Origin of the sequence: Chitinophaga pendula (assembly GCF_020386615.1) — a bacterium.
Taxonomy (GTDB): domain Bacteria; phylum Bacteroidota; class Bacteroidia; order Chitinophagales; family Chitinophagaceae; genus Chitinophaga; species Chitinophaga pendula.
This window is the reverse complement of the sequence record NZ_CP077769.1, coordinates 1,845,489-1,903,159: the sequence shown is the minus strand read 5'-3', so window position 1 is coordinate 1,903,159 and position 57,671 is coordinate 1,845,489. Positions and strand designations below refer to the sequence as shown.

Annotated in this window: 46 protein-coding genes (2 of these 46 cut by a window edge); 12 read left to right on the top strand and 34 right to left on the bottom strand. The window is 48.2% G+C overall.

Going from position 1 to position 57,671, the window contains the following annotated elements; translation table 11 throughout:
- Nucleotides 1-2,210, bottom strand: partial view of a SusC/RagA family TonB-linked outer membrane protein gene (locus KTO58_RS07360; protein WP_095840003.1) — the 5' portion only. The gene continues 880 nt to the left of window position 1, outside the view; 2,210 of the gene's 3,090 nt are visible here — the first part of the coding sequence; the start codon lies at nt 2,208-2,210; its stop codon lies beyond the left edge, outside the window.
- A 424-nt stretch (nt 2,211-2,634) separates the two neighbouring features.
- Nucleotides 2,635-3,456, bottom strand: a complete 822-nt coding sequence (locus KTO58_RS07355; protein WP_157753127.1) for a DUF4350 domain-containing protein — start codon at nt 3,454-3,456, stop codon at nt 2,635-2,637.
- Nucleotides 3,457-3,597: 141 nt separating this feature from the next.
- Here KTO58_RS07355 and KTO58_RS07350 point away from each other — a divergent pair, with 141 nt between their 5' ends.
- The 5 genes from KTO58_RS07350 to KTO58_RS07330 all read left to right on the top strand — a co-directional run bounded on the left by KTO58_RS07350 (nt 3,598) and on the right by KTO58_RS07330 (nt 10,901).
- The gene (locus KTO58_RS07350; RefSeq protein WP_095840005.1) at nt 3,598-4,218 is read left to right on the top strand and encodes a TetR/AcrR family transcriptional regulator; all 621 of its coding nucleotides are present in this window, start codon (nt 3,598-3,600) and stop codon (nt 4,216-4,218) included.
- A 107-nt stretch (nt 4,219-4,325) separates the two neighbouring features.
- Complete coding sequence (locus KTO58_RS07345; protein ID WP_225860113.1) at nt 4,326-5,708, top strand: TolC family protein; 1,383 nt, start codon at nt 4,326-4,328, stop codon at nt 5,706-5,708.
- Nucleotides 5,709-5,719: 11 nt separating this feature from the next.
- Nucleotides 5,720-6,790, top strand: coding sequence for an efflux RND transporter periplasmic adaptor subunit (locus KTO58_RS07340; RefSeq protein WP_095840007.1), 1,071 nt, complete (start codon nt 5,720-5,722; stop codon nt 6,788-6,790).
- An 18-nt stretch (nt 6,791-6,808) separates the two neighbouring features.
- A complete protein-coding gene (locus KTO58_RS07335) occupies nt 6,809-9,889 on the top strand; it encodes an efflux RND transporter permease subunit (RefSeq protein ID WP_095840008.1) in 3,081 nt (1,026 codons plus the stop codon).
- A 100-nt stretch (nt 9,890-9,989) separates the two neighbouring features.
- Complete coding sequence (locus KTO58_RS07330; RefSeq protein WP_095840009.1) at nt 9,990-10,901, top strand: arginase family protein; 912 nt, start codon at nt 9,990-9,992, stop codon at nt 10,899-10,901.
- Here the strand turns inward: KTO58_RS07330 and KTO58_RS07325 are convergent.
- The 10 genes from KTO58_RS07325 to KTO58_RS07280 form a co-directional block, all read right to left on the bottom strand.
- Complete coding sequence (locus tag KTO58_RS07325) at nt 10,891-11,652, bottom strand: MBL fold metallo-hydrolase (RefSeq protein ID WP_095840010.1); 762 nt, start codon at nt 11,650-11,652, stop codon at nt 10,891-10,893. The two genes, KTO58_RS07330 and KTO58_RS07325, sit on opposite strands and share 11 nt — an antisense overlap.
- A gap of 35 nt (nt 11,653-11,687) precedes the next feature.
- Nucleotides 11,688-12,590 (bottom strand): SAM hydrolase/SAM-dependent halogenase family protein, encoded by a 903-nt coding sequence (locus tag KTO58_RS07320; RefSeq protein ID WP_095840011.1) that lies wholly within the window; start codon nt 12,588-12,590, stop codon nt 11,688-11,690.
- 51 nt (nt 12,591-12,641) lie between these two features.
- Entirely contained in the window at nt 12,642-13,049 is a 408-nt protein-coding gene (locus KTO58_RS07315) for an acyl-CoA thioesterase (RefSeq protein WP_225860112.1), read from the bottom strand.
- 275 nt (nt 13,050-13,324) lie between these two features.
- On the bottom strand, nt 13,325-14,671 hold the full coding sequence (locus KTO58_RS07310) for a DUF4302 domain-containing protein (RefSeq protein ID WP_095840013.1): 1,347 nt from the start codon (nt 14,669-14,671) through the stop codon (nt 13,325-13,327).
- A gap of 36 nt (nt 14,672-14,707) precedes the next feature.
- Complete coding sequence (locus tag KTO58_RS07305; protein ID WP_225860111.1) at nt 14,708-16,012, bottom strand: DUF4302 domain-containing protein; 1,305 nt, start codon at nt 16,010-16,012, stop codon at nt 14,708-14,710.
- A 32-nt stretch (nt 16,013-16,044) separates the two neighbouring features.
- Nucleotides 16,045-16,899: a zinc-binding metallopeptidase gene (locus tag KTO58_RS07300; protein ID WP_095840015.1), complete on the bottom strand. Its 855-nt coding sequence runs from the start codon at nt 16,897-16,899 to the stop codon at nt 16,045-16,047.
- Between the two features lie 23 nt (nt 16,900-16,922).
- On the bottom strand, nt 16,923-18,419 hold the full coding sequence (locus KTO58_RS07295) for a RagB/SusD family nutrient uptake outer membrane protein (protein WP_095840016.1): 1,497 nt from the start codon (nt 18,417-18,419) through the stop codon (nt 16,923-16,925).
- A 17-nt stretch (nt 18,420-18,436) separates the two neighbouring features.
- Nucleotides 18,437-22,033 carry a SusC/RagA family TonB-linked outer membrane protein gene (locus KTO58_RS07290; protein WP_095840017.1) on the bottom strand — a complete coding sequence of 1,199 codons (3,597 nt, stop codon included), beginning with the start codon at nt 22,031-22,033 and terminating at the stop codon, nt 18,437-18,439.
- A gap of 418 nt (nt 22,034-22,451) precedes the next feature.
- Nucleotides 22,452-23,435, bottom strand: coding sequence for a FecR family protein (locus KTO58_RS07285; protein ID WP_095840018.1), 984 nt, complete (start codon nt 23,433-23,435; stop codon nt 22,452-22,454).
- Between the two features lie 225 nt (nt 23,436-23,660).
- The gene (locus KTO58_RS07280) at nt 23,661-24,272 is read right to left on the bottom strand and encodes an RNA polymerase sigma-70 factor (RefSeq protein WP_157753128.1); all 612 of its coding nucleotides are present in this window, start codon (nt 24,270-24,272) and stop codon (nt 23,661-23,663) included.
- A gap of 187 nt (nt 24,273-24,459) precedes the next feature.
- On the opposite strand from KTO58_RS07280, the gene KTO58_RS07275 reads away from it, so the two are divergent.
- Nucleotides 24,460-24,627, top strand: coding sequence for a phosphatidate cytidylyltransferase (locus tag KTO58_RS07275; RefSeq protein WP_095840020.1), 168 nt, complete (start codon nt 24,460-24,462; stop codon nt 24,625-24,627).
- Nucleotides 24,628-24,742: 115 nt separating this feature from the next.
- Here the strand turns inward: KTO58_RS07275 and KTO58_RS07270 are convergent, their stop codons facing one another.
- The 3 genes from KTO58_RS07270 to KTO58_RS07260 all read right to left on the bottom strand — a co-directional run bounded on the left by KTO58_RS07270 (nt 24,743) and on the right by KTO58_RS07260 (nt 25,917).
- Nucleotides 24,743-25,003, bottom strand: a complete 261-nt coding sequence (locus KTO58_RS07270) for a hypothetical protein (protein ID WP_157753129.1) — start codon at nt 25,001-25,003, stop codon at nt 24,743-24,745.
- 90 nt (nt 25,004-25,093) lie between these two features.
- Entirely contained in the window at nt 25,094-25,492 is a 399-nt protein-coding gene (locus KTO58_RS07265) for a DUF6496 domain-containing protein (protein ID WP_225860110.1), read from the bottom strand.
- A gap of 221 nt (nt 25,493-25,713) precedes the next feature.
- Nucleotides 25,714-25,917, bottom strand: a complete 204-nt coding sequence (locus KTO58_RS07260) for a hypothetical protein (RefSeq protein ID WP_095840022.1) — start codon at nt 25,915-25,917, stop codon at nt 25,714-25,716.
- A gap of 267 nt (nt 25,918-26,184) precedes the next feature.
- On the opposite strand from KTO58_RS07260, the gene KTO58_RS07255 reads away from it, so the two are divergent.
- Nucleotides 26,185-26,448 carry a hypothetical protein gene (locus KTO58_RS07255; protein ID WP_157753130.1) on the top strand — a complete coding sequence of 88 codons (264 nt, stop codon included), beginning with the start codon at nt 26,185-26,187 and terminating at the stop codon, nt 26,446-26,448.
- A 56-nt stretch (nt 26,449-26,504) separates the two neighbouring features.
- Here the strand turns inward: KTO58_RS07255 and KTO58_RS07250 are convergent, their stop codons facing one another.
- The 7 genes from KTO58_RS07250 to KTO58_RS07220 all read right to left on the bottom strand — a co-directional run bounded on the left by KTO58_RS07250 (nt 26,505) and on the right by KTO58_RS07220 (nt 37,122).
- A complete protein-coding gene (locus KTO58_RS07250) occupies nt 26,505-26,693 on the bottom strand; it encodes a hypothetical protein (protein WP_157753131.1) in 189 nt (62 codons plus the stop codon).
- Nucleotides 26,694-27,795: 1,102 nt separating this feature from the next.
- Complete coding sequence (locus KTO58_RS07245) at nt 27,796-28,701, bottom strand: hypothetical protein (RefSeq protein ID WP_095840024.1); 906 nt, start codon at nt 28,699-28,701, stop codon at nt 27,796-27,798.
- Between the two features lie 36 nt (nt 28,702-28,737).
- Nucleotides 28,738-30,321 (bottom strand): RagB/SusD family nutrient uptake outer membrane protein, encoded by a 1,584-nt coding sequence (locus KTO58_RS07240; protein ID WP_095840025.1) that lies wholly within the window; start codon nt 30,319-30,321, stop codon nt 28,738-28,740.
- Nucleotides 30,322-30,344: 23 nt separating this feature from the next.
- Nucleotides 30,345-33,596, bottom strand: a complete 3,252-nt coding sequence (locus KTO58_RS07235) for a SusC/RagA family TonB-linked outer membrane protein (protein ID WP_198314986.1) — start codon at nt 33,594-33,596, stop codon at nt 30,345-30,347.
- A 107-nt stretch (nt 33,597-33,703) separates the two neighbouring features.
- Nucleotides 33,704-34,699 (bottom strand): FecR family protein, encoded by a 996-nt coding sequence (locus tag KTO58_RS07230; RefSeq protein WP_095840026.1) that lies wholly within the window; start codon nt 34,697-34,699, stop codon nt 33,704-33,706.
- A 76-nt stretch (nt 34,700-34,775) separates the two neighbouring features.
- Nucleotides 34,776-35,360, bottom strand: a complete 585-nt coding sequence (locus KTO58_RS07225) for an RNA polymerase sigma-70 factor (protein WP_157753132.1) — start codon at nt 35,358-35,360, stop codon at nt 34,776-34,778.
- A gap of 82 nt (nt 35,361-35,442) precedes the next feature.
- Nucleotides 35,443-37,122: a glycosyl hydrolase family 18 protein gene (locus KTO58_RS07220; protein WP_095840028.1), complete on the bottom strand. Its 1,680-nt coding sequence runs from the start codon at nt 37,120-37,122 to the stop codon at nt 35,443-35,445.
- A gap of 655 nt (nt 37,123-37,777) precedes the next feature.
- Here KTO58_RS07220 and KTO58_RS07215 point away from each other — a divergent pair.
- The 3 genes from KTO58_RS07215 to KTO58_RS07205 all read left to right on the top strand — a co-directional run bounded on the left by KTO58_RS07215 (nt 37,778) and on the right by KTO58_RS07205 (nt 40,310).
- On the top strand, nt 37,778-38,995 hold the full coding sequence (locus KTO58_RS07215; RefSeq protein WP_095841662.1) for a family 16 glycosylhydrolase: 1,218 nt from the start codon (nt 37,778-37,780) through the stop codon (nt 38,993-38,995).
- Between the two features lie 33 nt (nt 38,996-39,028).
- Nucleotides 39,029-39,850: a ThuA domain-containing protein gene (locus KTO58_RS07210; protein ID WP_225860109.1), complete on the top strand. Its 822-nt coding sequence runs from the start codon at nt 39,029-39,031 to the stop codon at nt 39,848-39,850.
- Between the two features lie 259 nt (nt 39,851-40,109).
- On the top strand, nt 40,110-40,310 hold the full coding sequence (locus KTO58_RS07205) for a hypothetical protein (RefSeq protein ID WP_095840029.1): 201 nt from the start codon (nt 40,110-40,112) through the stop codon (nt 40,308-40,310).
- A 64-nt stretch (nt 40,311-40,374) separates the two neighbouring features.
- On the opposite strand, the gene KTO58_RS07200 is transcribed toward KTO58_RS07205, so the two are convergent.
- The 5 genes from KTO58_RS07200 to KTO58_RS07180 all read right to left on the bottom strand — a co-directional run bounded on the left by KTO58_RS07200 (nt 40,375) and on the right by KTO58_RS07180 (nt 46,320).
- On the bottom strand, nt 40,375-41,127 hold the full coding sequence (locus KTO58_RS07200; protein WP_095840030.1) for a hypothetical protein: 753 nt from the start codon (nt 41,125-41,127) through the stop codon (nt 40,375-40,377).
- A gap of 275 nt (nt 41,128-41,402) precedes the next feature.
- Nucleotides 41,403-42,203 carry an SDR family oxidoreductase gene (locus KTO58_RS07195; RefSeq protein ID WP_095840031.1) on the bottom strand — a complete coding sequence of 267 codons (801 nt, stop codon included), beginning with the start codon at nt 42,201-42,203 and terminating at the stop codon, nt 41,403-41,405.
- A gap of 53 nt (nt 42,204-42,256) precedes the next feature.
- Nucleotides 42,257-43,300 carry a glycoside hydrolase family protein gene (locus KTO58_RS07190; protein ID WP_198314987.1) on the bottom strand — a complete coding sequence of 348 codons (1,044 nt, stop codon included), beginning with the start codon at nt 43,298-43,300 and terminating at the stop codon, nt 42,257-42,259.
- 434 nt (nt 43,301-43,734) lie between these two features.
- Nucleotides 43,735-44,496 (bottom strand): type I methionyl aminopeptidase, encoded by a 762-nt coding sequence (map, locus tag KTO58_RS07185; protein ID WP_095840032.1) that lies wholly within the window; start codon nt 44,494-44,496, stop codon nt 43,735-43,737.
- A gap of 45 nt (nt 44,497-44,541) precedes the next feature.
- The gene (locus tag KTO58_RS07180; protein ID WP_095840033.1) at nt 44,542-46,320 is read right to left on the bottom strand and encodes an ABC transporter ATP-binding protein; all 1,779 of its coding nucleotides are present in this window, start codon (nt 46,318-46,320) and stop codon (nt 44,542-44,544) included.
- Nucleotides 46,321-46,674: 354 nt separating this feature from the next.
- Between KTO58_RS07180 and KTO58_RS07175 the strand changes: the two genes are divergently transcribed.
- Entirely contained in the window at nt 46,675-47,781 is a 1,107-nt protein-coding gene (locus tag KTO58_RS07175) for a hypothetical protein (protein ID WP_157753133.1), read from the top strand.
- A 182-nt stretch (nt 47,782-47,963) separates the two neighbouring features.
- Here KTO58_RS07175 and KTO58_RS07170 read toward each other — a convergent pair whose 3' ends face one another.
- The 7 genes from KTO58_RS07170 to KTO58_RS07140 form a co-directional block, all read right to left on the bottom strand.
- A complete protein-coding gene (locus KTO58_RS07170; protein ID WP_198314988.1) occupies nt 47,964-48,317 on the bottom strand; it encodes a hypothetical protein in 354 nt (117 codons plus the stop codon).
- A gap of 98 nt (nt 48,318-48,415) precedes the next feature.
- Nucleotides 48,416-50,281, bottom strand: a complete 1,866-nt coding sequence (locus KTO58_RS07165; protein ID WP_225860108.1) for an outer membrane protein assembly factor BamB family protein — start codon at nt 50,279-50,281, stop codon at nt 48,416-48,418.
- 91 nt (nt 50,282-50,372) lie between these two features.
- Complete coding sequence (locus tag KTO58_RS07160; protein WP_225860107.1) at nt 50,373-52,223, bottom strand: ABC transporter ATP-binding protein; 1,851 nt, start codon at nt 52,221-52,223, stop codon at nt 50,373-50,375.
- 50 nt (nt 52,224-52,273) lie between these two features.
- Nucleotides 52,274-53,602, bottom strand: a complete 1,329-nt coding sequence (locus KTO58_RS07155) for a DEAD/DEAH box helicase (protein WP_095840038.1) — start codon at nt 53,600-53,602, stop codon at nt 52,274-52,276.
- A 100-nt stretch (nt 53,603-53,702) separates the two neighbouring features.
- A complete protein-coding gene (locus tag KTO58_RS07150; protein WP_095840039.1) occupies nt 53,703-54,713 on the bottom strand; it encodes a hypothetical protein in 1,011 nt (336 codons plus the stop codon).
- Between the two features lie 96 nt (nt 54,714-54,809).
- On the bottom strand, nt 54,810-55,211 hold the full coding sequence (locus KTO58_RS07145; protein WP_095840040.1) for a hypothetical protein: 402 nt from the start codon (nt 55,209-55,211) through the stop codon (nt 54,810-54,812).
- Nucleotides 55,212-55,384: 173 nt separating this feature from the next.
- The gene (locus KTO58_RS07140) at nt 55,385-56,464 is read right to left on the bottom strand and encodes a serine hydrolase domain-containing protein (RefSeq protein WP_157753136.1); all 1,080 of its coding nucleotides are present in this window, start codon (nt 56,462-56,464) and stop codon (nt 55,385-55,387) included.
- A gap of 99 nt (nt 56,465-56,563) precedes the next feature.
- On the opposite strand from KTO58_RS07140, the gene KTO58_RS07135 reads away from it, so the two are divergent.
- Nucleotides 56,564-57,671, top strand: partial view of an ABC transporter permease gene (locus tag KTO58_RS07135; protein WP_095840042.1) — the beginning only. Its footprint extends 1,352 nt past the window's final position; only the first 1,108 of its 2,460 coding nucleotides appear in the window; the start codon lies at nt 56,564-56,566; the stop codon falls past the right edge of the window.

The window sequence follows — 57,671 nt, the reverse complement described above, 5'->3', positions numbered from 1 at the left end:
CCGCTGGTAGCAGGTACCGGAGCTGCCAGCAGCAGGTCAGTGGTCTTTTTGATATAAGCATCTGCGCTCAAAGAGATTCTGTTCTCCAAAAATCCGATGTCTACACCCAGATCATATTGCGCTGTTTTCTCCCATTTCAAACCACTGTTACCCAGGTTATCGATCTGGAAGGTAGGCGTTCTGGTACCGTTGAATACATACAGGTCAGTAGCTTTCATATTGCTACGGCTGGTGTATGCAGTGATACCGGAGTTACCGGTAACACCCGCACTTGTTCTCACTTTCAGGTTAGAGATCACCTTGCTGTTTTTCAGGAATTCTTCTTCAGAAGCCCTCCATGCAAATGCCGCAGAGGGGAAGAAGGCAAATTTGTTGTCGCTACCAAATTTGGAAGAACCATCCGCACGACCAGTGATGGTCAGCAGGTATTTATCCTTGAAGGTATAGAACACACGGCCGAAGAAAGAGGCCATCTTCTCTCCTATCCAGGAAGATTCTGAACCAGGAGCGATCGCACCAAGTTGCAGCTTGTTCCATTCGAAATAGTTATCCGGGAAGTTCCTGGCGTTTGCCTTGTAAGTCTGCAGTTCGCTGTGCTGTAACTCAGTACCGAGCAATACATTCAGTTTATGGTCTTTGCCAAACTCCGTATTATAGTTCAGGTTGTTAGACCACTGCCAGAATTTCTGATCTTCATTATAGATCTCTGCATAGTTATTACCTAAACCACCATCCAGGTCAGAGAAAGTGCTCTTGAAATAAGGGTTGCTCTGGTTACGGATGTTCACACCGAATGTACTGGTAAATTCCAGGCCTTTGATTAGCTTCATGTTCACATAGGTGTTACCGTTGAACAGGCTGGTCTTATAGAGGCGTTTTACTTCCTGCAGCTGTGTGAGCGGGTTGTCACCACCTTCAAGACCTTCATAGTCCTTACGGTAACCGAAAGTACCATCAGGATATTTGTAAGGAATGAAAGGCACCATTTCGATCATCTGACGGGGAACGTTGTTAGCACCGGTGCTTTCGTCTGATCTTCTTTCTTCAATGTTGGAGTAAGCGATCGTACCGCCTACTTTCAACCAGTCCGTCATCTGGCGATCTAATACCGCTCTTACATTGTAACGTTTGAGGTAAGAGTTTTTAATGATACCGTTGTCGTTCTGGTATCCCAGGAATAAACCATAGTTGGTTTTTTCGTCACTACCGGTATAAGACAGGTTGTGCGCCTGGCTGATAGCAGTACGGGTAGCTTCGTCCTGCCAGTCCACATCATATAGTGGATTCAGGTTGGCATCGAAGAGTTTACCGATATATTGTTTTCTTTTTTCGATGGGATCTTTGTACTTACCCTGCGCGAAACCATCCGGATCGAATTTAGCTGCATTTTTATATGCCTGCTCTTCTACCATCAGCCACTCTCTGGAGTTCAGTACTTTTTGCTTACGTGCCATTTTGCTCACACTCATGAATCCATCATAACTAACACCACTGGAACCTTTACGGCCACGTTTAGTAGTCACCATGATCACACCATTGGTACCGCGGGTACCATATATCGCTGTCGCAGATGCATCTTTCAATACATCGATGCTCTCTATATCATTGGGGTTGATAGAACCGATACCTCCGATCCAGATGATACCATCTACTACATAGAGCGGGTCTACACCAGCGTTGATGGAGCTGAAACCACGGATCTGTACCCTGGTACGGCCACCGGGACGACCGGAGTTAGTAGATACGTTCACACCGGCAATACGGCCAGCCAGCGCCTGCTCAAGGCTCACAGCCGGACGTTGCTGCAGTTCGGCAGCTTTTACACTACCAACAGCACCGGTCAGGTCAGATCTTTTCTGCGTACCATAACCTACTACAACCACCTCATTGAGGTCGCCGGCAGTTGACTTCATGGTGACGTTTACCACAGACTGTTCCCCTACAGGGACTTCCTGTGTTTCCATGCCTACGTAACGGATCACCAATACGGCAGCATTAGAAGGTACTTTCAGGGAGAAATTACCCTCAGCGTTGGTGTAGGCGCCAGTGGTAGTTCCTTTCACCTGGATGGATACATTTACCAGGGGGCCGGATGCATCTGTCACCTTACCGGTGATAGTACGGCTCTGTGCAAACCCCATCAAGGAAATGAACAGCAGTAACAAGGCTAAGACCCCTGTCCTGGTCATTACATGGTTGTTCTTCTTCATAGCGGAATTGTTTGTTTTTGCATTCACAGTTAAGTTCTAATTTTTGCTTTGGCGCGGGAACATGCATAGACAAGCGACAGTTATCATCGTCCTGACGACATGAGCGTAGCCTTTATGTACTGGTTCTTTTTGTGAGGATATTAAGACGGACTTACATCATAATGTGCTGAACAGACGATATATCTTTATTTAATCGATCGCATGGCAGGAATAATGTGTAAATTTTGTAACAAGTAATTTCAGGTGATCGTGGGCAAACGGACCCGCCTCCCCCTTGGCGGGTCCGCTGCGATTGAGTGAAACGTGTGAATTTTAGCCTTATTAGCAATAATTTTTGTTTAGTTGATAAATCGTTTTAGCTAAGAGATATATAAGTTTGAACCTGCAACTAAGATAGGAGAATTTTAGAAAAAATAAAAAAATGTTAAATCTTTTTAGCAGAAGGATGCCGGGTCTGTGCTACCAGCCAGTAGACCAAAGCCTGTGCTGCCGCATAATTTTCATAGTCGGAGCTTAGTCTTTTTCCATCTGTATATTCATTATAAAACCACGGATCACCTACCGCAAATACGGTCCCCTTCCCTACTTTCGATACCGACATAAATACATGACCGTCCTTTTCATAGACCGCACGGGCAGGTGGAGTAAGTTGCTGACTGGCTATCTCCTTAATATATACCTTTTGAATGCCTTTGAATATTTCATGATCCGGCGGGAGAAGAAAAGCTCCTTGTTCATATTGTTTTCCCTGTACCCGGTTATGACTGTCTTCATTAAAATGAATACCAAAACGTTCCGTTAAACGGTTAAAATTCTTGTGCTCCGCATTGGCAGAGTCGTTTTGCATAATGACAAGTACCCCTCCTTTTTTCACCCAGTTATAAATAACAGCCGCCTCCTTATCATTCATAAAATGCGGTTGTGCTGTCTCCTTCTCCGTATCCGGATCAGCGATGATGTAAATATCGGTATGTTTCAATAGCGCTGCCGTTGGCGCAACAGACAGGGTATCTGTAAGTACCCCTGCCTTATGAAAACAGGCAGCCCAGTCAGAATAACCTCCATAGTCAGTCTCCTCCCAGGTATAATGCCAGCGGGACACATTCCCTTGCTTATCCTTCCTGTATTCATTATTGTAATAGAGGTCAAGCGTTGCTGTCAGAGATTGTTTAGCAGCAGTAATAGCCTGTGCAGAGAGGCTTTGTCCCTGATAGAATATCAGCAGTGATATGCTGATAGTGTTCAAAAACGTGGTAATATATTTCAATGTAATCGATTGAAATAGAAAGTTAGTAAATGAAGCGGAAATATGCAATCAAGAAAATCTCATAGACATTTTGGAAAAATAAACACTGTTCAGTAAATTTGCATTGTAAACAAATCAGGCATGGCTATTTCTGATAGAAAAGAGCGGGAAAGGCAGGAAATGCGCAAGCTGATTATCTCTGCTGCTTTAAAGATGTTTGTAGAGGAGGGCTATGAAAAGACCTCTATCCGCAAGATAGCGGATAAGATTGAGTATAGCCCTGCGACCCTCTATCTTTATTATAAAGACAAGGATGAATTGTTGTACGAAGTGCAAAGGGAAGCATTTAGCCAGTTATACGAGACATTTCTTGCACATGCTACTGCCAGGCACCCGATGGAACGACTAGAGCAACTGGCAAGACTTTATATAAAGTTTGCTGCTGAACATCCGGACCTCTATGATCTGATGTTTATTCTGCGGTCACCTATGAAAGCCGTAGAAGATGAAGAAAAGGAATGGGAAAATGGGCTGGCCTGCTTCAATTACCTGCAGACCTGTATCAACGAATGTATCGAACAGGGCCTGATACGATTTACCAATCCCCCTGTAGCCGGGCTGACCTTATGGTCTATGGTACATGGGGTGGTTTCCTTAAATATCCGTTGCCGGTTCAAGATATTGCGACTAGAAAACGAGACACAGGTGACGGCCATTATCGATGCGTCGGTGGATCAGTTCCTGACGCTCATCAAAACATAATATACCTATTTTAAAATATTTTACCGGCATAGTCGTCTATTATGACAACTAGATTCCTGCGTGCACCTGGAATCTTTTTTTGGCCACATTACTAAACACTGTTTATTATGTCAACAATGATTAAGAAACGTCTGCTGTTCACATTAACTTATCTTGCAGGCGTCTCCCCTAGTCTGAAGGCCCAGCACACCCTGGATAACTACATCCAGCAAGCCTTCACCCGTAACCAAGGGTTACAGCAACAGCAGCTGCAGCTGGAAAAGTCGCTCTATGCTTTACAGGAGGCAAAGAGCTACTTCCTCCCCCATGTAAGCCTGCTCGCTAATTACAACAAAGCAAAGGGCGGACGTACCATCGATATCCCGGTAGGCGACATGCTCAACCCGGTATATACTACCCTTAACCAGCTAACAAACAGCAAACAATTTCCGCAGCTTAACAATGTATCCGAACAGCTCAACCCTGACAACTTCTATGATGCAAAATTCCGTACCTCCCTCCCACTGATCAACACGGAGATATGGTATGCCAGAAAGATGCGGCAGGAGAACATTTCATTGGCGCAAGCCGGGGTGAATGTATACAAACGTGCCCTGGTACGGGATATTAAAGCGGCCTATTATCAGTATTTCCAGGCGATACAGGCCGTGCAGATCTATCAGCAATCCATGCAGCTGGTACAGGAAAACATAAGGGTCAATACCAGCCTGTTAAAGAACGGTGTACGTAACAACACCGCCCTGACCCGCTCCCAAACGGAGCAACAAAAGATCAGCGCCAGCATCACCCAGGCGGAAAACCAGCAACGGAAAGCACAGGCCTACTTCAACTTCCTTTTAAACCGCCCGTTGACAGACAGTATCGCCATAGACAGCAGTGTATTTCAACAGATAGCAGCCGGCACTCCCGATGGCACAGCAGCAGGCACTTCAAGCCGGGAAGAGCTAGTACAGCTGCAACAACGGGAAAAGCTGGCCCTGTTGCAGCAACAGGCATTCAGGAGCAGTTTTGTCCCTAAACTGTCCACATTTGTAGACCTGGGATCGCAGGCATTCAACTGGCATTTCGACAACCGGTCGCGCTACTATCTTTTTGGGGTAACATTGGAATGGGACCTCTTCAATGCCGGCCGGCGCAAACAGCAGATCAACCAGGCTGCTGCCGATATCAGCGCGGTACGCGCACAGCTGGATCAGACGCAGCAATCCATCTCCCTGGAGTTGCTGAATGCTGACAATGACCAACGGACCGCTGCGGCTAACTATGAGAGTGCGCAGACCCAGCTGCAATTAGCAGAGAAATATTATCGTGACCAGATGAAAGTATATAAGGAAGGGCAACTTTTATACCTGGAGCTGCTGGATGCACAGCAACAACTTACCACCGCCCGTATTCAACTCTCACTGGCCTTTGCACAGGTACTGACCGCACAGGCTAATATAGAAAGGGCACAGGCTTCTTATTCACTCAATACTACTTCTTCCCACTAAACCTAAACACCATGAAAACAATACATGCTTTACTAATACTCAGCATACCCGCCATCGGGTTAATGTCCTGCGGGGCGCATAGTGCGACCAGCGAGACCACCCAACAAAAGCAGGATGTTATTCCCGTGAAGTTACTGCCATTGGGTCCTTCTTCTTTTGCCAGCAGCATAGCTGTATCCGGGCAGTTCACGACTGATGACGAAGTGCTGTTATCCTTCAAGACCGGCGGTATCATACAGCGTATACTCGTGAAGGAAGGCGATGCGATCAGGCAAGGGCAAGTGGTAGCATCGCTTAACCTGACGGAGATCAATACGCAGGTGCAACAAGCGCAGCTGGCTTATGAGAAAGCACAGCGTGATCACCAGCGTTCTCTGAACCTTTACAAGGACAGTGTGGCTACACTGGAGCAATTGCAGAATGCCAAGACCGCACTGGACCTTTCGCAGCAACAGCTAAACGCAGTACTGTTCAACCGCAGTCATTCTGAGATACGTGCTACGCACAACGGGTATGTATTACGTAAGCTGGCCAGTGAGGGACAAGTGATCGGTGCCGGCACACCGGTGATACAGACGAACGGTGCGCAATCGGGCAACTGGTTGCTGCGTGTAGCCCTGAGTAATAAGGACTGGGCGGCTATCCAGTTACGGGATTCTGCTGCCGTAGAGATCGAATCAGCACCGGGTAAGGTGTTCCGTGGTGAGATAAACCGGAAGTCGGAAGGTATAGATCCTGCTACCGGCGCTTTCTATGCTGACATAAGGCTGATCCAGGCAGCACCGGCTTCTATTGCCTTTGGCTTGTTTGGCAAGGCGATGATCTATCCCCATGCAGCGGTGATCAACAAAGCAGTCGACAAATGGGAGATCCCTTATGACGCTCTGCTGGATGGAGATGGCAGTCATGGTTATGTATTTGTAACCAACGACGGCAAGCGTGCGCACAAACAGCCGGTGATCATCGCCGGCATGGAGAAAGACCGTGTATTGATCAGTAATGGCCTGCAAGGCGTGCAGGCGGTGGTCATCTCCGGGAGTGCTTACCTGACAGACAACAGCCCTATCCGGGTGATTCCATAACCAGCCAATTGAAAGAATATGAAGATATCTGCATATGCAGTCCGCAATTACCAGTTTACACTGATCATTTTCATCATGGTCATCGTGTTGGGCATCACCACTGTCTTTAACATGCCTAGAGCGGAAGATCCGGATATTAAGTCCCCCAGTTTTTCCGTGGTAGCGATCTACCCAGGTACCAACCCGCATGATATGGAGGAGCTGGTAGTGGATCCGCTGGAAAAAGAAATATATGCCCAGGAGAATATCAAACGTATACGTACTTCTATCAGCGATGGCGTAGCTGTATTACGGGTAGACTATGTATACAACAGTAAGGCGGATGAGAAGTTCCAGGAGCTTACGCGGGTAGTCAACAGCATGCGTAATGATCTGCCTAAAGAAAACCTTACGCTGGAGATCAAAAGAGCACAGCCATCGGATGTGAATGTGATACAGGTGGCGTTGGTATCTGAAAGTGCGCCCAGGGGCAAGCTGCAATACTATGCGGAAGAGTTACAGAAGCAGCTGGAGCGGGTGCCACCGTTAAAAAATGTGAAGGTATCCGGTATACCGGACCGGCAGGTAAGAATAGAACTGGAGTTGGGGAAACTGGCCCAGATGAACCTGCCCGTCGGGAACGTCATTAACAGCCTGCAGAATGAGAGTACCAATATTCCCGGAGGTAGTGTAATAGCCGGTAACAGAAGCTATAACATCAAGACCAGCGGCAACTATCAGTCCCTCGATGAGATCAGCAATACGGTAGTGTATGCCAACAGCGGACGGAATATCTTCCTGAAAGACGTTGCCAAGATCTATTACGGTTACGATGATACGAAATATAATACCCGGCTAAATGGACATCGCTGTGTATTTGTGGTGGCTGCTCAGAAGGAAGGCGCTAACATCAGCAAGACGCAGGAGCTCTATAAACCGGTGCTGGAGCAGTTCCGCAAGACGCTGCCTGCAGATGTGGATATGATCCAGCATTTTGACCAGGCGGATAATGTAAACCGCAGGCTGGGAGGATTGGGTACTGACTTTATCATCGCCATCCTGCTGGTAGCCGTTACATTGCTACCATTAGGGTTCCGTCCTGCGCTGATCGTTATGATCTCCATTCCTTTATCACTTGCTATCGGCATCATCTTGCTGAATTTATTCGGCTACAGCCTGAACCAGTTGAGTATAGTAGGCCTGGTGGTAGCATTGGGATTACTGGTGGATGACAGTATCGTAGTGGTAGAAAATATAGAACGTTGGATGCTGGAGGGGCATAGCCGTATGGAAGCGACCTTGAAGGCTACCCAGCAGATAGGTATGGCGGTAGTGGGTTGTACCGCAACGCTGATCATTGCCTTTATGCCATTGGTATTCCTGCCTGAAGGAGCGGGTGATTTCATCCGTAGCCTGCCGCTGGCTGTGATACTGAGTGTGTTTGCTTCTATGATCGTATCACTGACAGTGATACCCTTCCTGTCGAGCAAGTTGTTACGTGCACACAGCGGGCATCCGGAAGGTAATATCTTCATGCGTGCTTTGAAACGGGGGATACACGGCAGCTATGCCCGGATACTCGACAAAGCCCTGCAACGGCCGGTGCTGACGATTGCTGTTACCATAGTGATCTTCCTGGGCTCGATGGTCTTATTCAACATGATCGGTTTCAGTTTATTCCCCTCTTCTGAGAAGCCGCAGTTCCTGATCAATATCACTACACCGCCGCAGTCCAGTCTGAACTATACGGACAGTATCGCCAAACATATTGAGCGGGAGCTACGGCAGGAAAAGGACATACAGTATTTTGCCACACATAACGGTAAGGGTAATCCACGTATTTATTACAACGAGATACCAGAGAATGAGCGGACAGACTATGCGCAGCTTTTCGTGCAATTGCACCCGGAGACCTCTCCTGCCAACAAGCTGGCGCTGATAGAGCGGCTTCGTGCCAAGTGGACGCCTTATCCCGGCGCAAAAGTAGAGGTAAAAAACTTTGAGCAAGGGCCTTTGGTGCTGGCACCGGTAGAAGTACGATTATTCGGAGAGAACCTGGACACTTTGCGTAAGCTGGCAGGTCGTGTAGAGCAGATCTTACAGCGTACTCCCGGTACTATTTACGTGAACAATCCGGTGAGCTTGCTGAAGAGTGATATACGGGTAGCTATTGACAAAGAGAAAGCGCAGCTGCTCGGTGTACCCTCAGTGAATATTGACCGCACGGTGCGGCTGGCAGTAGCGGGATTAAACATCGGTACGTATTCAGACAAGAATGAAAATGATTACGATATCCTGCTGACACGCAACAAGCAGCAGCATCCTACGCTGGAGGTATTTAACAACCTGTACGTGAACAACCTGGCGGGTAAGTCTATTCCGCTGACACAGGTAGCTACCTTACAGCTGGAGACCTCTCCACTGAATATCAATCACCAGGAGAAACGAAGAGTGGTATCTGTGATGGCAAATATCAAAAAGGGATTCCTGACAGACCGGGTGATCAATGAAGTAATCGCACAAATGAACAAGGAGCGCCTGCCGGCGGGATATAGTTATGAAATGGGAGGAGAAGTGGAATCACGACAGGATTCATTCGGCGGCTTTATGAATATCATCATTGTGACCGTGTTCCTGTTCATCGCAGTATTGGTGTTGGAGTTCCGTACTTTCAAGAGTACGCTGATCGTCCTCTCGGTAATACCTTTGGGCGTGGTAGGTGCTGCTGTTGCGCTCTGGCTGACCGGTAATTCCTTATCTTTTGTGGCTATTATCGGTATGATCGCGCTGGCAGGTATAGAAGTAAAAAATACGATCCTGCTGGTAGATTTCACGAACCAGTTGCGGGCGGAAGGTAAATCGCTGGAGGAGGCGATCCGGGAGGCTGGTGAGATCCGGTTCCTGCCAATTGTGCTGACCTCGCTCACAGCTATCGGTGGTCTTATCCCCATCGCTATCTCAACAAATCCGCTGATCTCGCCACTGGCGATCGTGCTGATCGGCGGACTTATCAGCTCGACGTTGCTATCGCGGATAGTAACGCCTATCATTTATAAGCTGATCCCACCGAAAGTAGAATTGAAAGGGCTGGATTTACAGCCGGTAGTGGCCGCACATTAGCCATACTGATCTGTTTTTATATTGGCGGACGGGGTGGTCTTCTTAGGGAAGGCCGCCCCTTTTTTGCCGGTATGGCGCTTTTTTTGTAAGTTCATAAGGTATGCAAATAAAAGAGAAATTCCTTATTGCTGCCCCTGTTAATGTGGGATTGAAAGCTCCTATCCCCGGTGTAGCACCTGGTGTAAGACAACTACCCGCGGCATTAGCGGCGCACGACTTTAACCGCTTGTCCGGTATCCGTCAAAGTATGACGGTAGCCGCGCCGCCTTACAATATGCAGCTGGATAGGGAAAGCGGGGTCTTAAATGCCGATGCTGTTGCTGCCTATAGCCTGCTATTGGCAGAAAAGGTAGGTACCGTCATAGAGGAAGGTTATCTGCCAGTGGTGATAGGCGGCGACTGTAGTATCCTGTTGGGAAATACGCTAGCGTTAAAGCGCCGGGGGCGCTACGGGCTTTTCTTTATGGACGGACATACAGATTACGCTTTGCCGGTGCATTCTGCATCGAAGGCAGCCGCCGGTATAGACCTTGCGCTCGTTACCGGTAATGGGCCTGCCAAACTGGCTAACATAGACAATGCCGGTCCTTATATACAGGAGGAGCATGTCTTTTCATTTGGCAACCGGGATTTTGATCCTACTTATGTAGCATTCATACGCGAGAGCGGAATCTATTACTATGACCTGCCGGCGGTACGCGCAGCAGGTATTCTTCCAGTGACGGCCGGTTTCTTGCAGATGGTATCGGAGCAGGAGCTGGATGGGTTCTGGATACACCTGGATGTGGACGTACTGGATGATGCGGTGATGCCCTGTGTGGATTCCAGGGAGGAAGGCGGACTTACCTATACGGAATTAGCGGAGACGCTGCAGCCGTTGCTGGCATCTCCGCTATGTGCCGGTATTGAGATCACGATATTAGACCCTACACTTGATACAGACGGACAGGTAGTACGCACTTTTGTAGATGAGATGAGTACCCTGCTACGTGCCGCTACGCCTATAGACTAAGCCATTCTCCATCTTCGGGCACCAGGCATTTTCCGGTTAGTCCGTTTTCCTGCAGATAGGCTTTCAGGTCTTTTCTGAGCAGGAAGCAGTGATTGACGGTATCCATATGTACAGCTACCGTTTTCTGTACGCCTGCTGCTTCAATTACTTCTTTCACATCGTCGGCGGTCATAGTAATGGCACCACCCTGGATAAATGCTGCAGCGCCTGCATTAACCACTACGAACTGTGGGCGCAGGTCTGCCAGGGCGGCGGCTACTTCTTCGCACCAGATGGTATCGCCGGCGATATATAACTTGTCCTCACCATTGTCAAGAACAAAACCAGATACGGGCGCCATCAGTTTACCGATCTCTCCTTTTCCATGTTGTCCGCTGGTGCGGGTGATACGAATACCCTGCCAACTCAGCTCCTGCGATACCGGGATGACCTGTTGGAAACCCTGGCTGATGAGTGTCTGTTCATCTTCTGGCTGGCAGAACAAAGGCAGGTGTTTAGGTACCCGTTCCTGGGCAGCTGTATCCCAGTGATCGGGATGGAGATGGGTGACGATGACAGCATCCAGCTGCCCAAGTTGCTCTTGCAATACTTCATCAGAGAATGGGAGTGCCGTGCCCGGATTACGGTTGGTGTTGCCAGTGTTGGGGATGGGTGGGAAAACATCTTTATCTGCGAGATAAGGATCTACCAGTATGCGCAGATCGTTAATTTGCAGCAATACGGTAGCATGCCGCCATAATTGTAGTTTCATCGGGATGATGCTTTTTTATTGCGATAATTGTTTGGTTATTTATTGCGGGATACTTCCACATTCCACTCCGGGCCGCTGAAGACCCTGTATTTTTCGGAGAAGTTACCCATATTTATTGCCAGTGAGAGGTTCATTAAGCTATTGAGGTAAGCGAGGTCTTTCCCTTCCGGTACGGTAGCAAATGTACTTACGAATGGGACGGTCCCCTGCCATACCAACTTACTCCCTTTGGATATACGGATGCGGAGCATATCACCGTGTTTACATTGGAGCGAATTGAAAGTTTTTTCATCGATGTTGGTCCATACGTTACCATACTGGATATCAAGGATGGGTATGTTCCCTTTAATATGGTCTTTTGTTGCGTGGGGTGCCTGAAATGGGATAGACACAACGGTATCGGTCATTCGTTGTCCTACCTGTTCGAAGGTAATGACACCGGCGGCGAGCCTGGCAGCTGTATAGGCGTATACGTCCCTGCCATGGAAGGTATATGAGCCGGCAGACTGCTGACGGCGGTTGCGGGATTCATCTATCTCCCGCAGTTCCTGGATGCCCATTGATCTGGCTACCAGGGTAAGTGTACCGTTGTCCGGGGTCACAAAATAGTGTCCTGTTTTTGTCTTAAGCACGACTGATTTCCTTTCAGATCCTACACCGGGGTCCACTACGGACACGAAGACGGTGCCCGCCGGCCAGTAGGGAGCTGTTTGTTCCAGCCGATAGGCGGCTTCCCAGATATTGTAAGCCGGGATCTCGTGTGTGAGATCGAACAATGACAGCGAAGAGGATATACCGAAGGCCACCCCTTTCATAGCGGCGACAGCGCCATCTTTCAAACCAAAATCTGTCTGAAACACAACTACTTTTTGCTGGGATCTTACTGTCAGGGTAGCGCACAGGCTAACAAGGAGGAGTACGTATTTGTGGATGTTCATATGGGTTCCGTTTAAAAAAGTACCACAATTTACATCTCTTCCGGATAGCAATTACATCGTTGCCGGTGGAATGGTGATCTCAGTCTTACCATGTGGCGTAGGTTTGCCATGGGCATCGAGGTTGACGAAGACCATTTTATCGATCGTAAGTACGGCTTCCTGCGTGAGTTTGTTACGCACTTCACATTTGAGCGTCAGGGAGGTAGTACCAAAGTCGGTGGCTACGATGCCCAGCTCTATGATATCTCCCAGGCGAGGGGCGCTGATGAAGTTGATCTCTGATATCAGCTTGGTGACCACATGTGGATTTTTAAGCTGGATGATCGCATAGATCACGGCTTCTTCATCGATCCATTTGAGCAGGCTGCCACCGAACAGGGTTTGGTTAGGGTTCAGGTCTTCGGGTTTTACCCAACGGCGGGTACGGAATTTCAGTGCTGGTGTTATAGCATTCATCATGTTATTCATCATTTAAAGTTGAAGTATAGTCAGGGGAGACAAGCCGCTGCTAAAGATGCAGTGGTAATGGATGGGGTCTAGCTGCGCAGTAGATTAAAGTAGCACAAAGGTCGGTATAATAGGCGGATATACCAAGAGATTATGTCTATGCGAGGATAGACGTACGCTATTTTAGGGAAGTGTTAACAGGCTAAAAACAGCAAGAGGGCATCCCGTAAGACGCCCTCTTTGTATGTATAATAAATAGGATGGTAACAAATGGTATAGGGGTGGTATTAAATCGCTTTGCCGAACATGGCAGTGAAGCTGATAGTAGTCTTAACGGTTCCTTTGAAGCTGGCCATTACATCGTATATGCCGGGTACGTTCCATCCATCGTAGTAATCGATGAGGAAGGGTTGTGCCGCCATTACATCCAGGAGTGGCTTTACTTTCGCTTGTATTACTTTCGCATTGGCATCGGTGGGTGCTAATGCAGTAAAGGTATACGCACCGTTAGTACCTACGGTATAGCGATAAGGGAAAGGCACTCTGAGGGAAGTCCCAGCGGGACCGGAGAGGATAATGCTCAAGGTCATGGTTTTGTTGGGAACATCTATGGCAAATTCCTTTACCAGCATAAAGCGGCCGAAGCTCCTGTAGAGGTCCAGGTCTACTGCATTCCAGATGTTATTGTATTCCTGTGACCAGCCTGGCAATACGATCGGTTGACCACCGGCGGAGAATACTTCAGGTCCCAGGAGCGATAAAGTAGAAGGCAGCAGCGGGCTACCCAGCAGGTATGTCAGCGGGATTACCGGGAAAGAGGCATTTTTCAGGTAAGTCTTGGTACCGCCGTACTGGATATAGAAATTCTGTGCGGTGGCATCCCATAATATCTCCTGTACCGCGTTGCCTTTGATGATCAGGGGGCGACGCAGGTAAATACCATTTAAGGTATAAGCGAAATCAGTGAGGTTAAATGCCGCCTTCTGGTTAGACGCGAGGTAGGTGACACCTGCGATCTTGGAAGAAGCATTTACGGTGATCTGAAGGGCAGTGTTGGCATCCGGTTGTGCATAGAGGAATCTTGCCTGCGAGAGGTAGATGTTCAGGTAGGCCATAGACCGCAGCAGGTAACGGGCTTTGTAGTCTGCCAATGCCTGGGGGTTGGCTTTTACGAGCACCAGCTCATCGCTGTAGCGATTGCCAAGCAGGCGGATAGTATCTCCGTTCACAGATTTGAAAGTGTAGTTCAAATCGGCTTTCCGGCTGTTGATAGTAATCGAATCCAGGTATGATCCCTCTTTAAAACTCAGCGTGGGATTGATGCTCTCTGTTACCGAGAGGCTATACGTCCCCTTACCTGGAGTACCTGCTGTTACCGGGCTAAAATCGCTATATAAAGTCGCTTCCTTTTTTGCATCATCCAGCTGGAAGAATACGCGATGTACACCACTTTCTTTAGGGATGATAAATCCTTCCCAGCCATTGCCGCCGGTGGACAGTTGTTTTTTGAAATCCTCTAGGGCTTGTTGCGGATCGACAAATGATTTCTGTATGGGATGGCTGGTGTCATTATCTTTTTTACAAGCAGACAAAACGGTGAGGGCCATCCACGTATATAAGCATATCTTCTTCATGATTATTAGCTTTATAGTATCAACACTTTATACTCCTTACTTCATTGTACCGGAGAACTTAATAGCCGGGTTATCCTGGCTGATAAACTGTCCCAGTGTACCCGTTTGGGACAGCAGGTATTCCAGTTTAAAGCGTTCTGCATCGATATGTTTGAGTATCGGATTAACGGCGGTAGCGATTACCCCACCGTTGCCGTTGGGTGCCGCATTCTGTTTGAACTTAAATATGCCATCCTGTGTTTTCGTGTAACCGTAGTAGTACAGTGCCTGGAAGTTAGTAGTACCCTGACGGATGATCATCTGGAGGGTCATGGTTTTCAGTTCGGTATCGAAGTCGAAGTTCATTTGCAGTAAGGTGATGCTGAATGAAGCCTGCAGGTTCCTGGCTGCCTGCTGGAACTCCGCTTTAAAGCCATCGGACCAGCCTTCCAGTGGAGCACCTGGTACAGAGATACCGGTGAAGGATACTCCCAGCATGAGATGCATGGGGAAGATCGGTGTTGTTCCGGCTTTTACAGGGATGCGGGTATTACCGGACAGGATGTACAATTCCTTTTTGGCAGCATCCCAGAACACTTCGCGGAAAGTAACACCGCCGTAGGTCAGTGGTTTCTTCAGGAAGATGCTGTTGAGCGAGAAAGCAAATTCGGAAGAGGTTGTTTTCAGGCTACCACCCTCTTCGTAAGCGAGGCTGAACGATCTGGCATCGGGTACCAGGGAGGTCGCGATCTTTTTACCATCGATATCGAGGTAGAGGAACGTATTTTTCTGAAGATAGTTGTTGATCTCATCCATGAAGGCATTGAGACCACCTGCTTTATAGGCATCGGCCTCGGCTTTGGTAGCTTTGACAATGTACAAAGGGGTTTTATTTTGATTACCGGTCAGATAGATCACATCTGCTTTTGTGGAGTCGAATCCGAATTCAAAATCGGAGTTGTAACCAGCGCCGGCAACACCACCGCCTACGGACGGATCAGGATCAGACAGGATATGGATATAGGAATAAGTATCGAAGAACAGGGACGGGCGCTGCGTAGCTTTGATGCGGTAAGAGCTCTCAAAGGCTTGTGTAGCTGTCGCGGCGTTCCAGTCGGAGTACATCTTCACCCGGTTCTTTTCATCGAAGGTGAAGTAATATCCGAATCCGAACCCGGCTTTCGGAAAGAGATATGCTTTCCAACCGTTGGGAGCACCCGTTGTCAGGTCTTTACTATATTGATTCAATATTTCGTTGAGCCTTTCATCGGGCCGTTTGCCCAGGGCCAGATCATCATTTACCTTTTTGCAGCCTGATAACACCAGTATGATCATCAGTCCTGCCAGTAAGATATTTTTCATGTCAGATAGTTATAAGTTGAATGAAATGGGCCTTATTTGGTAGCCTCTTTAATTGCCGCCTCTGTTTTGCTCTGCAGGCTGTAGATATCTATGTTCCAGCTATTCTGGAAGTAGGCTACTACAAATGCTTCTTTCTGGCGCAGGTATGCACGGCCCTGTGCGGGGGCGCTGTTAACGATCGCGTCAAAACCGGCCTTACCTTCTACCAGCATGGTGGCAATCATCTCTACAAAGTCTTCGTCGCTGCTGGCTCTTGCATATGGCGTAATAAAGCCGATAGCTAGCGCATCAGCATCGGAGGTATTGTACCAGGAGGCGGTGTATCCTGACGGCGTCACCTGCTTATACTCCCGTTGATACAGGATGGTCTGATGGAGGATGTGTGCGAACTCGTGATGAATGGTATGCAGCATCTGTTTAACAGCGGGCACATTTTTTCTGTCGAAGTTGTTGAGCTGTGTCAGGGTGATCTTACGACCGCCTTCTGCTTCCCCTAATACGATGGTACCATCGTTGTTGTACTCGGCGCTGCCGAGCAATACGAACTGTTTAGGGGAATATTTTTTTATGAAGTCTACACCGGCTTCCTGGGTATAAGGGTCTACCCATACTTTTTTAACGATATCCATTACGGGCACGACGTTGCTTTCAAATACCGGCACGAGGAATTTATTGATCTTTACCTCGTAAGGTTCCCAACGGTATTTAATTTCGATATTAAACGGTTTGGTGTAGTTGCTGAGTATCCAGTCATCGATAGGGCCTTTTACCCAGTTGTCCGGGTTATAAGGCAGGTCGATGTTAAGATTCTCTTTTTTATTACAGCCGGAGAAAACCATAGCGATCAGGCCGGCGATTAAAAAGTATTGGATATATCTGCGTGTCATGATAGTAGTATTTGAGTAACAGATTAACGGGGGTTTAATTCTAATCCGGCAGATTGTGCTTCCTGTGGGATCTGTATTACACGTCTGGGATCATTAGGCCCCAGCACGTATGAGTTCCTGCCATCGAAGGTGGTATGTACTACCGGCAGGTTGTGACGTAATATGTCGAACCAGCGCATCCCTTCGAAGAAGAACTCTACCCTTTTGAAGTCCAGTAGAGAAGATATCAAGCCTGCTTTCAGGTCGAACGTACCGTAGAAGTCCCTGATCTTTTGTTCGGTGATCGTAAACAGTTGCGGATAGTAGTTCGGGTCGTTGCTGTCGTTGGAGATGATACGGGTGCTGGCATAGTCGTTGAGGTCTTTGAGTGCCGCATCGTAGTTACCTAGTTCGATATTGGCTTCTGCCCTGTTGAAGAGTACTTCTTCTGCGGTGAGCAGGGGCGCCATGACGTATGGGTCGCCGAAGGTGGCATTCACATCTGTCTTCACGAAATGTTCTCTGAACTTAGGAGTACGGATGGTCTCTTCGCGGCCATACAGCATGAATCCGAAGATGCCTCTTCTGTCGGAACGGCTTACACGGGTAACGTTATCGCCCCAAAGGTATTTCTGCACGAATTTGAATCCCGGTCCATAGCGATAGCTGAAGTAGCTACGCCCCCAAACGGAGTTGGCTTCTGCCAGCAGGAGGTTGGCTTTGGTAGTGGCTTTAGTGTATTCGGCCTCTTTTACCAGCGGTTCCTGGGAGCGGTAGGCTACGCTGTTCACTTCACGCAGGAAGGGCAGGATATTGCCGCCGGGGAATGCTTTATTGGCATGTTCCAGTACTTTGGCATAGTCCTTTTTGAAGAGGTAGAAGCGGGTAGCGAATGCATTTGCTGCGGCTACGGTAAAGTGATATTTAGGGGCTCCCTTGTAGGCAGCATTGCTGATGAGCGGAAGACCTTCCAGGATGTCCTTTTCGATCTGTTCGTATACATAAGCCACTGTTTTACGCTCATATTTTCCTACGACTACCTTTTCCGGTTGTGTTACGTAAGGGATACCCGGATCGGAAGCCGCAGTACCTTTGTTATATGCCTTTGAGAAGAAGGTGACCAGCATAAAATGACCATATGCGCGGGCCAGCAAGGCTTCTCCTTTATAGGGTTTATAAGCATCTTCTCCGGGATGCTGTGCAATCGCTTCGAGAGCATGGTTGGCGGCAGCGATAGCTTTGTAGGTACCCTGCCAGTAGAAGTCCGGCGAGTCGAGGTCACGGAATTCCATATCACGCCAGAACCAGGGAGCAGCATTTACCAGGTCGGAGGAGGCTACGCCTTTATCTTCCGCGTTGTCGGACATTGCTTCCGCGAAGGTGAAATAGGTCGCCCTGGGGTAGGCGCTGGTGAGGAGTTCAGCGACCTTTTCAGGGGAGTCTAGTTCGGTACGCATATCCGGTGTTTTCTCCAGATATTTTTTACACCCTGAGGATATCGCCAGTAGTAATAATGAAGTATATAGGAATGATTTTTTCATGTCGGTCTCTTTAGTCGTTAGAATCCTACTTTTAATGATACGGTGTATTGTTTAGGGATGGGCAGTGCCACACCACCGGAGCCGAAGAACTCCGGATCCTGGCCGTTCAGCTTTTTGTCGGCATAGATGAGCCATGGGTTGTTGGCTACAGCGCTCAGGGACAGGTTGTTGGCACCTATTGCGCTGAGGTAGCGAACCGGCAGGTTGTAGGTAAGTGAGACCTGTTTAAGGCGCACAAATCCTCCATCTGCTATTCTTTCGGAAGAGTAGTTGTATACATTATAAGTATAGAAACCATTTAATGCAGCGTTGGCACGTTGATCTAGGATAGCAGGGATATTGGTGAGTTTTTCGTCACCGGTCGCCATCCAGCGATCGCGGAATTCACGCGGCATGGCGGTAAGATCTGAATAGCTCTCATCGAATACGGGGTTCAGGCGTATCTTATTGCCGGCGCTGAAGGTGAGCAAAGCAGACAAGGTGAAGTTCTTATACCGGAAGGAGTTGAAGAAACCGCCGGTGGTAGTAGGATCTACCGGACCTTCATATTTAAGATATTTGATATCCTGGCTTTGCAGGTATACGTTATGGGATTTGTCTCCTGCTTCATTGATGAAGTAAGGCGCACCTGTAAGCGGGTCTAATCCGGAGAACTGCACGGAATAAAGACCACGGTAGGGTCTGCCCTGGAGCGGACCACCATCAGCGCCCACAAGATCCCATATATTGGGGTTGTTGCGGAGATTGGTGATCTTATTCTTGTTGTAGGCGAAGGTCAGTTGTGTACGCCATCCATAGTCTTTATGCTGGATGATGTTGCCGCCGATAGTAACCTCGATACCTTTTGATTTCATATCGGCGTAGTTGGCAGACTTTTCAAACTGGCCGCCGATACCGGAGGTACGCATGAGGCTGATCAGGTCGAAGCCATCCCGGTTGTAGAGGTCCAATGTCAGGTTCATCCGTTCGTTGAAAAAGCCTACATCCACACCGACGTTCGTTTCATATTGCTTTTCCCAGGTAAGTTCGCTGTTTTCCAAATCGCGGATATTGATCACAGACTCTACTTCCGAGAGGTAAGGACGTTTGGTCCTGTTACCGATCAGTACGAGGCTGGAGTTAGTAGCGCGGCCCATACTGGCAGTGAGACCGTAAGTGGCACGGAGTGTCAACCGGTTGATGGTGGACTGGTGCTTCATAAACTCTTCTGTATCCAGGTTCCAGGATCCGCTGATGTTCCAGGTAGGCAGCCAGCGTGCAGTACGTGCTTTACCCAGGAGGTTGGAGCCATCATAACGCACGGTACCGTTCAGGTTGTATTTGCCTTTATAAGAATAGGCGGCGTTGGTCATGTAAGCGAGAAAGCGATCGTATCTCCAGCTCATGCCATAGAAGTCGAAGTTGCCCTCTACCCCTTGTTTGATAACATTAGGATCTACATAAGGCACCCCTCCTTTATCAAACTGATATCCATATCCATAGCTGAATTTATTCTGGCGATCTGCGTAGCGCAGCTCCTGTGTAGCCAGGACGTGGAATATGTGGGTGTTGTTGTACGTTTTATTCCACTCCAGGGAGTTTCTGAGATTGTAGCTGACCAGGTAGTCATCATTGGTATTGTAAAAACCGCCATAGGGTAATACTACTACCGGTTCTGCTTCCGGATCGTCGGGATTCCGGTACAGGAATTTATTACGGGCACGGATGGTAGCGTCATCGGCGGCACGGTAGGCCATGGCCATATTCGCATTCTCTTTTACTTTATGTTCCCGGTTGGTTTTGGCATACCGTAATGCACCCAGGAAGGAGTATTTGAGGTTAGGTAATATTTTGTAGGAAGCCTCTCCCTGAAGTTTGAGGTCGATCATGGTCAGATCGAGGGTATTATTACGCAGTTCGTTGATGATATTGAAGGGAGCATAGTTCCTTCTGAAATATTCCAGGTTACCATTTTCGTCATATGCGGTCATGGTACGGCTGGTATTGAGTGCGTAGCTGAAAGGGTTGATATCAAAATCGCGCGCATATTTACCTTCTACCGGGTTGCTGACGCGGCCTACGGTACCGGGCGCACGCTGATCACGGATAGAGGCTTGTGTAATGAGGCCGAAGTTGAGGCGTTCATTTACGTTGAAGTTAGCGCGGGCGTTACCGGTGAACCGTTTTACATTATCTCCGATAGTCCAGCCGTTATCGTTGAGGAAGCTGGTAGAGAAGTAAAGCTGTGTTTTTTCGGTACCGGAGGATATGCTCAGAGAGTGTTCCTGCATGAAGGAGTTGCGGAAGAGGATATCGAACCAGTCGGTATTGGCGGCGGCATATCTTTTCAAGTAGTCGCCTTTTGATTCGGGTGTATTCAGCAACTGTCCTTTATGTATCAGATCGGAGCGTTTAGTGAATACGCCACCATTTGCTCTGCGGGATACGTCGGCATAGTTGAGCCAGCCTTTACGTTCCATTTCGAGGTAAGCAGACATCTGGTCGGCGGAGTTCATGATATTGAAATCGCTGTACTTCGGTTTGAGGTAGGTAGAGTAGTTACCGGTGTAAGAGATCAGTGGTTTTCCTACGCGGCCTTTTTTGGTGGTGATCACCACTACTCCGTTCATCGCGCGGGCGCCGTACAACGCGGTCGCTGCGGCATCTTTCAATATCTGGAAGCTCTCGATGTCGTCCGGGTTGAGGCCGGCTACAGACGAGCCTATGAGGGTGGTGGCATCACCGGTAGAGAGCTGCTCGTTGGATACGTTAACTACGTCTTCCAGGATAATACCATCTACTACCCAAAGAGGTTTGTTATCACCGGTGATAGAGGTAGCGCCACGTACCCGGATTTTCGGAGCGGCACCGAAAGTACCGGATACGTTCTGGATAGATACCCCCGCTACGCGGCCTTCGAGCATCCTGCTGACATCGGTGATACCATCCCTGCGTACGTCGCTCGCTTTGAGGGCGGTGGCCGCACCGGTAAACAGTTTGCGGTCGATAGTCTGGTATCCGTTTACCACTACCTGGTTCAGGGTGGTAATATTCTCTTCCAGCATGACGGACATATTATCCCGGGAAGAGGTTACTTTTATTTCCTGTGATTTGAAGCCGACCATAGAGAATACTACGGTAGCGCCTGCACTCACTTTGATAGAGAATTCGCCTTTGTTGTTGGTAGCGGTACCATTCTGCGTACCTTTTTCATGAATACTGATACCCGGCATGAAGCTGATGTCCCCATTTTCACTTCTAACGCTTACCCGGCCTTTGAGTGCAACTACCTGTTGCTGCGGGGCAGCTTCCGGCTGCGCAGGGCGGGTGAGTATCACTTTATCGCCCATGATACGGGAGGAGATACCACGGTTAGCTAATACTTTCAGGGCATCGGTCATGGACAGTTTTTCCAGGTTGAGCTCTACATTCATTTCCTTACTGATCACTGCAGCATCGTAAACGAATACTACATTGAACTTCTGTTCCATCTTTCTCAGGATCGCTTCGAGTTTTTCGGTGCGTAGCTGTTCTTCTGACAACGGATTGGCCATTGCCTGCAGGCAACACACTGTAAGCAGTAGCAGCAGCAGCCTGGATTTTGGTCTTTTCTTTTTGTAACGGACTTCAAACATCTGTTAATTATTATAGGTTACGCGAATATTGGCATAAGTATGGGTACCAGGGATCATGGCGTATGTGGTAAGTATTTTGTTCGGGGACTGGCACAAGGATCTCGACCCGGTTGACGGGAGGTCGTTCTGCGAAGTCAACTACCAATGCTTCCTGCGTATAATGCAGGTCACTTAGCGATCTGATTCTGGTTATTAATATTATTATTTCTTTATTCTCATTTTCAACAAAGCTAACATCGCTACAGCTGCCAGCGATGCCGGCAGCGTGCAGTCATGAGTCAACTAAAACCGGATGAAACAATATCTTTTCCTGAATGCTATTTGTCCCTGATATGTTTCATACGCTAACTATCTTCCTCCCCTACTCTTCTACAATTTTGTGCTACTATTTTTTATCACGTTACTGTTGCGGTGACTGTTATTTGCTTTTGATGATGATGTCGTTTCCCTGTTGAGTAACTTTAACAGGATAGGCGGCTTCCAATATTTCCAATACTTCTTCCAGCCTGTTGTTTTTGAATGTCGCGTTTAATTTTCTCAGTGGAACGTCTCCTTTAAAGCGGATCTTCACATTGTAGAATATTTCCATTTTTTTACATACTTCGGTAAGGGATGCATCTACGAAAACGAGTTCGCGGGTTATCCAGGCGTCTTCGTTGGTATTAACGGCATCGAAGGTGCTGATGGAATCTGTCGTGGTGTTATAGCTCATTCCCATGCCAGCGTTCAATATGGTTTCCTGGTTGGGTGTATCAAACCTTACTTTCCCTGTTTTCACGGAGAGGTTAAGGGTGTTTCCCTGCAGGCGTATATTGAAGGAGGTGCCCAGTACGGTAATACTGGAAGTACCTACTTTTACGATGAAAGGGGCCGGGTCGGAAGCGATGTCAAAGAAGGCATTCCCTTGTTCCATGAATACAGTACGGGTCTGGCCGGTCCATCTGTCGGGATACCTGACATGGCTGCTATGATCCATATAGATGTGCGAGCTGTCGGACAGCAGGATGGTATCTGCGGTAGTGGCATCTGTGAGTCTGTCCAGGTATTTTACCTTGTTCATCTCCAGGGTCCACCAGGCCATGGCAGCGCCCGTGATGAGCAATATTGCCGCGGCCCACATCCATTTTCTGTTGTTACGCCCGCTAACGGGCGGCTCCTCCTCCTCTATTATGTCTGTTGCCGGCAGCTTTCCTACCAGGCTGTTTACTTCATTTTTCAGGTCAAAATTGTCCAGGATACTAATCTCTCCAGAGAAATTCCATAGGCGGCTGAGTTCCTCATACGTCTTCTGGTTGTCGGGAGATTCGGTCCGCCAGGCAGCCACTTTTTGCGCCAGTGAGGTATCTTGTGGGTCATTGAAATGCTTTACCAGCAGTTCCCATTGAATTGAGTCCTTTGACATTAATTTGTGTGCCTTTTAATTACTACAATTAATGAGGGGGTACCCCCCTAGTGCTTTCAAAAATTTTTTTCACCCCTGCTATTTTTCCCTTGTTTGCTCCTTTCTGATGGCTGTTACCTGACAGTTTTCCATGAAAGCCAACAAATAGTAACGCAGCATTTCCCAGGATTCGTATATTTTTTTTGCATAATGTGGATATGCGGTGATCTTTCCGGTGGTATGACATTAGAAGAACAGCCATGACATGATCCGCAGGGTAGCGGAGGGGCTTCTGGGTCTTTCGGGATTTTGTAATAAGGTCTCCCGGAGTAGCTTTAGTGCATGTACGATGTGATTTTCAACTGTTTTTTCGGATATTTTCAGGTCTGCCGCGATCTCCCGGTATTTTAGCCCATCGAATCTGCTCATTTTGAACACTTTGCGACATTGTGCCGGCAGTTGCTCTACGGCGCGGTATATCTCCACCTTCAGCTCCTGTTCTTCCTGCAAAGTTTCCAGGTAGCTATCGGTCAGGGATTCCGCGATCAAATTATGATGACGGGCAATATTTTTCTCTCTTTTTATATAATTGAGTGAATGGTTGATGACAGCTTTATAGAGGTATGCCCGTAACGAGCCATTTTCATTTAACAGGGCGGGTTGTTCCCAGATACGGATAAAAATGTCCTGTACCAATTCTTTGGCGATGCCGGGATCTTTAACATATCTGTCTGCAGCCAGGACGAGCCCCTGGAAGTGTAGCTCATAGACATGGGTAAACGTCCGACGGTCTTTGTTATGGATTCCCCGGATTAGTCCTTCCTCACTATTGAGATATAATTCACTGTCTCTTGCCATTATCATATAATACGCCTTAGCGTCTGCACTTTATAACAGGGAATAGTAAGCATTCAGGTGTAATTGAGCGATAATATATAAAAATTTATGGTAAAAAGAGAAAGAATGTGCCCAGGCACTTCAGCCAAGTCTTTAACTCTGGCATAGGATATGATGTATGACAATAATATAGATCAAATAAAACGCTATGAAACAATTATCTTACTCACTACTTTTATCCGGTTTATTATTTTTAAGCAGTTGCAGTGTTATAGAGGGCATCTTCAAAGCGGGTGTCTGGACGGGTATCCTGATCGTAGCTGCGATATTATTTCTGATTATCTTCATTATTTCGAAGATATTCAAACGGGATTAACGTCCCGTTGCTTTTATGTGAGGGGGAATGATAGGCGTGAGCTCCGGCGCCGGAGTAGGGTGGAGAAAGTTTTCCTATTGCTATTGATAGCACTATTTACGATAGTCTGCCGTATCTATCTCGACATTTCATCGAGTATTTCCTGCCAGATGACCCTGGCGACTTGTTCGGCTTCCACAATGCGTTGTCCTTCTTCCGGCAAGGTACTGATCTCTTCTATCAGTACTGGCTCCTGACCTATAAAGTCTGCCATAAATTGCTCAGGGTTGTCGTGTGTTACTACTTCGTAAAGGACCTGATTTCTTTCATTGTCGAGGGTAATAAATAACCGGTAAGGCCTACCTCCCATGTATACTGTGATTGCTCGCTTTTCCATACAATTAGTTTTACTTCCATACTATAAGAATTGCAAGTGACGTGCCATTCTATACAGGGCTTACCGGTCACGGCTTACTTTAACATTTCGTCAACCATGTGCCACTGCTTTCTTGCTACCCGCTGTTTTTCTTTTTGCCGCTGTTTTCTTTTTCGGTGCTGCTTTTTTAGCGGTAGCCGTTTTTTTGGTGGTGGTACGTTTCGTAGCGCTGGTACTTTTTTTTGCCGTAGCTTTTTTAGCCGTACTTTTCTTTGGCGTTGCCTTTTTAGCGGTTGCCTTTTTAGCGGTACTTTTTTTAGCACCTCCTTTTTTAGCGGCTGCTTTTTTAGGTACTTTAGCACCTTCTTTACGCGCCTCTGATAGCCCTATGGCCACTGCCTGTTTTCTGCTGGTTACTTTTTTGCCTGACCCGCTCTTCAATTTTCCTTCTTTCATTTCATGCATGGTTTTCTCTACTTTCTCCTGACTCTTTTGTGAATACTTTGCCATGATGTTCAATTTTTAATGGGTAATAAATGAAAAGGATTATCATATAGTGCTTCACAAAATATCTGCCAGTATGAGTACCAATAATATCTGCTGAAAGATCCCATTGCGGACATACAGATTGTAGAAAAAGCGATACATTTCCGCAAGAGCGATCGCTGCTATTAACGGAATGGTCATTAAAAGAAGCTGAGTAGCGGCCCAGCTTCTTTTAATGAAAAGCATCAAGGGTGATAGCAAATACCTAGTCCGGGACCACTGCCGGCAGAACATACACAGGCAGGCGCTGGCCAGGGATCATAACAAGCTTTTATACGGGAACAAGGTTCACCGTCGCAGGTGGCTCTTCTTACCTGATTACCGCCGCCCGTGATCGTTTTCAACTGGGAGCGGTTGATGATGGCAGTTTGAAATGTAAGCTGTTTCATATGTGGGATTGGGTTTAAAACCAGGTATGTATCGCTCTTCGGACAGGGAAGTATGTATATAATAAATATATGGAAAAGGCATTCAAAACAGCTTATAATTTCGATCTCTTGCATTATTTTACGCATCCTGGACGCAGGGTATCCAGTTATATTTGTTGAACCGAGCACCTCAATATTGTTAACCGAATTACCATTGGACGGGCCTTTAGGAGCGCTTTAGCCAAGTCTATTATGCCGACATAACCGATATGCCAAAAACCTATCTACATGAAAACTGTTTTTCTTATCCTGTCTCTTTATTGGAGTACGACACTCCCTTCTTTATCTTATCCGTTGTTATCCGGGTACGGGCAATTATCTGTTCATCGTTATTTGTTTGCGGGTTTAGTAGTCTCCTCTTTTGCGGGGAGGCGGGAATATATCCGGGAGCTGGATAATATCATCTACAGCAACAGCAGCGATACATCAGGGCCCCGATCGTCCTATCAGCACGATTCGGATCGTTCTCCTTATGTATCTATAGAATATTGATAATGCAGGTAGAAGCATGCCTGTTGAAGGCATGCTTCTTTTACCGGTCCGGGTGATTATAATACCCAATCGTTACAGGTAGCGGTATGTCGCCAGCAGGCACATGGACCACAGTCTGCGTGGCTGCCGCATTTCTTACCATAAGGACACTTATCAGGAGATACTTTGTTACCGCCTCCGTTTACTTTGTGCAGTTCATTGCGGGACATTGCATCGAACCGTTTGAGGATGGTTTGCTTTTTCATAAGATGGTTTTTGTAAAAGATGAAGATATTGCCTACTCGTTTCTGAGGGTTTTCGGCATGGCCCTGTATAATGCAGTTATCACTGCCAGGCGGCATAACAATGCAGTACTGTTCTATGAAAATGATGAAGGGTTACGTGGGTATTGTGATTACAGGATTACGATGAATGTTGTTTCAGGTGATCTATCTCTTGTCGGCCAACAAATCAGGTTCATTCTATATAAATGAAAGTAGTGATTTTTTTTAAGGGGAACAATTTTTTATTCCAGTATATTCTTATTGGTTATAAGGGGAAGAATTTAAACCGACCCGGGTCGGCTTTCTGCCTGCTGATCCGTTCTGAAGGACTTTTTCATTCTGTTGGAATTTTAGCTTTGAGACCCATTATCCCCAATCGCTTAATAAATTGAAATTTATAAATTTAGCCATTGTACTCTTGCTATACTGATTGACGTATTTACACTGAAAACATAATTCATTCGCTACCTCGGCCGCAAACGCCCAGTTGTTAGCGATCAGCGATTCTACTGCCTTCGGCGGCAATACAAAACGCAGGTTATTGAGATCATCGTATCCCCGGCGGCATAAGCGCCCACACGGGAAGGCAAGGTACCGTTGATAGGCATATCCACAATACCTACAGTAAGAAAACCAGCAGCAAGAAGTTGAATAATTCGCCTCATAAGGTCCGGGATGAATGATGATAGTCAGTAACAGAATCGGTTAACAACAAAATAAACACATCGGCGCCACATATTAAAAAAATCATTTCCACAGGTCCCGTTCCTATATCATTCCTATAGCGCTCCTGTATCATTCGTATAACATTCGTATAGTCATTGTATAAGCTAACCCTATCCAAACTTATACAATAGCTATAGAATCGGTATACCTTGCCTATACAATGACTATAGCCAGCTTATACAATGCTTATACAACGCTTATAGAACGCTTATACAAAGGGTACATAACAAGCTAACAATCAATCCATTAAGATAAAGAAATAACACAAAAGACTGGTAGTCAACAGCATAAAGCAAAAAAGGGCTGACCTTTTTGGTCAGCCCTCCCTAAAGATGCTGTATTGTTTGTATGCTCCTGCTTACAGATTGCCGATCAGCGCATTCTGATCGTAGTCGCTCGCGCTGCATCCATCCTGGCCAAAGAGGCCATCGGTGCCCCGGCAGGTTTTATAGTTCCAGTAAGCCCTGTCGCGGAACAAAGGCCCTTTACCCGGATCACCCCAGTTACCATCGAAGTTGAACTGATCGATGCTGCAAGACATCTGTACCAGGTTGTTGGTAGTCTGTACATAGTCTTTGTCGCCGTTCGGGTTACGATAGTCTCCCCAGTAGCTGCAAGAGTAGCCGGGGAAGCTGATGGTATTACGGTTATGGTAGGAACCATGCGCGATCTTACCTACAAATATGGCCACCCTGTTATTGTCCATCACGGCATTGGCTTTTTTGGTATACCAACCAGCATGCTGGAAGTAGGTAACGCTGATAGCCTGTTGCGTTGCTTTGTTAACCTGGATCACGGTATGCTCTAAGTCATAATCATGACCACCCTGGTCGGCAAAACAATTCTCCTGTCTTTTGTACACCCACCAATAGTCGATAAAGACTTTGTTAGGATCGTTGGGATTAGACTGCACCTCGTAATAAGTAGGAAAGTTCATGCTTCTTGGTGCCGTCCTGTCTGTAAGTACCAGCTTGCCGCCACAAACAATGCTGGCTGGGCTGGTAGCGTTCCAGACATCCATTACGCTGGTAGGATAGTCCGGCGACGCCTGGTCAAATTTCAGGAGTGGTGCGAATGCTTTGGCAAGAGCTTCTGCCTGCGTTCCGGTGATCTTACGACCACTTTCCGTACAATTACAGCCCATTCCTTCCGTCTTCGCCTTCCTGCCATCTGGGGTCAATCCGTCGAGGTCACCCTGTTTGCTACATTGGGAGAACAGCAACGTGATAAAGCTGCCCAACAGGAGAACGTGATGTTTTTTCATGTGGTTAAGGTTTAATTATAGAATAGATAATTTGCATTAGTACCCCGGGTTCTGCTGCAATGAAGGGTTTAAGATGCTTTCAGCAGAAGGGATCGGGAATATTCTTTTAAAGGTGTTATTATCTGTCTTATATCCCCAGCTGCCTTCATACTTTCCATAGCGGATCAGGTCATTCCTGCGCCAGCCTTCCCAGTTCAGTTCGCGGGCTCTTTCCATCAGCAGTTCATCGAGGGTGATAGTACCAACGGTAGTAGCTTTACGTTTGGTACGGATCTGGTTCACGAGACTTTCGGGGGTTTCTCCATTGGTTACGGCAGCGCCTCTCAACTCCGCCTCTGCTTTCATGAGCAGCACATCAGCATACCTGAACACCGCTACGTCGTTGCTTTGATCCCTGCTGGTAGCCGTTACATCCGGATAGTATTTGATGTTGCGGATACCTTTGGCTTTTCCAAGCTCATCTCCTCCTACTTCAAAACGGTCCGCATTCACCAGCGTTACATTCGGGGTAAATTCCAGCTGGAAGTCAACCGGAGCGGTAGGATCAGGTCCGTTGTAGTTATTATCCAGCCCTTTCTTGGTGGTTTTGATGATGATCGGTCTGCCATCAAAGAACGACTGTTTACCTATAAGCCACATATCATTACGTACGTCGCCGGCCAGGTTGAACTGTGCATAGTAAGCGGGGAGCGTACTTACGGGGTTACTCAGGCGGTAGGCCAGGTTATATTTAGGCTGCAATGCCGGGTGCAGCGACATCCAGGAGAACTGGCAGCCTTTGGCATTCGCCTGGTCGTAAGGTACCGCAAAGATGAACTCTTTTACACGGGGACCATTGTCCGGATAGAACATCTTCACAAAATCATCTTCCAGGTCGTATTTACGAGATACGATGATACTGTCGCACATCGCTACTGCCTGCGTATATTTCGGGGCCTGATCGTACTGCGTAGCGTTCAGGTACATTTTAGCCAATAACGCAAAAGCCGTGAATTTATTAGGACGACCATACGTAGTCGCATCGTTGGCAGTGCTTAGCTGCGGTATTACTTCCTGTATCTCCTTTTCGATAAAGGCAAACACATCGGTTCTTTTCTTCTGTACCGGCAGGTCTGCACTTCCGAAGGTAACAGGAACGGGTATATTACCATAAGCATCCATCATAAAGTACAGCGAGATCGCTCTCAGTGTACGCAACTCCGCGATAACGGTCTTTTTAAAGGGCGTCTCGTCCGCCTTTTCCAGTTGCCAGAGGATACGGTTACAGGTACTGATAGTAGAGAATCCCCAGTTCCAGCTGTCGGCGACGATCGCATTGTCTGCCGTCCAGTTATGATAGTGCATCTGCTGATAACGGCCACCATCGTACCACCCACCGGCACGGCTGGGCAGGATCGCCTCATCCGTACTCAATGTCTGCAGCTGCCAGAAGGAAGTAGCATACGAGTTACGAAACTGTACATAAGCAGGCCCTGTTGCCAGGATCATCTGTTTTTCCGTCTTCGGGAAGTTATCCGGTGTCAGTTCATTCTCTACCGGCACATCTATTTTAGTACAGGCAGTTGCCAGCAACAAAGGGCAGGCAGCCAGGAGGGTATATTTAAAGTTCCACTTCTTCATGTCAATATTTTTTGATCGGTGTATTAAAAGGAAGCATTCAGTCCGAATAGGAAAGCCCTGGTGCGCGGATAATAGTTTTTGTTGTCTATACCAGGCGTGAGGCCACCGAGGTTCAATTCAGGATCTATGCCTTTGTAGCCGGTCAGGATACCGAGGTTGTTGCCAGACACATACAGGCGGATACTGCGGATGTTCTTACGGAAATGCTGGAACGTATAACCCAGGGTCATGTTATCCAGGCGCAGATAAGAAGCATTCTCAATATATCTGTCGGAATACTTGTAAGCATTACCATCTCTGGGAGATTCATCAGCAGAAGAAGCAGGCAGGTTATAGCTGCGTACATCATCCGGTCTGTTGAGATCTGCCAGGGTAGCATTCATGATCTTGCCTCCCAGGGAAGCACGCAGGAAGATATTCAGGTCGAAGTTGCCATAACGGAAGGAGTTGTTCCATCCCAGCAACAGTTTAGGCTGCGCATTCCCTGCATAGAAATAGTCTTTGAAATTCTGTGGAGAGGTGGTCAGTTTACCGTCTTTACCGTAAAACTGGGATACGCCGTTCTCATTTTTACCGGCATATCTCAGGGTAAAGAACTGCCCTACCGGATAACCGGATTTCAGTATCTGTACCATAGAACCTGTCTGTCCCTGACCACCTGGCTCTGCCTGGAAGATAGAATCCAGCTTGAAGCGGTCATTGGATAAGGACAGCAGCACGTTGCGGTTGTGTGCCAGGTTAAAGGAGGTATTCCAGCTGAACTTTTTAGTCTGTACCGGCGTGGCATCCAGTGTCAGCTCTATCCCTTTGTTGGAGATGGAACCCACGTTTGCCGTGAAGGTATTAGTGGCGAACTGGGTGGTAGATACCGTATAGTACCAGATCAGGTCTGTCGTCTTTTTGTCGTAATATTCAATGCTACCATTTATCTTCCCTTTCAGGATAGAAAAGTCTACACCTACGTTGAGCATAGCCGTCTTCTCCCATTTAAGATCAGGGTTAGCATTCTGGGAAGGTCCGATCGCATTTACAAACTGACCGTTGTAGAAGAAAGTACCGGTCGTACTGTTACGGAATTTGGAGATCATCGGGTTGAAGCCGAGAGAGTTACCAGTCACACCATAGCCTACACGTAATTTCAGGTCATTGAAGAGCTGCTGGTGCTGCATGAATGGCTCCTGGATCACACGCCAGGCCAATGATACGGCCGGGAAGGTCGCCCAACGGTTGTTGATACCGAATGCAGAAGAAGCATCCCTCCTCACAGAAGCCTGCAGCAGATATTTGTTGCCCAGGTTGTACTTACCTCTCACATAGAAAGAGATGAGGCGTAATTTCTGGTAGTCGTTCGGACCAAAATCTGTTTTAAAACCAGCAGCAGGGTTACCAAGACCGATGTTCATATACCCCAATGCATCCGTCGGGAAGTTTTGGTTATTAGCCTGGAAACCATCGCCATTCACATCCTCCTGCCAGCTATAGCCACCCAGCAGATTGATATCGTGCTGTCCCAGTTTCTTATCAAAAGTGAAGAATGACTCTAGGATGGTCTTCTTGTTCTGGTAGGCAGAACGGATCGCCTCTCCGTTAATACCTGTTTTCAACGTATACTGACTGGTATAGTAGGCGCCGGTATTCAATTGTTCTGTCTGTGAAGTAACATTCAGGTCATACTTAAAACCCCAGGGCAGCTTCACCGTCGCATAAGCATTTATTACACTCACCTTACTTTCGTTCTTTTGCCAGGCGTTGTCCATCAGCGCTACCGGGTTGTAGTACTGCACCCGTTGCAGGTTTTCGGTATAAGCGCCATTCGGCTGTCTTACGGGTACAGTAGGCAGGTAACGCATGCTGTTGTACAGTACGATATCCTGATTAGGGATGATATTGCTGGTACTGTTGGTAGAGGCAATGTTGAGGCCAAGACGCAGGTGATCCTCAAACATTCGCTGCTCTACAGTAGCTCGGCCGATGATACGTTTCAGCTGGCTGCCTTTCAGTATACCTTTGTTGTCAAAATAGTTGAGGGAGGCATTGAACACTGTATTCTTAGCACCACCGCTCATAGAGAGGTAATGGTTCTGAGACACCGCGTTGCGGGATATTTCCTTCTGCCAGTCTGTATTGGCGCCTTGTTTATCAGAGGGATCCTGTGCCAGGTTATTTTTCCCGAGGTAGTCATTCAGCTGGTTAGCATCCATCATTTTGATACGACGTGCTACACTTTCGAAAGATACATAGGTAGCGTAATTCAGTTGCAGTTGTCCTTCACTACCTCTTTTGGTGGTGATAATGATCACCCCGTTGGTAGCCCTGGTACCGTAGATCGCCGTAGCAGAAGCATCTTTCAGTACGTCGATGGTAGCGATATCATCGGGTGCTACCAGGCGGATATCCGCACCGGGAATACCATCTATTACATAGAAAGGCTCCTGGGCAGCACCGGTACGGAGTGTAGATGGACCTCTGAGGGTTACGGAAGGGGCCGCATTCGGATCACCGGAGCGGGTGATGGTCAAACCAGCTACTTTGCCTTGCAACAGCTGAGCCGGATTGTTGAAGTTCCCTTTGTTAAAATCGCCATTGCCTACTGTGGTAATGGAGCTGGTCAGCAGCTTACGGGATTGTTTGCCATATCCTACTACTACAACCCCTTTCAAGTCGCTGTTAGAGATAGACAATGCTACATCCTGGTTGAGTACCTGGTCTTCGTCTACCCGGATACCTTTTACCAGCTGCGTACCGTAGCTCACATGACTCAGGGAAAGATCAGATTTACCTACCGGCAGTGCCAGGTCGTAATGCCCCTGGGCATCCGTTACAGCAGCGTATTTACCGGAGCGCACTACTACGCCGGGCACCGGGGTAGCCGTGCTGGCTTCAGTAACAACGCCGGTAACGCGGCCTTTTTTTTCGTTGTCAGTACGTTGCTGTTTGTACTCCGGATCTTCCGTAAGCACAACCATTTTTCCCTTCAGCGACCATTTCAGGGCGCTGCCGTTAAAGATACGGTTCAGAATATCGGTAAGTGGTGCTGTTGTTTCAAGTGAGATGGTGCCTTTATAGAGGCGTAATTTGCTATCATTGTAGGTGAATGTGATGCCGGCTGCTTTCTCGATGGCAGAACAGGCCTGTTCGATACTGGCATTCCTCAGCTGAATCGTGACCGCATTGGTGGCCTGCTGGGCTTGTGCTATTTTTCCGGAAAGCAGCAGCAGGCAAACCAACCAAGTTAGCATGCGGCCTGTAATGTGTGGCGTACTTTTGTTATACATACGTTCTGATTAAATAATTTTCAGCAATAGATACGGGATGGCCTTATCCGTTGTGGTGACAACGGAGCAGCTCTGAGAAATAGTCCCCTTGTGTTAAATAATAATAGTTACCTGATCGTGATGATGTTGCCTTGTTTTGTGTAGTGTACACCTGCAGCGGTGCAGATGATATCCAATGCGTCCTCCAGAGAGGCTTCCACTATGGTGCTGGTGATCGTAATATTTCCGGTAGTAGTGGTATCCAGGTGAATAGTAGTACCATAGTGCCTTTCAAGTTCTTGCATGACGGTTTGCAGACGTTGGTGCTGGAAGCTGAGTTGTCCGTTCCTCCAACCTCCTACTGCTTCATTTGTTGTGATTTTTTCTTTGATGGCTTTACCCGTAGCCATTTCATATCTTAACCTTTCTGATTGCAGCAAAGCAGTAGTGTTATTACCATGGGATACCGCTACTTCTCCTTTTGCAACGGAGATGTCGATGGTGCTGATATTGGGTACGTACCTGATATTGAATTCAGTGCCGACATCTGTAGTGGTTATCTTGCCTGTTGTTACCCGGAAAGGTTGCGTACCGCCGTGTTTTACGACAAAGTAAGCCTCCCCTTCCAGATAGAGATCCCTGTTAGCGTCATTAAAATTATGCTGATAACGCAGCGTACTACCAGCGCCCAGGAAGACGCGGGAGCTATCGGGCAGGATGATGACGCTGGAATGCCCTTGTTCATTGTGCAGGGAATGCCATTGCAACGCCATAAAAGCCTGCTGTTCCTGTCGATGCCTTTGCCAATACCAACCCCCTGTTATCACCAGCAGCGCAACCGCAGCAGCAGCCGTCCAGCGCAAAGTCTTACGCCAAGGTGATAATGTTAGTACCGGGGAAGCTGTCTGGCCGGTTTTTCGCAGGAAAGTATCATATTTTTCAGGAGCAGGTGCCGGCAGCTGCTGCGCCATCATATGATGCCAGTCCTGCTGCATGTTTGCTGCTAAACTATCCGCATACGCCTGATCGTACAGGTAGTTATACACCTGCTGCCACTCTTCGGGAGAGCAAGTGCCCTCAAGATATTTTTGTAATAGTTGCGGATCGATCTCTTTTTGCTGCATGTTGTGCCTTTCTATAATGGTATATAGCAACTGTAGCAAAAACCCCTATGGGGTAACAATTTGTTAACAAAGGGGATCAGAGGAGTAAAGAAGATAAGTAGTTCATCATAGCGGCTCTGAGGTGCTTGAGGGCAACACCCACCTGGTTTTCGACGGTTTTAGGAGAGATATCCAGCTGCTGGGCAATCTGCTTATAGGTGAGTTTATCGTTGCGATGCAACAGGAAGATACGACGGCGCTGCTCCGGGAGAGCAGAAAGGCTCTTATGATATATATCCTCCAGTTCACGTGTCAGCAGCACATCTGTCTGCGTAGTGGCGACAGGACTATCTTGTATGTGTTCTATAGACACCCAGCCCTCTACCTGCTGTTTCCAGCTCTGGATGATCTGGTTGCGTGCTATAGTAAACAGGTAATTTTCAAATGTCTCCGCCTCCTTCACCAGGTGTTTCTTCTCCCATATCCTGGCCAACACCTGCATCGTAATATCCTCCGCCGTCGTCTCGTCTTTCACATACCTGACTGCATATTTATACAGGCGCGGATAGTAGTGATCGAATACCAGCTTGAACGCCGGTTCGTTTCCCTGCAGCCAGGACGAGATATGTGCTATCATCTGGATGGACATGTGATGGTTGGAATTACCCCACAAAATAGCCATGCAATTTAAACTCAGTGTTATTATTTTAGAAAAGCAACAGGGTCGCCCTGTTAAAGAGACGACCCTGCTGATAAGAAAGTGATTAAAGTACCAATACTCGTTTTGTATAACTGTTGCGACCATTGGTGATCACAATGATATAATAACCACCGGGGATGTTGGCAGTACCAACAGATACTGTCTGGGTATTTGCTTTTACATTAGATAGTACTTTTTTATTGAGATCCAATACGGATACCTCTACAGGGGCTTTGCTGTCATAATCCTGTACCTTGATGGTGATCGGGCTGCCCTTGGTTACCGGGTTAGGGAATACCACCGCTGCACGCTCTTTATTTCCGTCTATTTCTTTACCTGGTGTAGGTTCGCCTACCTGTGCGGATCTGGCCGCGCTTATCTCACCGAAGGTGAATGCTTCCCAGCCTTGTACTTCCGGACGGGTGCAGGTCATCGCTTGTACACCATTTTCAGAAGAGATATAGAGACCGTTGCTACCTCTGAGGGCTACTTTACCGTCGGCAGTAGTGATCCAGTCAAATTTCTCCCAATCCTGGATAGTAGGACGATTACAAGTGATCGGCTGTGTACCGTTTTCAGAAGATACATACAGGCCATTGCTGCTCAGGGCGACCTTGCCACCACCAGCATCTACTACCAGGAAGCGGTTGTTGCCCTGAATCGCTGTTTCATTACACCACATAGCACCTTGTCCAGCTTTGGAGCTTACATAGTTGTTATTGAAACCCTGGAGCCAGATGGTTTTGCCAACAGGAGCTGCAGGCGTATTAGGACCAGCACCGCCTCTCTGTATTTTCACCTCATAGATGGCAGACAACAGGGAGTTAGCACCGGTAGCATCCTGGGAAAGCTCCCACATCATGATACCGCCACCCTGATCGAAGGCCAGGTTTGTTTTGCTCCTGATAGTAGGAAGACCATTGTAGAACACGCCGTTAAAGATATCGGAGTTGGGGCTGGCACCTCTGGCGAGGAGCTGGGCATATGATTCCCAGGAAGGACGACCATAGAAAGGTACACCCAGGATAGCCTTTTCTTTGGGTAGACCACGGCCTCTCCAATAGCTGAGGGACTGTTGCGCATGCGCATAAGTGGAGTGGTCGAAGTTGTTGTAATCGTAGGCCATAAGCATGAGATAGTCCACGAGCGGGAATACAGAGCCGAGGATGCTGGCGCCGCCGCTACCTACCACGGCAGCAGTAAGCAGTTTACCACGGCTGTGCATCGCGTTGGACAGCTGCGTCATCAGGGCCACATAGTTGTTGGCAGACGCACCGGCATCGGGGTATTCCCAATCAATATCCGTTCCATCCAGGTTGTACTGGTTCACGAAATTGATCATGTTGTTAACGAAGTTATTCCGGTAGGTCGCATTAGCCGCCAGGCTTTCAAAACCCTGGTCGTTACCATTGTTCCAGCCACCTACGGAGATGAGCACTTTTACACCCCTGGCATGAGCAGTGCTTACAAGACTCTGAAGTTTGCTGGGATTTTCGATCGCCTGCAGTCCTCCCGTGTTGGTAGGCAACAGGAACGCATAGTTGATATGCGTCAGTTTGCTGTACTGAACAGTGTTGACATCACCCGCCCAGGAAGGCATATAGCCGATCACCTTAAACTGGGCAGAAACAGTTGACGCAGACAGGGTAAAACTAAGGGTCAACAATAGGGCGCAAAGGAATTTCAAAGCTGTTCGTGCATTGCGGTTAACATTACGTAGAGACAGGATAGAATTGATCTTCATAGTGATGCTTTTTGGGTGATTAAAAAAATTAGCAATGAGATTTTTGGTTAGATAATGTGGACAGAAGTGACAGGAATGATCTGATGGGTCATAGTGCTGCGCTGTGGAACTTAGGGCTTGGAAGTAATCAATCGATCGCAAAAATAACTTGGGGTTACTAAAGGATGTCGTTTGAAACGTACATCAATACTACATCAGTTTAAAAATAATTGTACCTATTTACATGAAGGCAACATAAGGAAGGTATCTTTATGCATAGATTACTTATCGTACAAACCTTCATCCAGTGATGAAAAACTACTAGTCCTCCCACAGAAAAAGAGACAACTTCACTGTTGTTTTACTGCATTGACCCAATGGGAAGCGAGAGGATTATTCTCTTCCTCAAAATAGGTGTAGTGGTAATGACGTAGCTGGTCAATATTGAGAATCAGCTAATTAATTTTTCGCGATGTAGTCTTGATGTAGTTACTATGACGGTATATCTGACAATAATTTCAGAAATTTGACCTCGTCGTTATAGAACGTGCAGGACTTATCCGAGTCCAACCCATCATTAGACCAGGTTACCCGATTATTTTATACAGTAATGCTAAAGTTCCACGTTTGGGCATAACCACTTGCTCATTTTATCACCCAATAACAAATGAATGCTATGAAAAGACCACGTTTCCCCGTTATGGCCGGTGTAGGTATGGCCCTGTTCGCACTTCCTTTTTTTTCCTGTCAGAAAGAGCGTCCTGTTGCCGACAGCCAGGAAAAAAGTACCCGTAAGCCTGCTACAGAAGCTACCTATCAGCTGGTATGGGAAGACCAGTTCAATGGTAACAGTGTAGACCAGAGTAAATGGAATTTTGAAAATGGCAACCTGCATGTCAACAACGAAAAGCAGTATTATCAGCCCGCCAATGCCGCCGTTACCGGTGGCAACCTGGTAATCACCGCTCGTAAACAAAGTGTGGAAGGACAACCTTATACTTCTGCACGCCTGAACACCAACGGTAAGTTCAGCATCCAGTATGGCCGTATAGAAGCCAGTATCCGCATGTCTTCCGGACAAGGCTTATGGCCTGCCTTCTGGATGCTGGGTGCTAACATCGGACAGCCGGGTGTAGGCTGGCCAAAATGCGGCGAGATCGATATCATGGAGCAGGTGAATACCAGCAATACGATCTACGGTACCATACACTGGGATGCCAATGGCTATGTACGGTATGGCGGTACCACCACTACCAGCTTTACAGACTATCACCTCTATGCCGTAGAGTGGGATGCCAACTCCATCCGCTGGTTTGTAGATGGCAACAACTACGCGACTGCCAATATCCAGAACAACATCAACAGCACAGAGGAGTTCCACAAACCCTTTTTCATCATCCTCAACCTGGCCGTGGGCGGAGACTTCCCAGGCCAGAATATAGATGAGAGCAAGTTGCCCGCCAGTATGTGGGTAGATTATGTAAAAGTGTATAATATTGTGAACACTCCTGGTGGTAATGCACCTATCGGCAGCACGATCACACTACGGGGTAACAACAACTCCTATGTGAGCGGAGAAAACGGTACCCAGGCTATGAACTGTAACCGTCCCGCACCACAGGCATGGGAACAATTTACCGTAGTAGATGCCGGCGGCGGAAAGATCGCGCTGCGTAGCCAGGGCAAATATGTTTCCTCTGAGAACGGTGCAGCTGCCATGACGTGTAACAAAACGACCATCGGAGATTGGGAGAAATTTGACTGGGTAACCAACGCAGACGGCACCATCTCCTTACGTGGTAATAATGGGCTGTATGTATCCAGCGAAAACGGCGTACAACCCATGACCTGCAACCGTCCTACCATCGACGGCTGGGAACGGTTCCGGTTCTAGTATCTATTGATCGATATATTTATAGCTTAACGCATGATCTCCGTTTTTTTTCGTTCGAACCTGATCTTAATCAACAGCAGACAGCCCTTGTACCAGAGGGCTGTTGCTGCATTGGCCTGCTTACTCCTCCTGCTCCTGCCCTGCCGGATGCAGGCAGGTACAGCGCCTGCTTTTAAAGTACTCGCATTGTCGGAGAACGGCGGACACCATGTCCAGTTTTCTGCCGCAGCCAAAGTATGGCTGAACAAGCTGGCACAAGAGCAACATTTCACCGTCGACTATATCACAGACACCCACCTTATTGACGACCAATATTTATCCCAATACCGGCTTTTCCTCCAGCTGGATTATCCGCCTTACGCCTGGGAGACAAAAGCTGTCGCTGCCTTTGAGCGATATATCGATCAGGGGCGCGGTGGCTGGGTAGGGTTGCATCATGCCACCCTTCTGGGCGAGTTTGATGGCTATCCCCTCTGGAACTGGTTCCACCGGTTTATGGGGCAGATCCGGTTCAAAGACTATATCGCCAATTTTGCCAGCGGCGAAGTAGTGGTAGAAGATAGCGTACACCCGGTGATGAAAGGCATTCCCAAGACGTTCACCATACCGAAGGAAGAATGGTATACGTATGATCGTAGTCCGCGTATGCAGGTACATGTACTGGCGCATGTGGATGAACGTACTTACCAGCCCCCATCCAACAAAAAGATGGGAGATCATCCGGTGATATGGACGAATCCGCATTATGCCGCCCGCAATGTCTACATTTTTATAGGACATGATCCGGGCTTACTACAGTTGCCGGTGTATACCGCCTTACTGCGTAATGCGATACTGTGGGCATCCGGCAAATGATGATATAGTCATTTTATTTTCTGCTTGTAAAGTTTCGCCGTTTTTATAGGATGGCGGAACTTTTTTCTTTTTATATTTATATACTTACGCTACTGCCCTATACTGTCATTTCCGCTGCTTTTTTTCGACCCGTTTGCCATTTATGCGGTGTAGTAGGCGCTCTGCCACTATACGTGCTGATATTATTGCGCAATAAAAAGGGGATGCCGAAAACCTTCAGAAAAGAGTAGGCAATGTTATCCACTTCAAACCATATGAAATGAAAAAAGCATTCCATCACTATGAGACATTATCCCGTACTGCATTGAAAGGCGTACAAGGCGGAGGCAGAAGAGAGGATTCTTACTGTCATTTGGATACCTGTAAACGTAACGGATGCGCTGCACTGGGCGGCGTACCATGCCGTTGTATCTATTCCGGTTCCTGGGATAAGGAAGGGCTGTGTGTACGGATCAGGTAGGCAGTAATAACAGATCCGGCTGCCGCACGAGCGACAGCCGGATCTCCCAATAAAAGATGCTCTTTTAGAAATTAGCATTTAAGAAAGCCGCGCCATTAGGATCGGAGCTTTGTACAGTAGACCTGTTGTACGGAGGTCTGTTGGTGTTACAGTAGAAAGCTTCTGCAGTAACGCCGAGGTATTCTACCTGATTGCTCAGCACATAAGAACCAGCAGGATATACTCCTCTGCTTCTTACACCTTGCCAGAGGCCGATGATAGTGCTGTTGTTGAAGCTGAAATAACGATCGTGCAGGTAGTGGATCAGCTCATGGAAGATCACATTACCCGGGCCGGAGTGCACTTGTCTGTACACCTGGAAGTTCACGATGTACACTTGTCCGCCGGTGTAGAACAGGTCGCCTGATCCGGGGGAGTTGTACACATTGATCGGAGCACCTTTCATACGCGTTTTAGTCGTAGCAGTGGTGCTGGTTTGCAACAGCTGGTTGATCTCTCCTTCTACCAGGCTTCTGATATCAGTAGGTACGGTACCCTGATAGTTGATGGTGAAGCCCTGGAAAGTAGCGCGGTTTACCACCTCGCTGCTTCTGCTGTTTGCATTTGATTCAGCATTCTTGAAGAAGTCAATGATTTTCTGCCTTTCTGGTGTAATCGTTGTGTGGTCTTCAGGTGCAAGTTGTTGTGCGCCAGTTGTAATGCTGCTCTCCGGTTGTGTAGGGTTTTCCTGCAGTGTTTCTTTTTTACAGCCTGTTACGAGGAAGGAGGCAAGAAACAATGCGGCCGCGATGTGGCCGTAGATTCTGTTGCGTTTCATAAAGATAGATTTGGGTTGAGGTTTTATAATGGGATTAAATGTAAGTCAAATTCTACTAAATTTGTAGACTATGCGTACTATGTACGCAACTCATTGTCAATACATTCGCAGCGAAAAAGCTGCTGTCCCCTCATAAAGAGCACGTTAGCTAGTTATTCACTTTTTATTCAGATCGCGGACAATCGATTGATCATCATGTATTATCGTTTGTGCCATATAGTTAGGCCGCAGCATGCGTTTGGCATACACGTTTGGACGGGTATGCCCAATACTGATTAATGCTGATAATACCTGCTGATCAGGCGTTCAAACAGTGTAGCAGGTAATAGCTGCTTAAGAAGCACGGCTATCTTTTCGAGCAGAGTACCGACACGATAGCATCGTTTGATATGTTTGGAGCGGATGATGTGTAATATAACCGGACAAAATGAAAGCGGCGTCGATCCCTTTTCTATACTGCGATCGATACCAGCATAGGTACTTTCGAAACTATGCTGGTAAGGAGAACCGGTGGGTACCGTAGTGCGTAGCCGGCGTTGGTTGATCCCCGTTTTAATAGCACCCGGCTGGAAACTGCAAGCCTGAATACCGAAGGGCGCTACTTCGAGCCGGAGTGCTTCTGTAAAACGATCCAATGCGGCTTTGCTGGCGCTATAGATACCCCGGTAAGGTAATCCTATCTCCGCACCGATAGAGCTGATATTAATGATACGGCCTTGCTGTTGCGCCCGCATATACGGCAGTACTTCCTGGCATACACGTATTACGCCAAACAGATTGGTATCAAAGGTCTGCTGAACATCTGCCAGCAAGAGATGTTCGGTCACACCGGCGATACTCAGTCCGGCGTTATTAATCAACACATCGATACGTGCTTGCGCGTGCAGGATGTGCTGTACACACCGCCGGATACTCTCCGGATCGCCTACATCCATTTGAAGGGTGTGGAACTTCCTCCCTTCGGAATGGATATTACGGGAGGTGCCATATACGATGTATCCTTTATCGGCCAGGTAATTGGCGATTGTCTCGCCCAATCCCGAAGAGGCACCTGTAATGAGTACGACCGCCGACATATATAGGGGTTTGTGTTAAAGGTAACGGAATGCCGGTGGCTGCTGGACCGGTATCAGTAATATTTGTAACAGATCAGCTCACCGGCTTCTCCTGGTGCAGATCGTTCACTGGGCACAAAAAAAGTGCATACGAGCGCACGGCGCCCATTCAACTGTACACGCGAGATGGTAGGGTTGGCGAAGGCCTGGCTGCCGCTATTGGTCTGTATGTTCAGTTGTTCGGCATTTCCGGTCTGGTAGTCATAAATAAAGGATCTCCAGGTGCCGAAGTCGCCTTTGGCGAATTGTCCTTCTATCAATCCGAAGTTATAGCCATCGAAATCGTAGAGTATGTCGCGGTCGCCGATGTTCCCCTGGACGCCCCAGTGTAGTAATGCGTTGTCGAAGTTGGGTTGTGCCGAGCCCCTCCAGCTGTTGAAATTACTGAGTACTCCCCTCGCCTGCCGGTCTACATCGCAATTATGATAGAAGTGATAGCCGGCTTCAACACGGGTGCTGCTGGCAGCGTATATGTTAGGCGTCCCTTCTGCGCAGGACGACAGGGTGCGGGATACATCGTAACTTTTGGCAACGGCGCCATTGAGGAGGTTCGTCCAGCTGGAGAAGTAGACGAATTTAAGGTGGTTACTGGGTTCCTGTTCCCAGGCCATAACATATCCCCCATCGGAGGCCGGAGCGATGGTAGGCTGCGAAGCGCCACCATTGTTACTGCCGGCGAGTTCGCGTATCCAGGTCCAGTTGATGAGGTCTGTAGAGGTAGCGAGGTTGACTTTGGGCGTACCGTTAACGTACGTATGATAAACGGCGACGAATGTATTGCCTCCTGTCTGCTGGATGATCTTGGCGCAGTCCATGGTATGTCCTGCGTTGTCTTTGGCATTATAGCGCCGGCCATCGGCCTGTTTCACATTTTCGATCATCGCTTTGAGACTTGCTCTTGCCGGGTCTGAAGGCGCACCAGCACGGGCGGCGGCATTAGCGATATTCGCGCGGACATTATCTGCCGGGTGATCCTGCTGCATATCTTTCTGACAGGCAGAAGCATAGAGGGCTATGGCGGTGAACAGGGTGATACAGAGATGCATCTGTTTTTTCATATGTGGAATTTTAACGTTGGGCGAATAGGAAACAGTTAACCGGTAAATGGTTTTCAATAAGTATATCCAATATAGGTATTTTATCTGATCCTGTCAAGGTGTTTGTTCCGCGCGCCAGTGGGAGGATTGGGGAGCGCGGGTATGCAGATGGGTTTATGTAAGAGGGTTTATGGGCGAAGGTTTATGCAGAAGGATTTGTGAGGGAGGGGTTATGCAGCAAGGCTTATACACGAGGGTTTATGGGCGAAAGTTCATCCAGAAGGGTTTATGAGGGAGGAGTTATGCACCAAGGCTTATACACAAGGGTTTATGGGCGAAGGTTTATGCAGAAGGGTTTATGAGGGAGGAGTTATGCACCAAGGCTTATACACGAGGGTTTATGGGCGAAGGTTGTAAGGGCCTGCAGCTGATCTGTGATCAGCTGCAGGTCTTTTTTATGCCCAGATATCGTTGGCGGCGGTGAGGATGATAGGTTCCTTGTCGGTAACGATGATGGTATGTTCATGTTGCGCGACGAAGCTATTTTTAGCGACCAGTGTCCAGCCATCACTGAGCGTTTCGGCGATAGTACCATTGGTGGAAATGAAGGTTTCGATGGCGACTACGGCATTTTTACGAAATACGCCTTTATTAAAACGATCATAGAAGTTAGGTATTTCGTGCGGTGCTTCATGAAGGCCTCTGCCGATGCCATGGCCGAGCAGGTTTCTAAGGACGTTGTAACCTTTTTTCTTAGCGGCTTTTTCTATGAAGCCACCTAAGTCGGCAATCTTTACGCCATCTTTTATTTCTTTAAGTGCGCGGAACAATATATCACGGGAGGCGTTTACAAGGGCCTGGTGGTTGTTGATGTCCTGGCCCAATACGAATGATCCCCCGTTATCTGCCCAGTATCCATCGAGTTCGGCAGATACGTCGATATTGACCAGGTCTCCTTCGTGCAGTACTTTCTTTTCTGCTGGGATACCATGTGCGGCTTCGTTATTGACGCTGATGCAGGTCCATCCGGGGAAGCCGTAGGTGAGTTTGGGAGCGGAGCGTGCGCCATATGATTCGAGTATGGTGCGGCCGTATTCATCCAACTCGCGGGTAGACATACCAGGCTTGGCGTATTCTCTCATTTGTTTGAGTGTCACTGCTACTGCGTTGCTGATGCGTTGCATGCCTTCCAGGTCTGCACTTGAGGATATTGACATGGTCGTTTTATTTTGAATGAATAACAAATATACGTAATCGGTGTGTTACAGCAGTTGACGGCCGACGGTTTCCTGCTGGTGTTTCCACAGCTCTCCGAATACAGGGCTATGTTGGCGGAGATATTCGAAGGTACCTTCATCTACGATGTTGCCCTGGTGCAGGATGTATACGTAGTCGAATTTGGCCAGCAGGTGTAACCGGTGCATGGAGGAGATGATTGCTTTGTCGGCGAAGGCGCTGAACAATTTGTCATAGATCATAGCTTCGGTTTTCGGATCGACGCTGCTGGTGGGTTCATCCATCAGTACGACCTGGCTTTCGCGGGCTGCCAATATACCCCGTGCCAGGGCCAGCCGTTGCTTCTGGCCACCGGAGAGGTTCACTCCTTTTTCGCGTATATCGGATTCGAGGCCATTGGGTAGCTGAGCGATGACTTCGGTAAAATGGGCGCTTTCACAGACGGCCCTGATATCGGCTTCTTCGAAAGGAAGGCCGAGGGTGACGTTATAGGCGATCGTATTTTCGAATATTTCAGGTTCCTGCGGGAACAAGGTGACGGTTTCGTTGAGAGTCGCCAGGTCGAAAGGCTGGCCATCTACGAGCAACTGCACGCCAGGTTGCGGGCTATACAAGCCTCTGAGCAGGGACAACAACGTACTCTTACCACTGCCGCTCTCTCCTATCAGGGCGATACGTTTTCCGCGGGCAATGTTGATATGAAGGTTATGCAGGCTTTGCGGAGCGTAGGCATCATCGTAGGCAGCCCGATGGGAGAAGCTGATGTTTTTCAGTTCTATGGACTTCCAGCGTTCAGGCAGCTGTGGAGCTGCATCCGGACGGTGTTGCTGTTTGTACGACTCGCTGATATTGTCGGCTGTCTGCACGTAGGTATTATACTGTACGATATCGGAATATTGCCAGGCGACATCATGGAATACGCTGGTGAAGTTATTGACATATCCCAGCAAGGTGACCAGCCCTGCCACGTAGAAGACCTTCCCCGGTTCCCAATTCTGATAGATATATCCCAGTCCTATTACACAATAGATCAACGTCACGAGCATATCGGCGCAGAACCATTTCCATTCGTTGATCACGACATTTTTCCGGTACGGGTAGAAGATGCGGTATACTTTTCCCATCAGTCCGGATTCCATACTTTTTTCGAGCCGGAGAGTGATCACGGTCATAATATTGGAGAGGCTATCAAATAAGGTGGAAGATACGACGTGTTCTTTTTCGTTGACTTCTTCGAGTGTTTTGATATATGGCTTGTCGAAGATGAAGATGACGCCGATGGCGACTACACCGAGGAGCAAGCCGATGAATCCGAAGAGTGGGGAGAAGTACATCATGGCGATGAGGGAGAATACCAGTTTGGATACGGCATGGAGGTACATAAACCCGTGTCCGAAGAAGTTCCTCAGGGCTTCGTAAGCTTTCCGGATGCGGTTGATGGTAGCCCCGCTGTGATGATCCTGGTGCCATTTAACGGGCAGGTGAAGGGCCTGGTGATACCGTTCCTGCAGAAAGTTACGGCTGAGATTGAAGCCCAGTTCCATTTCCATGATCCTGGCCGGGCCATGGAATCCCCATTCAATGAGTTTGAGCGCAAAATATCCACCCGCATATAACAATGCGTGGTACATGATCTGGGTAGTATCCTGCTGGACCTTGCCAATAAACCATCCAAACAGGATGGGATTCATCGCGGCGGCAATATTGGCTGCGATGAACATAGCATAGATGAGTACGTATTTCTTTTTTTCCTTACGAGCATATTTCCAGGCTGTTTTGAGTAAGGATACATAAGGGTTAGCCATTCTGTACGAGCTTAATGTTTCCGGTTAAATAAAATGAAAAAGGCTTACTGGTGTAAGTTAAATAATCGGTTGGAGGATTCCGCGAAGTAAAGGATAAATCCATGTTAACCCTTATCAACCGGATATAACAGCCGTTTATAAACAAATAGATACCGTTAAAAAACTGCATTTGGATACCGGACTATGCGCAATTAATTTTACTTTATCCGAAAAAAATGCATCACATGACTATCTTCAAACAGTAGAGCCCTGGCTTAAAAGACCTATTTGAAATGAGCTAATTATTGCACTGTTTTTAAATCCAAGAAGAATGCCCATTGCTTCTAATTGAAAAAACTTAAAAACCACAAACTGATGAAAATCTCATTAGCCCCTATGGCGCTAGGCCTGCTGATATTGGCAGGCTGTACGAAACAACTAGCTGATACTGCTAAACCTGTAGCGCCCGGCCCTGCCGGCCTTATGAAAGCCACCAGTCAGGTGTCGACCCCTGATGTTTTTGTAGACGCTAATAACATTCCCCATTATAAGGATTCGGCTACTTTCATGCGCATCCAGCAAGACCTGGCAGAAGCACAGGATGCTCACGAGCAGTCGCAATCCGTCAGGTATGCGCGAATAGATACTTTTCCTGAAGATAAATATGCCAAGGCTGCCAGAACGGCTGCAGACGAGAATGACAAGCCAGAGGAGGAATATGAAGAGAAAATCAACCTGATCTCTATGCGTGCGCAGGTGAAATCGGAAGTGAGTTCCTGGCTCGACAGACAAGCGCAAAGCAGCACATTGGATACTTCCAGCTATCCGGACAAGACTGGCACCGATGTCGTGTTTAAAGCGATGATTAATGCAGACGGTAACTACGGTGTCGGAGATACGCTGTATCACATAGAACGGGATCAATTCATCATACTGATACCAGGCGTTAAAAACACACCGGTGTTAGATACTATTAAAGCCTTACAGTTACAAGGCAGGGATAAGCTGATCAACTGGTTACGCAGTACTGACCCAAGCAGAGGTATCATATTCTGGCCAGATCCGATCAAATGGCCGTTCGGCAGATGCAGGAATAACGTATCTGCACAGAACTGGGTGCAGATTGACGCTAAACACATCGTAATGACCTCTCAGTCCTGGCACCATAGTTTCCTCTTCACTGCCGGTATCTTCAAGACCAAGATGTTCAGGAAGCTGTCTTTCGGATGGGTACCATCCCTGGAAGTAATGAAGTCTGGTCTCGATGTATATCATTATGATCCTGCATGTGGCGGACGGCAGCACCGGATAGTGACGGAGCGTTTTGCCTGGGGTATAGGTACAGAACGTAGAACGTATGTAATGAACAAAAGAAATATAGCCCAGCCGATCATAGTAGGTAATACGCCGGTCGATGGATTCTGGGGCATTTATCGTGCGAGAAATATGAATATAGTACGATTTGCTCCTTTAAACTTCTAGGTGATGTAATCTTAAGACTTCACCTTATGTGGTGCAATAAATATCAAAGGCCGGAATTCCTTCCGGCCTTTTTTGTTTTTGAGGTGTATCATCGAGGATATGTGTTGCTGGTGTTCATGATAAAGGCGGAAGGCTGCCCGCATGGGTAGCCTTCCGCCTTTATTATATATTGCACGTAAAGACTAGGCTTTTACGGTCTCTTTCACGGCTTTTTTAGCGGCGCTCTTTTTCGCCGGTTTGGGGGCCAGGGCTTTCTTCACCGCGGCTTTCTTATTGCCCCCTTTTGCACTTGCTTTTTTTGCAGCCGTTTTAGCCGGCGCTTTTGCTGCTTTTACGGCTTTTGCTGCTTGATTGCCAGCCTCGTGCATACCTTCTCTCAGTATCTTACTAGCTTTCTTAATGTATTTTTTGAACTTTTTGGCGTCCAAAGACTTGGACAAATCGCTCAGCGCGTTGGCGATCTTATGTTCTATTTCATGACGGATCTCCTTTTTGGAGGGCTTTGCTGTATCCACAGCAGGCTTATGTTCAGACATGCAGATTAAAATTTTGGTAACAATAATTTAATATAAAGTTAACGCATAATTAATATCCACAATGTTAAATTTTAGCGATCCCTTATCCCTATTGGATTTTACCGTCTTTTCACTATTTCCAGACAAATTAATTTACCATCTGCCGAGGAGGTAATGACCTGGTTTTTACCCGCAGGTTGTGCTGTATTGATGAGGCAGTTGGTGTATTTGTATTTCCAGCGGAGGTCACCGCTGGTGGCAGACAGGGCATACAGGACACCAGATTGTGTGGGGACATAGAGTACGCCATCTTTTTCGTTGAGAGGCGAAGGGCATATTTCATATCCGAGGGGCACCGGTGATTTCCATACCAGGGATTGGGTATCGCTGTTGGCGGCGTACGCCAGGATATGGCCCTGCATGGTCTTTACGAATACGAGGCTACTATCTGCGGACAAGCCGATGGACTCCCGGACCCAGTTGGCCGAATCGCGGTGGCGCCAGTTTTCTTTACCGCTGGCGACATCGAGGGCGGTCATATATCTATCCGGAGAGACGAGGTATAGTTTTCCGGCGGTAGCAACAGGCCAGCAGGCTGCCGGGGAGAACATACGATTGGCGGCGCCATTGGACCAGCTCCAGGCTTTGGCACCGGAAGAGGCATCTAGGGCATAACATTCGTTGCCCCAGGAGCCAAAGATCACTTTATCCTGATAGACGAGGGGGCGGGTTTCCACGAAATTGCGGATACCCTCGAAGTCCCATTTCAGCTGTCCGGAAGCAATATCCCAGGCACGGCAGTGACCATCGGAACCTGCGATGACTACCCAGCTCCTGTATACAGCCGGAGAGGACACGATTGCTTTACCAGTCTCATATTTCCAATGCAACTTACCAGTTGTCAGGTCCAGGCAATATACGCTGCCATCCGAGGAAGGGGTGATTACATACTGCTTATAGATCAGGGGGGTTGCGTATATCTTGCCTCCGGTGGTGTATTTCCACAAGGGCTTCCCAGTGTCGAGCTGTACTGCTTTGATCTCTCCGTTAGTATTGGTATAGACCACGCGATCGCCGGTGATGGCGACGGCGCTGCCGATATCTCCCTGTTCCTGCAGTTGCCAGCGGACATGTACCTGGGGATATTCCTGGTTCATCTCATAGCCGGGGCGAAATGGATCTAGCTGCCAGGTATTACGGCTGGTATTGGCGATATGCCAGGCCGGCAAGGTTGTTGTGTGCGGGCGGCGTTCGTTGAAGACCAGCGCGGTATCCAGTACGGATACGATATTGTACCCTCCTATCGGTGCTTTTGCCCGCAGGTTGGACCGGCACATGATGCCTGGCATACCTTCGAAGCGGAGTGCCCGGTTGGCATGTCCATGTCCGCAGAGCATGGCTTTCACGTTCCGGTCGTGCAGCCGGTCGAGGACTTCGTACCAGTTATTGAGGCTGGTATCCTGGGGATAATGATTGATATAGATGAGCGGGATGGTTTTATCCGGTTCCCGTTGCAGTTGTTGTTCTAGCCAGACGATATTTTCCCGCGGTACCTGGCCGGGTCCCATTCGCATGTTGGGGCCGCAATTAGTGCCAAGGAACCAGTATCCTTTGTAGCGGAAGCTGAATGTTTCGCCGCCAAATACTTTGCGGAAGGAGTTGCAACCACTTTCAGACCATTTGGTGTCGTGGTTGCCCGGTACGATATGCCAGGGTTTATGCAGCTGGCTGATGATGCTGTAGGCGGTTGTCAGCTCGTCATCGGACCCGAATTCGGTGATATCTCCGGAGAAGATGACGAAGGCGATGTCGGGTAGGTTATTGATATCGGCGACGGTATGCTGGAGGTCTTCGGCAGCTGTTTCGGCGCCGATATGGGTATCGGTGACGAGGGCAAACCGGAAGAGGGTATCCTGGGCCGATGCCGGTATCAGCGGCAGGCCTATGTACAACAGGCAGCTGAGGAGTAGCGGGTACAGTTTCATGGTAATAGCCCTAAAGGCGATGGTTCCGGTGGACAAGGTACAAAAACAACCATGCCGCAGATATGCCGGTCATAGGGTTTTACCGGGATCTTTATCGGTATCCCTGTGCCTGCAGGTGGAAGAGGGCTGCATAGGTTCCATCCTGCGCCAGCAATTCTTCGTGGCTGCCTATTTCTGCCAATGTACCTTTATCAAGTACCAGGATGCGATCGGCCATACGTACGGTGGAGAAGCGATGTGATATGAGTACGGATGTTTTCCCTTTTGTGAGATCGGCGAATCGCAGGAATACGTCATATTCTGCGCGGGCATCGAGTGCGGCGGTAGGTTCGTCGAGTATGAGCAGTTGGGCATCTTTCATATAGGCACGTGCCAATGCGATCTTCTGCCACTCTCCTCCTGATAGTTCAACCCCGTTATTGAATCGTTTGCCCAACATCTGGTCGTAGTGTTGGGGCAAGCGGGCGGCCAACTGATCGGCCAGGCTTTGCCTGGCGGCGCTAACGATACGCGGGCGATCCTCTTTATCCCCGATGTCGCCTACGGCGATGTTGTTGGCCATGGTCATCTGGTAGCGAAGGAAATCCTGGAAGATGATCCCTACTTGTTTGCGAAGTTCGGTGAGGTCGTATTCGCGGAGGTCGTGGCCATCAAGAAGGATGCGGCCTTCTGTCGGATCATAGAGGCGTGCTAATAATTTCACCAAGGTGGTTTTGCCTGCCCCATTCTCTCCTACCAGGGCTAGTTTTTCGCCAGCGTGCAAGGTGAAGCTGAGGTGGCGGTTGGCCCATTTTTCGGCATTGCGGTATTTGAAGCCGACGTTTTCGAAGGTGATACCCTGTTGTATAGGATTAGGGAAAGGCCGGGGTGTCGTTGGTGGTTGTATGTGAGGTTTGATCTCAAAGAATTCGAAGAGGTCTTTGAGGTAGATGGCCCCTTGAGAAACGTAGGTGAAACGAGTCAGGATACCTTCGAGTAAGGTACTGAGTTGTCTGAAGGAGCCAGTCAGGAAGGTGAGATCGCCGATGGACAGGTGACCGCTGACGGTACGGAGGATGATGTATATATAGGCTCCGTAGTAGCCGGCGCTACCTAACATGGAAAAGACGGTGCCCCATACGGAGCGTTGTATGGACAGGCTTCGGCTGGCCTGGTAGAATTTCTCTGATAGTTGTTTAAAACGATTGATAAGGAAGGACGAGAGGTCGAATATTTTGACTTCCCTGGCGCTTTCATCGCTGGCGCCGAGGTAGCGGATATAGTCGAGTTCGCGCCTTTCGGAGGTTTGCCCGTAGTAGAGGGCATATTGTTTATCATTAAAGTGTGCTTCACCCAGGAAGACCGGTATTACGGCGACGAACAGCAGGATGATGAGCCATGGGTTGAATATGATGAGGCCTGCAGCGAGGAATCCCATGGTGATGAGGTCTTGTACCTGGCTGAGCACTTGTGATAGCAGTACGGTACGACCAACAGTTTGCTGGCGGGCACGTTCGAGCTTATCATAGAATTCGGCATCTTCGAACTGGTCGAGGTCGAGGGTGGCGGCATGTTCCATGATCCGGACGGAGGTACGGTTGGCGAAGCGGTCGCCCATGAGGCTATCGAGGAGAGACATGGCCCTGTTGAGTGCATCGGACAGGATGGAGAGCCCGAACTGTATCGCTACGAGTTCCCACAGGTAGGTCAGAGAGTACGGGCCTTTGTGTTGTATCAGGAGCACGACTTCGTCGATGATGAGCTTTCCGACGTAGAGCGCCATGAGTGGCAATGCGGCTCTTACGATGCGTAATATGGCATTGGTGAGGGTAAGACCCGGGCTGGCATCCCAGACCATTTTAAAAAATCGGGGCAGGTTTTTCAGTGCGTCCAGTCTTTCTTTCAGCGATACCTTTTCTTCTTCGTCGCCTCTTCTGCGGTTGGATGATCGTCGTGCATTCATTGCTTTAATTTAAGAAAACCGGTCTACGGTGCAAAATATTTGGGGAATGTTCATCGGGCTACTTCTATGCGGACCCGTTGATTTTTGATCTTCAGTCCTTTTATGCGTTGCAGTAGCTGGCTGACCATTGTTTTTTTCACAGCGACCAGTGCGTGGAAGTCTTTGACTTCTATGAGGCCGATATCTTCTTTTGTGAGTTGGCCTTTTTGGGAGAAGAAGCCTACGATATCGATCTTGTTGACTTTATTTTTTTTGCCAGCGCTTACGTATACGGTGGTCCACATTGGTTTTTCGGGCAGCTGGTACGTATCCGGTAATTGCATTTCTTCTACGCCGGCGGAGATGTAAGCCGGTAGTTTCTCCTCGGGCGACAGCATGACGATGGCGGTACCGGAGGCTTGCATCCTGGCGGTGCGGCCATTTCGGTGGATGAATATTTCTTCTGTTCCCGGCAGGTGATAGTGGATGATATAGTGGATATCCGGTATATCGAGGCCACGAGCGGCGAGGTCTGTAGTGACCAGTACGTTGGTGGAACCGTTCCTGAATCGGGTGAGGGCGGTATCTCTGTCTTCCTGTTCGAGGGCGCCATGATAGCAGGTATTTACGATACCCAGTTTAGACAGCAGGTCGCCGGTGCGTTCTACTGATTCGCGGTGGTTGCAGAAGACGATGGCCGGGTGATTACCTAACAGGCACAGCAGGCGGAAGAGGGTATCTACTTTGTCCTTATCGGGGGATAGTACTGTCTTGATGCTGAGTTGTGCCGGTTGTTCCTGGTGTGCGGGGAGGAAGTTGAGATAATGTGGTTGTTGCAGGCCGACGAAATCGGGTATTTGTACGGCTTCGGTGGCGGAGGTGAGCATCTTTTTGCGGAGATGCGGGAGTGAAGATATGATGAAGGACATTTCTTCCTGGAAGCCCAGTTCCAGTGATTTGTCGAATTCGTCGAGTACGAGGGTGGTGATGGTGTTGGTGGTAATGTTTTCGCGACGTATGTGATCGGAGATACGGCCGGGTGTGCCGACGAGTATTGCCGGAGGTTCTACCAGGTTGTTCTCTTCTGTTTCCCGGGAGTGTCCGCCATAGCAGCAGGTGATCTTAAGGCCGGTGCTCATGGAGCGGAATACCTGTTCGATCTGTAGCGCCAGTTCCCGTGACGGGACGATGATCATGGCCGCGGTGGATTTGGTATCGGGAGGTATCTGTTGGAGTACGGGTAGCAGGAAGGCTAATGTCTTCCCGGAGCCGGTAGCGGATAATAATACTACGTCCTGATGTTGTTGATTGGCGATGATGGCGGCCTGTTGCATATCGTTCAGGGCCTTGATGTCCAATGCAGCCAATATTTTGCTGAAGTCCTCTATTTTCTTTCCCATTTGCTGCAAAAGTATGTAAAAGCGCGCAGGCTTTAATCTGCTAACGTCATAAAGCCTGCGGGGAGGGAATTTTGTCGAGGGCCGATATGTAGATATGGGATCAGATCCCTTTGTATTTGTTGGAGGTGTAGTTACGGTCGAAGTTACCCAGGTTGCTGAAGTAGATGCTTACGAGCTTGGCCGGGTCGGTGGCTATTTCGCCGGTGGCGACATCGCCATCGTTGCCATCGTTCCAGTTCCAGGGGGCGTTGGCGTTGCCGCTGCCGTAGCTGCTTTTGAAGGCACCGGCGGGGCTGCTGAACAATTGCGTGTTATTGCGTTGGTCCCAGAGGCCATTGGCTTCGAAGATATCGACGAGTTTGTAGTTGACCTGACGATCGTCGGGATGCGTGGGTATACCTGCGATGGTTGCTGACGGCAGGTATCTTACGCCCTCTCCATTTATCTTATAGTAGGGATGGGCTTTGAGGCCATGTCCTTTTGCTTCCTGTGCGGTAACGGGGTGTAATGCGTTGTTATATTGTTCAAGGGAGAGGGTGCCGTCGATGGTCTCCTGTCCGTTCTGCAGCTGGCTGCCGGCGGGTGTGAAGGAGTAGAAGTCGCTATGTGCGACGGTAACGATACCTTGCAGGCTGCCATATTCAGAGCCATCTTTTTTTACTACGGTGAGTAATCCTTCGAGATCGTTTTCATGTTCGTCGAGGATGAGGAACAGGTCCGTCCAATCGCGGGGGTGGAAGAAGGCGTAGGTGATGAACCAGTGGGTGCTGGTTTCTACTACGGAGTAGTAGGCATGGGCGGAGGCGTTGTTACTGGCGATATTATCCCAGTTGTTAGTAGCTATCCAGTCGTTGTCGAAGTTGATGGCGGTGATATAGTCTGATTTGCCGGAGAGGCTGTGGCTGCCGGTGACGTCGACGTCCTGATAATGTACGGGGGCCCATCGCAGGGCGAGGTCAGCGTAGGAGGCGGCTCTTTCAGCGGTAGCGATGCGGGCGTTGGGCGGTGTAGCGGGAGTGACATCGTGCAGGTCTTGCCGGCAGGCGTTGAGTGTTTGGAGGATAGTGAGTGTGAGGCACAAACGGGTAGTTATGATACGGAATGTTTTCATATCAAGCGAGGGGTTTTCCAGGGTGAATAAACGGGAGAAGGGAAAGGGTGATCCCAGATACCCTTTCCCTGAACTAAGTTGAAATAAAGGCAGGTGTTAGAGGATCTTAATCCTTGACACTTTTCCGTCCAATCCGTTATTGCGGATGTATGTTACGCGAACATTATCATCTTCGTAGGATTGTTCGAAGCTGTTAACGATGTAAGAGCCGATGAAACGTTTGGTGGTGATGATACAGAAGTCATCTCTTAAGGAACCGTTTGGATCGTCGAATACCTGGATGGTGCAATTAGCGCGAACCGCTACGAGTTGTACGGAGCGGGCTTCGTCGTTCTGAGCGGGGCGGAAGTCTTGTCCGGGAGAATCATCTTTAGTATCAACAATGTTCTGGGATCCATTGTTGCCTTCATAAAAAACGATAAAACCAGTTTGTGCCATAGCAGTGGAACTAAGTAGTACGGCGACTAGGAACATGGCTAACTGAAGAAACTTTTTCATTTTCTTTTGGAGTTTTTAGGGTTCTATAAATTGGTTAACTACATCGAATATAAGTATAAAACCTACACGGATACACTTTTTTTTACCAATGGTGAAGTTCGCTATTGCAGGGCATTGTGAGCCATTTACTACAATAATAATAGTGGTATTGACAATCAAAGAAAAATACTCGTTTATTTAAACTGATCTGTTTTTATTTTTTCGCGGATGAGTGTGCGGATGTTATCATGATGGCGATATACGCGGGACATATCGGCGGGGTCCCAGGATACGTTTTCGAGGATGACCAGGGAGAGGCGGGCCTGAGGGAAGGTAACTGCTGTGGCGATAAATCCTTCGACATATCCGCTGTGACCAATCTCTGGTATATCCTGCTGTTGATTGATCATGAGACCGTATCCGTATCCCAATGTGCCCCAGCGGTGTTCGTAGGTAATAGCTGGTGTAATCATGTTTTTGTATAAGGCGGGCGGCAGTAATCTGCCATTATGCAAACATTGGAGCCACTGCTGCAGGTCTGACACGGTTGATACGGTGGCACCTGCCGGCGCATAAAAGGGTAACCATAATCTACGTGCGGGTTCCAGCCGGCGTTGTTCATTTTCCGTATACCCCTGTACGATAGTCGATGTATCTATCTGTGCTGTATTATCTGCAGGGGCCAGGGAGTGATACATTTTGCATTGGCGGAACAGTGTTGCTGTCAGTACAGCATAGGAGGAGCCGGTTACTTTTTCGAGTACGCGCCCCAGAAGGATGTATCCTGTGTTGCTATAGGCGTAGCGGGTACCTGGTTTGTTTTCGAGGGAGTCTCCCTGTTTGTTGAGGCCGGACGTGTGGGTGAGCAATTGTTGTATGGTAACCTGCTGTTTCCAGTTATGCGGCAGGTCCGGCAGGTATTCGCCTATTGGTTTATCCAGTTGGATGCGGTGGTTGGCGACCTGTTGCAGTATGAGTACGGCGGCTATTTGTTTGCTGATGGAGGCGATGGTAAATTGGGCGTTGGCGGTGAACGGTTGTTTTTTCTCCAGATCGGCCCAGCCTTTGTTGTTATGGTATATTTCCTTTCCATTCCGGAAGATGCTGATCATGCCATTGAAGCGATGTGGGGTATCGCTTTGGATTAGCTGGTCTATCTGGCGGGATAGTGTTATTTTTTGTGCATGTGCCGGGAGGGTATACCCAGGCAATAAGAGAAGCAGGCAAGATAAGATGACGGTGAAGTGCATGTGGAAAGGTGTAAGCAGGCGCAAATATCTATATTTCTTTTTATTTTACTGACTGTTCGTTTTCGTACATCGGGCCGTTCGCATGCGAACAAACGAGACAGGTGCTTTATCCGTTCTACTGCTATGGCAGCGCTTATCCGGATATGGCAGCATTCTTGCATCCGCTGGCATTACAACCAAAATATCATCATGCTGATCAACTACCTGAAAATTGCCTGGCGTAATCTCCGTAAGGACAGTTTTTATACTGTCATTAATGTGTTGGGGTTGGCATTGGCTACGGCAGCCTTCCTTTTCCTGATAGATTTCGTACAATTTGAGTACAGCTATGAGGATTTTCATCCGAAGGCGAAGGACATTTACCGGGTGACGATGGACCGTTACAAGGACGGGGAGTATGTGGTGACGGATTGTGAGACGAACTTTCCGTTGGCGGCAATTATGAAGAAGCGGTTACCGGAGGTGATGGAGACGGTGCGTTTGCAGACGATGGAGGAGTTCTCTACGGTGAATTATGGTAATCAATCGTATATCGTGGATAAGGTGTATGCTGCTGATCCGACGGTATTTACCATGTTCAATTTCCCATTTGTGGAGGGGGTATCGGCGCATGCGCTGGATGCGCCTATGCAGGTGGTGCTGACGGCGTCGCTGGCGCGGCGTTTGTTCGGGGATTCGCCGGCGAAGGGTAAGACGATCAAGGCGCTGCAGTTATTGCTAACGGTGACGGGTGTGATCAAGGATGTGCCACCGAATACGCATCTGAAATTCGATATGCTGGTATCTTTCCCTACCTTATCGAGTATGGGATGGAAGATGGACAATTGGCAGGGTAATAACAATTTCACTTATGTGCAGTTGGCGCCCGGGGCGGACTTGGCGGTGGTGAACCGCAAGTTGTTACCTATTTCCAAAGAGTTTATTCAAAACAACCGTTTTACGGCGGAGCCTATCAAGGATATTCATTTATATTCTCACAAGACGTTCGAGCCGGAGATCAACGGGGATGCGAAGAGTGTGCGGTTTATGCTGATGATCGCGGTGTTGGTGTTGCTGATCGGGTCTGTCAACTATGTGAACCTGAGCACTGCCCGAGCCAGTAACCGGGTGAAGGAGATCGGCATGCGGCGGGTGCTGGGTTCTTCGCGGTCGTTGCTGATCAGGCAGCTGATGGTGGAGACGATACTGGTGAACTTATTGGCGATGTGTCTGGCATTGATGATCGTGCAGT

What these genes read in the sequence shown, in the direction of transcription:
- KTO58_RS07260 (WP_095840022.1), bottom strand. Translation starts at nt 25,917, where the DNA reads ATGAAACAGCTTACATTTCAAACTGCCATCATCAACCGCTCCCAGTTG.
- KTO58_RS07285 (WP_095840018.1), bottom strand. Translation starts at nt 23,435, where the DNA reads ATGTCAAAGGACTCAATTCAATGGGAACTGCTGGTAAAGCATTTCAAT.
- KTO58_RS07225 (WP_157753132.1), bottom strand. Translation starts at nt 35,360, where the DNA reads ATGGCTATTTTGTGGGGTAATTCCAACCATCACATGTCCATCCAGATG.
- KTO58_RS07210 (WP_225860109.1), top strand. Translation starts at nt 39,029, where the DNA reads ATGATCTCCGTTTTTTTTCGTTCGAACCTGATCTTAATCAACAGCAGA.
- KTO58_RS07150 (WP_095840039.1), bottom strand. Translation starts at nt 54,713, where the DNA reads ATGAAAACATTCCGTATCATAACTACCCGTTTGTGCCTCACACTCACT.
- KTO58_RS07235 (WP_198314986.1), bottom strand. Translation starts at nt 33,596, where the DNA reads ATGTATAACAAAAGTACGCCACACATTACAGGCCGCATGCTAACTTGG.
- KTO58_RS07155 (WP_095840038.1), bottom strand. Translation starts at nt 53,602, where the DNA reads ATGGGAAAGAAAATAGAGGACTTCAGCAAAATATTGGCTGCATTGGAC.
- KTO58_RS07250 (WP_157753131.1), bottom strand. Translation starts at nt 26,693, where the DNA reads ATGAAAAAGCAAACCATCCTCAAACGGTTCGATGCAATGTCCCGCAAT.
- KTO58_RS07315 (WP_225860112.1), bottom strand. Translation starts at nt 13,049, where the DNA reads ATGATGAATGCTATAACACCAGCACTGAAATTCCGTACCCGCCGTTGG.
- KTO58_RS07300 (WP_095840015.1), bottom strand. Translation starts at nt 16,899, where the DNA reads ATGACACGCAGATATATCCAATACTTTTTAATCGCCGGCCTGATCGCT.
- KTO58_RS07295 (WP_095840016.1), bottom strand. Translation starts at nt 18,419, where the DNA reads ATGAAAAAATCATTCCTATATACTTCATTATTACTACTGGCGATATCC.
- KTO58_RS07270 (WP_157753129.1), bottom strand. Translation starts at nt 25,003, where the DNA reads ATGGAAAAGCGAGCAATCACAGTATACATGGGAGGTAGGCCTTACCGG.
- KTO58_RS07170 (WP_198314988.1), bottom strand. Translation starts at nt 48,317, where the DNA reads ATGTCTGAACATAAGCCTGCTGTGGATACAGCAAAGCCCTCCAAAAAG.
- KTO58_RS07305 (WP_225860111.1), bottom strand. Translation starts at nt 16,012, where the DNA reads ATGAAAAATATCTTACTGGCAGGACTGATGATCATACTGGTGTTATCA.
- KTO58_RS07195 (WP_095840031.1), bottom strand. Translation starts at nt 42,203, where the DNA reads ATGTCGGCGGTCGTACTCATTACAGGTGCCTCTTCGGGATTGGGCGAG.
- KTO58_RS07160 (WP_225860107.1), bottom strand. Translation starts at nt 52,223, where the DNA reads ATGAATGCACGACGATCATCCAACCGCAGAAGAGGCGACGAAGAAGAA.
- KTO58_RS07165 (WP_225860108.1), bottom strand. Translation starts at nt 50,281, where the DNA reads ATGAAACTGTACCCGCTACTCCTCAGCTGCCTGTTGTACATAGGCCTG.
- KTO58_RS07265 (WP_225860110.1), bottom strand. Translation starts at nt 25,492, where the DNA reads ATGGCAAAGTATTCACAAAAGAGTCAGGAGAAAGTAGAGAAAACCATG.
- KTO58_RS07145 (WP_095840040.1), bottom strand. Translation starts at nt 55,211, where the DNA reads ATGAAAAAGTTTCTTCAGTTAGCCATGTTCCTAGTCGCCGTACTACTT.
- KTO58_RS07290 (WP_095840017.1), bottom strand. Translation starts at nt 22,033, where the DNA reads ATGTTTGAAGTCCGTTACAAAAAGAAAAGACCAAAATCCAGGCTGCTG.
- KTO58_RS07325 (WP_095840010.1), bottom strand. Translation starts at nt 11,652, where the DNA reads ATGAAACTACAATTATGGCGGCATGCTACCGTATTGCTGCAAATTAAC.
- KTO58_RS07175 (WP_157753133.1), top strand. Translation starts at nt 46,675, where the DNA reads ATGAAAATCTCATTAGCCCCTATGGCGCTAGGCCTGCTGATATTGGCA.
- KTO58_RS07275 (WP_095840020.1), top strand. Translation starts at nt 24,460, where the DNA reads ATGAAACAATTATCTTACTCACTACTTTTATCCGGTTTATTATTTTTA.
- KTO58_RS07200 (WP_095840030.1), bottom strand. Translation starts at nt 41,127, where the DNA reads ATGAAACGCAACAGAATCTACGGCCACATCGCGGCCGCATTGTTTCTT.
- KTO58_RS07350 (WP_095840005.1), top strand. Translation starts at nt 3,598, where the DNA reads ATGGCTATTTCTGATAGAAAAGAGCGGGAAAGGCAGGAAATGCGCAAG.
- KTO58_RS07255 (WP_157753130.1), top strand. Translation starts at nt 26,185, where the DNA reads ATGAAAACTGTTTTTCTTATCCTGTCTCTTTATTGGAGTACGACACTC.
- KTO58_RS07230 (WP_095840026.1), bottom strand. Translation starts at nt 34,699, where the DNA reads ATGCAGCAAAAAGAGATCGATCCGCAACTATTACAAAAATATCTTGAG.
- KTO58_RS07220 (WP_095840028.1), bottom strand. Translation starts at nt 37,122, where the DNA reads ATGAAGATCAATTCTATCCTGTCTCTACGTAATGTTAACCGCAATGCA.
- KTO58_RS07240 (WP_095840025.1), bottom strand. Translation starts at nt 30,321, where the DNA reads ATGAAGAAGTGGAACTTTAAATATACCCTCCTGGCTGCCTGCCCTTTG.
- KTO58_RS07245 (WP_095840024.1), bottom strand. Translation starts at nt 28,701, where the DNA reads ATGAAAAAACATCACGTTCTCCTGTTGGGCAGCTTTATCACGTTGCTG.
- KTO58_RS07345 (WP_225860113.1), top strand. Translation starts at nt 4,326, where the DNA reads ATGTCAACAATGATTAAGAAACGTCTGCTGTTCACATTAACTTATCTT.
- KTO58_RS07335 (WP_095840008.1), top strand. Translation starts at nt 6,809, where the DNA reads ATGAAGATATCTGCATATGCAGTCCGCAATTACCAGTTTACACTGATC.
- KTO58_RS07280 (WP_157753128.1), bottom strand. Translation starts at nt 24,272, where the DNA reads ATGGCAAGAGACAGTGAATTATATCTCAATAGTGAGGAAGGACTAATC.
- KTO58_RS07190 (WP_198314987.1), bottom strand. Translation starts at nt 43,300, where the DNA reads ATGAAAAAACAGATGCATCTCTGTATCACCCTGTTCACCGCCATAGCC.
- map (WP_095840032.1), bottom strand. Translation starts at nt 44,496, where the DNA reads ATGTCAATATCCTCAAGTGCAGACCTGGAAGGCATGCAACGCATCAGC.
- KTO58_RS07215 (WP_095841662.1), top strand. Translation starts at nt 37,778, where the DNA reads ATGAAAAGACCACGTTTCCCCGTTATGGCCGGTGTAGGTATGGCCCTG.
- KTO58_RS07320 (WP_095840011.1), bottom strand. Translation starts at nt 12,590, where the DNA reads ATGAACATCCACAAATACGTACTCCTCCTTGTTAGCCTGTGCGCTACC.
- KTO58_RS07310 (WP_095840013.1), bottom strand. Translation starts at nt 14,671, where the DNA reads ATGAAGAAGATATGCTTATATACGTGGATGGCCCTCACCGTTTTGTCT.
- KTO58_RS07205 (WP_095840029.1), top strand. Translation starts at nt 40,110, where the DNA reads ATGAAAAAAGCATTCCATCACTATGAGACATTATCCCGTACTGCATTG.
- KTO58_RS07180 (WP_095840033.1), bottom strand. Translation starts at nt 46,320, where the DNA reads ATGGCTAACCCTTATGTATCCTTACTCAAAACAGCCTGGAAATATGCT.
- KTO58_RS07330 (WP_095840009.1), top strand. Translation starts at nt 9,990, where the DNA reads ATGCAAATAAAAGAGAAATTCCTTATTGCTGCCCCTGTTAATGTGGGA.
- KTO58_RS07340 (WP_095840007.1), top strand. Translation starts at nt 5,720, where the DNA reads ATGAAAACAATACATGCTTTACTAATACTCAGCATACCCGCCATCGGG.